The organism is Mucilaginibacter sp. P5_A4 (assembly GCF_056400605.1).
In genome coordinates this window covers 1-57671 of sequence record NZ_JBFUKX010000017.1, presented here as the reverse complement: position 1 = coordinate 57671, position 57671 = coordinate 1, and the positions used below count along the sequence as shown (strand labels likewise).

Genomic DNA, 57671 nt, shown 5'->3' with positions numbered 1-57671 from the left:
AGGTAAATACCCTCCAATGGCCAACGGTGCGAAAGATCTGAAGGCCGCCAATGCTGTAGCACCACCTGCTGTTCCAAATCAAAATCCTAAACTCCCCCCTCCGCCACCGCCCGCTCCGCCGGTTAGCATGCAGGCCGATACACCGATCCGCACAACAACCGATGCTTTTTACAAATATGTAGCTAAAACCGTACGATATCCGGCTGCTGAACACAATGAACATATAGGCGGACGAGTGATCATTAAATTTAATATTGTTGACGGTAAAATCACCGACCCTAAAGTTAGTAGAACGCTTACCCCGGCAATGGACGAAGAGGTTTTAAGATCTGTTAAAGCCTTTAATGGCTCACTTGATCTAAAGCCCGGTTATTATTCCATGCCACTCTCTTTTACTTTGATTGATAGCAAAGATAAACAGGTTGCTCACTTGCCAAAGGCAACAGCCGCTGATAATCAGACACCAAAAGTGGATGTTTATACTGTATCAAAGCCATCCATTCCTTTAAATGAAATTGCTGTGGTAGGTTATGTAAATGATTAATCATAACGGTATTTTTCAATAATAAACCTATAAACACAACCCGATGAACTGGCTGCATTATCTACTGGAGGCAAATATTTACCTGGCTGTATTTTACGCCTGCTATTGCCTGTTTTTAAATAAGGAAACCTATTATACACTCAACCGGGCCTACCTGTTGTTGAGTTGTATTGTATCTTTCATCCTACCTGTAATGCAGATAGGTGCTTTAAAATCAGTGGAAAAGGTGCCGGAAATTACCCTGGCAAGCCATACTGGCCCGGCCCACACTATGATGGCCGCCGGTTCACTGACTGTGCAGCCAAACACAGTTTATCACATCACCTGGGATAATGTATTATGGGGTGTTTACATCATCGGGATATCGGTATTGGCTTTGTTACTGGTTATTAAACTGTTTAAACTGGTAAACCTAACCACATCAGGTAAAAGGCTTATTGATAATAAGTACAAGCTGATAGATATTGAAGAAGCGGATACTGCCTTTTCATTTTTTAATTACCTTTTTATCGGCACAAAGATCAGCGGCAGCGATATTATTATACGGCACGAGCTGGTACATATCCGCCAAAAACACTCGTTTGATATTGTTTTTATCGAGGTTATTAAAATCATTAACTGGTTTAACCCCGTCATTTACCTGTTACAAATAAGCCTTAAAACCGTACACGAGTACATAGCCGACGAGCAAACTGCTGCTCATGAAACAGATGCGCTGGCCTACTCGTCGTTCCTGGTTAATAATGCCTACGGGCTTAACGGCCCTTCTGTTACACATTCATTTTTCAATGATAATTTATTAAAAAAGAGGATCATTATGTTAAACCAAAAACGTTCGGGCAATTTAGCAAGATTAAAGTACCTGGTGGCCGCGCCTATTTGTGCAGGGATGCTTTGTGCATCAACATTCGCTTTCAGTAAAAATTATGGATGGATAAAGATCCCGCTCGAAACTAAATCTGTATCAGTGGGCAAGGTTACAGCAGATCCTAAAAGAGCAATTAATGATTATTTAGATAAAAACCTTGGATATCCACAAAATGCATTGAGCAATAACATCCCCGGCAATGTTACCTGCTTAATTAATATAGATGACAGCCATCATATAAACGGTATTAACGTTACCGAAAGCACCAGCCCGGAATTTTACAAACAAGTATTTAATTGCTTAAATAATTGTAAAAAAATTATTCCTGTTAAAGCAGGTACCTACGCTGTGTATATTCAATTTGTTTTACAGGGGCCAAATACTTTTTACGCTGACGCTGGCAAACAAAAAGGCCAACCTTATCCTTGCGCCATAAACCTTGTGCAGCTTGGATATTCAAAAACACTTAAAGCTGGAAAACAAAACCTGGTATTATAACTATCTATTATCAAAAAACCAATGAACTGGCTACATTACCTCCTCGAAGCAAACGTCTACCTTGCGGTATTTTACGCCGGGTATTGCCTGTTTTTAAATAAGGAAACCTACTATACGCTTAACCGGGTTTACCTGTTGCTAAGCTGCGTTATGTCTTTTCTTTTACCGGTTATCCAGGTTGGCGCTTTAAAACCGGTTGAGCAATCTGCCGGATCAATTGAGATCATTAGTACTCAATCAATTGAAATACAGCCAACTGCAGATACGATAATATTTGATGATGTATTAATATACACTTACCTGCTGGGGGTTATTGTTTTGGCCGTAGCGCTGCTTATAAAACTATCCAGGCTTATAAAAATGATGGGCAAAAGTAAAACACTTGTCGACAATAAGTATAAACTGATAGGCATCGATGGCTCAAATACCGCTTTCTCATTTTTTAACTACCTGTTTATAGGTACAAAATTAAAAGGCAGCGATACCATTATAAGGCACGAACTGGTGCATATTAAACAAAAACACTCGGCCGATATCATTTTTATTGAGCTCATCAGGGTCATCAACTGGTTTAACCCCATCATTTACCTGTTGCAAATAAGCCTTAAAACCGTACACGAGTACATAGCCGATGAGCAAACCGCGTCCCTGGAAAGTGACGCCCTCACTTACTCTTCCTTCCTTGTTAACAATGCTTACGGCATTGCCGGCCCATCCATAACGCATTCATTTTTCAATTATAACCTGTTAAAAAAGAGGATCATTATGTTAAACCAAAAACGTTCGGGTAATTTAGCAAGGCTAAAATACCTGGTGGCCGTACCCATATGTGCGGGGATGCTTTGTGCATCAACATTGGCATTTAGTAAAAATTATGGTTGGGTAGATATTGCACCAAAACATACTGCATTGCCCGCAACCACTAAAACCACCCCAACAATTAAAAGCGCAAATACCGTGGCCGATACATTGGCCAGGAGCCGGGTTAAAACAAAAGCTACAACGGCAAAAGGGTACAATTACGAAGAAACAGGCTACCTCATCAACAACAAAGCCGATTTCAGGGTGATTATTACCGATAAAAACGGCGATCAAAAAGAGTATTACAAAAGCAAAGCAAAACCCGAAGAGCTGGCTATGCTGAAGGAAAAATATGGCTATTCGTTCCCTAAAATGCTGATATTTCCTAAAATGCCGCCGCCGCCGCCAATGCCTCCTGTTGCTAGGGCCGATACGAATAAAATGCCGCCACCACCACCTGCATCACCAAAATCCGGCGCCAAAAAACTTCACAGGCTGCCACCACCACCGGTTGGTTCAGTGGATATTAACAAAATGCCACCACCGCCACCAGTTCCACCGGTTGGTTCAGCGGACATAGACAAAATGCCACCGCCGCCACCAGTTCCACCAGTTGATTCAAAAGACCTTGCTGCAATGCCTGTGCCTGCACAACCGGTTTCGCTAAAAAGGTTAAATTTAAAAGTGGCGCCTGTAAAAACCGCCGACATTACTATTGATGCGCCTGCTGCTACTGCACAGCCAGCTTCAACAAAACAGGTTAAAAAGTTGAATTTAAAAGTGGCACCCGTAAAAGTGGCTAAGGTTATTTTTGACGAGCCTGCTCCTGCACAACCGGTTTCACCAAAACAACTTAAAAATTTAAAAGTGGCGCCTGTAAAAGTGGTTAAGATTATTTTTGACAAACCTAAAGCAAAGGAAACTCCTGCACCGGCTGTAGCCCCTACCGATGTAAAACCATAATATCCGGCAGTAAGTTTAATGGTAAATGCAGTACCTGCACAGCATTAAATACATTTTATGATAAAAGGCGCACCGCATAAAAAAACCTCAACCCAATGAGGCAAAATTGCTGAACGGACTAAAATCCGCTTCGGCATTTTTCTGTATAAATCTCACCCTCTTTTTAACCCTTTTTCATTCAATTATCCTTAGGATAATATTAAAAAAATAGTTAACTTGGTACAAACACAACAAACATACTGTTTGTTGAAAAATCAAATACTCAATTGATATGCGGACTTAATAATACCAATTGGGTGTCATTTAAATCAATTATCATGAAAAAGTTTGGAATCACTTTAGTCATTGTGGGTATTGCTCTTTTTATTGTCAGCAACTTCTTCTACAAAAAAACTGTTAATCTGGTAGATAGTTCTGGCAGCAGCACAATTGTAACCGGCCCTAAAGGCAGCTGGACATTTAAATTACCGGTTTTTGCCGGCGGAGCACTGTTTGTAATAGGATTGGTGTTTTACGCTGCATCGCGTACAAATAACCAAAGCCATGATCATCATGCCATATAACAGCTAAAAGTTATTCATTTACGTCAACAAATTTATTTCGCCTGGCACAACGTGTTACAAGGGAGAGGAGAAATAATGTCATAAACCCAAAATCAGCAAAATTATACCGCGGCCTTTACATATATCACCTGCTTGGTTTCAAAAAACTCTTCCCCGAAATAATCTTTAAGGTGGTATTGCTGCACTTTAAGTCCCGATTCCTTGATCTCCTGGTCAAGATCGCCCCCTTTTAGGTAAAGGATACCATTGGGCAGCTTGTTTTTGGATTGCTTATTGAACTTAGTGCGTACCCATGGATAAAAATCTTTCAACTGGGTTACCGCGCGCGATACCACAAAATCAAACTTTTCGTCAACCTGCTCGGCCCGGGCATGCGTTGCTTCTACATTGTTTAAGCCCAAAGCTTTGGCTACTTCCTGCACCACTTTTATCTTTTTACCAATAGAATCAACCAAATGAAACTGCGTTTTTGGAAACAATATAGCCAATGGGATACCCGGAAAACCGCCGCCGGTGCCTACATCAAGTACAGTTTCGCCCGGTAAAAAGGACATTATTTTGGCTATGCCAAGGGAGTGTAAAACATGGCGCTCATACAGCAAATCGATATCTTTACGTGATATTACATTGATTTGGCTGTTCCATAAATTATACAGTTGGGGCAGTTGCTCAACCTGTGCACGTTGCTGATCTGTAAGGCCTGGAAAATATTTAAAAACGATCTCAGATGTCATCCCTGTTAAAGCGGTTTATGATGTTGCCCAATAAATACCGGGCCCTAAACAATTGTGCCTTAACGGTACCTAACGGCAAATCAAGCTGTTGGGCAATCTCCTCGTAAGATAATTCGTCAAAGTAACGTAAAGTGATCAGGTTGCGGTAACGCGCCGGCAAGCTTTCTATGAGTAATTTCAGTTCCTGAGTTTGTTGTTTTTTGATAGATGTTTCTTCGGGATTAAGTACATCTGCCTTTATCTGCAGCGGCTTTTCATCACCATCCTCATCTGTCATCCCGTGGATAGATTGGGTATTAAGTTTTTTCTTGCGGATAAAATCGATACAATTGTTGGTAGCTACCCTAAACAGCCAGGTGCTAAACGCATAATCCGGCTGGTATTTCTCCAGTTTTTCAAATGCTTTGGCAAAGGTTTCAACGGTTAGGTCCATGGCGTCCTCTTTGTTATTCACCATTTTAAGCACCATAAAGTAAATCGAATCCTTGTAACGGTGCATCAAGTCAGCATACGCTTTCTGATCGCCGGTGCGCGCCCTCACCACCAGGTGAAAATCGTTTTTGGCGTTCTCGGTAAAGTTTGCGTTTATTTCCATTGGGTAGTTTTAAAAAAGGCGCCAACCAAGCCAAATATATTTAAATACATATAATATATTATGTCAAAAAACGGCAAATACCAAATAAGATCTTTACCATCAAGCTTTTTAAATACCTTACTGTATATTATCAACTGCACAACAAGCCTAAAAGCCAGCAAACCTAATGCCAATAAGGGCTCATAATTTAAAACCAGGCAGAGTATGAATAATATATAAAATAAAAAACCGCTTATGGCATCAAAGCTAAGCATTTGGCGGTGCTTATTTTTGTATAATTTACCTACACCTGCATGTCTTTTCTTTTGCCTGAACCATGATGATAAAGTTGTTTTTGCACTGGTATAAATAAAGGTTTCGGGATGAATTTCGATAATAGTATTATCTGCTGTGGCATGCTGATTTACAAACAGATCATCATCGCCGGATATTACGTGCATGTGCGATGCAAAGCCTTTAGCACTAAAAAACAACGTTTTTGTGTAAGCCAGGTTACGGCCAATACCCATATATGGATCACTGTTTAAAGCACTCGACAAATAGTTCATACCTGTTTTAATGGTCTCGAAACGGGTAAACCTGTTCAAAAAACTGCCGGCCTTATAATAAGGTGAATACCCCAAAATTATCTCGGCTTTGGTACTAAAATTAACAGCCATGCGGGCTATCCAGTTTGCTGATGCTGGTTTACAATCGGCATCGGTGAATAATAAATATTCGTTTTTTGATGCTTTTATGCCAAGTGTAAGTGCAAATTTTTTGCCTGTTTTAAACCGGTCATGCTCGGTTATAGTAACCACCTTAAGATGCGGATACCGCTGTTGCATATCTTCCAGTATTTCATCCGAAGTATCAAATGAGCAATCGTTTATCACCACCACTTCAAAATCAGGATAATTTTGCTCTAATATAAACGGAAGATTCTCCTGCAGGTTTTTAGCTTCGTTACGTGCGCTTATAATTACAGAAACAGGTATCAGCACCTGCGGTAACTCATCCATATGCTGGTAGCCGGCAAGGCGGCTATGGTTGCTTACCAGGTAGTACAGCTGAACAATAAAACAAAGCTGAAAAAGCAGAAAGAGTACGTCTTGTATATAAGTTTCCAATGAACAAAAATAATCAGGCAAAGTTGTTAAAATTACACGAATTTAAAGACCTTAATCGGGTTAAATTTAGGGCTTGTAGCCAATAGAACAACGGGTAGTTTTCCACACTTTTTATAGTAGAGGGAATTTGTGTGGATAAGTAGGCCCCCTGTCATCGGGCTTATATACCTCTTACTTTTGCCACGAGCGAGCTATTTTCACTGTGGGGCCGGATAACAAATAAACTTTTATATTTGACTATGCCAAACTATAACCCACCAGTTACCGGGAAATACATCGATCCTTTAGTCGACTTCGCCTTTAAAAAAATATTCGGCAGTGAACCTAATAAAGACTTGCTGACCGCTTTTTTAAATGAAGTATTCAGGGGGCGCAAGCATATTGTAGACTTAGTTTATAACAAAAACGAACACCCGGGCGATTTAAAAGACGAAGGCTCGGCCATATTCGACTTACTTTGCACGGGGGATAATGGCGAACGTTTTATAATTGAGGTACAACGGGCAAAACAAGGGTATTTTAAAGAAAGGGTTTTATTTTATACATCCCGCCTCATAAGCGATCAGGCGCCAAAAGGCAAACGGAGCGCCTGGGGCTACAACATTGCCGAAGTATATTTAATAGCCTTGCTGGAAGATTTTACGCTGGACGATAGCCCGGCAAACAGCTACCTGCATGATATTTGCCTGTGCAACAGGGATACCGGTGAAATTTTTTACGATAAACTGGGGTATACATACATAGAATTAGGTAAATTTGTAAAGGCGGATACCGATTTAGACACCGATTTGGATAGATGGCTTTATGTTTTAAAAAACATGAGCCGGATGGACAAAATTCCGGTTTATCTTCGGAAACCGATATTTGAGAAATTGTTCAGTATTGCAGAATATACAAACCTGACAAAGGAGGAAAAAACAATGTACGATAGCAGCTTAAAATACAAATGGGATAATAAAAATGTGGTTGATTATGCCCGGCAAGAAGGCATGGAAAAAGGTATGGAAAAAGGTAAGCGCGAAGAAGCGGCAGCCATTGCCCATGAAATGAAAAAGGACGGTCTGCCGCTTGCCCAAATCTCAAAATTTACTAAACTTTCTGTTGAAGAAATAGAAAAGCTGTAGTTGAACATCGGTCTCGCTTTTAAAATTATCAATAGGCGGGGCGTCTTGCTTTTGACTACATCACCGACAACCTGTAAAATCAAACTGGTCAATAATTCATTACATATATCTATTTTCCCCCTTAAGATTGTTCTCCAGACTTTCCTAAACAAAACTTCAGTGAAAAAAGCATTTTGTAATGCACTACTCCTGACATTTTTTGCCATTAACAGCTATGGACAAAGGTCAGAGATGATTCAGCAATTGAATAAAATTGACACCTATGTTGACAGTATCGATCATAACTTAGCTTCGTTAAAAACCATATGGTATGTAAACCGCGAAATGGAAGATGAAACATTTCGTTACAGGTTTATTTATAAGGATAAGGAGGATAAAACAGTGCAGATTGTTACCATGTTCAATGATAATATAAACATAAGTATCGATTATTTTCTGGATAAAAAGCTTCTGTTTACTAAGGGAATCAAACTTGCACGCGAACTTAGAAGTTACGAATATTTCAAAAAACCAAAAAGTATTTTAGCTAAATATCCCGATGCGGCTTCGGTGTTAAGCTGTACCTACTATAATAACAACAGCATAATTTACACCGACAGACTTACGGACGAACATATTAAAAAATTCATTATCGTCATCCCCCACCACAGATACGAGATAACAAAAGATTCGGTTAAATGCTATTATTTTTATAAACCCGACTGGAAATTGGTTTCATCAAAAGTCAGCAGCCCCGGCGATTGGTATCAACTGATAAATAGTTTTACCATTGATACATTTGATAAAATAGCTACCACCGAAGACCATGAGCAGACTGACGGACAAAACCAGATTACATTATGATAACCGATAAAAAACGACACGCTATGCGTAACGGTTATGATGAAGAGACCTACAAAGAATTAATTGTCAATTTTTTAAAGAAAATAGACAGTTACATATATAAATAAAGACCGCTTTTCTGCCTATGCATATACACTGTACCTCTTACTTAAAGCGACAGAATCATTGAGATTTCCGGGTAAACATATTAGCATAACCTTCTATTCCCTTAGTTACCATACTTATAAATAAATCTTTTTTAACTCCCTCTCCCTTGAGGAGGGCTGCGGTGAGGCTTTTTTTGTTAATTTTGCCCCTTCGAAATGAAATTTAAATTAACAGCACAAGACCCGCTTTCAAAAGCCCGCGCAGGTGAAATAACTACAGATCACGGCACCATACAAACCCCTATATTTATGCCTGTTGGTACAGCCGGCACAGTAAAAGCAGTGCACCAGCGTGAGCTTAAAACGGATATAGAAGCGCAAATTATTTTAGGAAACACCTATCATTTATACCTGCGACCAGGCCTAAACACGTTGGAAAGCGCCGGTGGCCTGCACAAATTTAACGGCTGGGACGGCCCCATTTTGACCGATAGCGGCGGTTACCAGGTATATTCACTTACCGAAGTGCGCAAGATCAAGGAAGAAGGCGTTACCTTCCGCTCGCATATTGATGGTTCAAAACACCTGTTTACGCCCGAAAATGTAATGGATATCCAGCGCATTATCGGGGCCGATATCATCATGGCTTTTGATGAATGCACCCCCTACCCGTGCGATTATAGCTACGCCCGAAGGTCAATAGATATGACCCATCGCTGGCTAAAACGCTGCTGCGACAGGTTCGACAATACCGAACCAAAATACGGTTACAGCCAAACACTTTTCCCTATTGTACAGGGCTCTGTTTATAAAGATCTGCGTATGAAATCGGCCGAAGTTATTGCTTCATTTGAGCGTGAGGGCAATGCCATAGGCGGGCTTTCGGTAGGCGAACCTGCCGAAGAAATGTACGCCATGACCGAAATTGTATGCAATATATTACCTGAGCAAAAACCCCGGTATTTAATGGGCGTAGGCACTCCTGTTAATATATTGGAAAATATAGCGTTAGGAATTGATATGTTTGATTGCGTTATGCCTACCCGCAATGCCCGTAACGGCATGCTATTTACCAAAAACGGTATCATCAATATCAAGAATGAGAAGTGGAAAAACGACTTTAGCGCCATTGAAGATGACAGCGATTTGTTTGCCGATAAGGAATACAGCAAGGCTTATTTGCGCCATCTGATCCACTCGGGCGAGATGCTTGGGGCGCAAATTGCCACCCTGCACAACCTGCATTTTTATCTTTGGCTGGTTAAGGAAGCCCGTAAAAAGATCATTGCCGGCGAGTTTTATGCATGGAAAAACATGATGGTGGGTCGTTTAGGCCAGCGATTATAATTACAGGATGATCAAATAATGCACCGTAAAAAGCGTTGCTTACATAATATAAACCATGGCTTTAAAAAACAATTAATCTGCCGATGAGGACTTTTATAAACCGRTACCTGATGGTTATCGACAGGTTTATCATCAAAAAATACCTGGGCACATTTGCGTTCACCATGGCCATTTTTGCGGTGATATCGGTTGTGTTTGATGTATCAGAAAAGCTGGATAATTTTACAAATAAACATGCAACACTTCATGATATCATATTCAGGTACTATGCCGGATTTGTTCCCTTTTACCTGAATTTACTTTCGCCGCTTATCAATTTCCTGGCGGTGATATTCTTTACGGCCAAAATGGCCAACCAAACAGAAATTGTACCTATTTTAAGTGGAAAAGCCAGCTTTAACCGCTTTTTACGACCCTATTTTATAGCTGCTTCCTTTATATTTATTGTATCGTTTTTTGCCAATGTGTACTTAATACCTTATACAAACCGCCTAAAAAACGACTTTGAAAATGCCAATGGCATAACAGATAACGACCCTACCAAAAGCCAGGTACATATGCAAATAGATAAACATACCTTTGTTTACCTGGCAAACTACGACCCCACTAACCATACAGGTTATACTTTTATCATGGAGAAATTTAATGGAGATACCCTGCGCGAGAAGCTCATAGCGCAACAGGTAACCTACGATTCTGTGAAAAAAATATGGTCGTTAAAGGATTATTCGGTAAAATATGTGAATGGGTTGAAGGAGCAATTTATTCATAATCCGGCCCAAAAAGATACCGTTTTAGACATGCACCCAACAGATTTTATTGTGTATGATAACGTGTATGCAGCCATGTCATTAAACGACCTGAACAAGAATATTGACAAGGAAAGACTGCGCCGGCCCGAGGTTTTAAATAACCTTTATTACGAAAAATTCCATCGTTTTGTGTACCCTTTATCGGCTTATGTTTTAACGGTATTGGGGGTAGCTTTGTCTTCACGTAAGGTGCGCGGTGGTGTTGGCTTGCCCTTGGGGATAGGGATTTTGCTTTGTTTTACCTACATAATTTTAGAGAAATTCTCTATCGTATTTTCTATAAAAGGCGGGGTGCCTCCCTTATTAACCGTTATGATTCCTAATACTGTATTTGGTATACTGGGTTATTATTTACTTTTAAAAGCCCCAAAATAGTGGATAAAAGTAAAACAAATGTGAATAAAAACCTGATTATACTCCATTTTACCGTATTTATTTGGGGATTTACAGGCATTTTAGGCCAATTAATCACCATTTCTGCGGTACAATTGGTGTGGTACAGGGTGTTAATAGCCTTTGTTTCGTTATTTCTGTACTTCAAATTCAGCAAAACCGACTTCAAAATTGAACGCAAAACCATGCTGAAAATGGTTTTAACTGGCGCCTTGGTAGGCGGTCACTGGATCCTTTTCTTTGCTTCTATCAAGCTTTCAACTGTTCCGGTAACGCTGGTTTGCCTATCCAGCATCACGTTATTTACGGCCATTTTTGAGCCGCTGATCAACAAAACGAAGATCTCAAAACTTCAAATTTTGGCAGGTTTATTAATCATCAGCGGTATAGTTTTAATTTTCAAATTCGAAACACAATACACTAAGGGTATCATAGCCGGCCTGGTAAGCGCCGTTTGCGCCAGTCTTTTTGCCATAATTAATTCACGTTTTGTAAAGAAAAGCGAAGCTCCCATCATTGCATTTTATGAACTAACCGGCGCTTTTTTCTGGATCTCGATATACCTTTTTGTCACCAATGGATATAATGAAAAAATGATACTAAAGCCAGCCGACATTGGCTACCTGGTACTGCTTGGCACCGTATGCACATCGCTTGCTTATGTTGCCGGGGTATCGGTAATGCGCGAGCTTTCTGCCTTTCGGGTGGCGCTTATCACCAACCTTGAGCCGGTGTACGGTATCATCATGGCGTTTATTTTCTTTGGCGATATGAACAAAATGTCTGCCGGTTTTTGGGTAGGATCCGTCCTCATCCTGTCTACAATCTTCCTGTACCCTGTAGCGCAGAAACAAATTTCGAGGCGCAGAAACCGGGCTTAGATTTCCTTTTTTTTCCAAACCTTCAACCAGGTGGTAATTTTTTTGCCCGCCTGGCGCTGCCGTCAGCTTTTCCTGTCTACTGAAATTAATCTCCTGTTTTGTAATATCCGCATCAAAATATTGGCTAAGTAGGGGATAAAACTACACCTCAAAACAGTTCTGTTTTAAGCCCTGTGAGCCACTATAATTTTCGGGCATGTTCTGATACGTTTAAATGCATCGGCGTTTAACAGCGCCAAAATCCGGTTTTTAGTTAGTGTACAAACTTCATTTTTTACAGCAATACTCAAAAATCACAACTTATGGCACAGGCAAGGTTTCAACTTGATAAATAAAATTTAAAAAATCATTTAATTAAAATTCATATACACATAATATTCTAATAGTTATGTACTTTATATCATGTGATAATTTAACAAAAGATATCTAACTGAAATTGCAAAAAACTAAAAAAATTAGCACAATTAAAAAACACACMTAAATAACCTACTTATAACACAATAAATGAGATACTTACGACATGTTATTTAAGCAAATAATACATTATTGATATCCGCACCAATTGCAATTACAAAGTGTACCGAACCAAAAAATGAGAGTTTAAATTAAATGCGGGCAGCTGCCCGGTTTGTATACAGCAAATAAAAATGAGGGGGGAAATTTTGATTCTCATCAAAGAAAAATCCGGCGGGTTTTTGAGTTTTAAAATTACCATGAGGAAAACATACAGCCGGGCTTATGGCGATTTGCTGAGAAAATTATTTTTAAGAAATGAAGACTAAAATCCAGCCGCTCCTCTTCAATTATTTTCGCGCACCAAAAACGAATCGGATTACATGAGCATAATTTCAAATGATTTTAACAAGAGGAAAAAAACCGGCACCGGATTAAATCCGAAGTTTAATATCCGGATTCCAAAATCAAAATAAATCCGGGTTCCAAAACCCGGATCCCGAAATCACTCAAAACCATTTTTAATAAACATTTAAAAACCGCATATTGTATTAACTGTTAAATCAAATCACCATGAGCATAAAAACCATCACCATAATCGTCATCACAATTTTGCTTACAACAGCGTTCGTCCAAAATACCGACGAGGTTACATTTGCATTTTTGTTCATGAATTTCAGAATCTCCAAACTAACCATCATGATCACGATGACAGTGATCGGATTTATTTTGGGCTTCCTGGTTGGCCGCCCCAAAAAGGCCAAGTATGATATCGGCGGCTATCATGACAACATCCACAACAAAGAAGACAACAATACACTAAGTGACGAAGACAGAGACTACATCAGCTAACACTATGGAAAACAAAATCGGATTTATCGGCCTTGGCAACATGGGTACCCAGATGGCCAAAAACCTCATCAGCGCAGGCTACCATTTACAGGTTTACAACCGCACCCTCTCAAAAGTCGACGAGCTTGGCACGGCCCACATCACCAAATGCCAAACCCCGGCTGATGCCGCTGCCGGCGTACCCATTGTGGTGAGCATGCTATCAGAAGATGAGGCCCTGCGAGAATCGGTTACAGGCGACGACGGAATTTTAAAAACGCTACAGCCAAATGCTGTGCACATATCCATGAGCACCATCTCGCCAGACACCGCAGAGCAACTGGCAAAGGCGCATAAAGAAAATGGCAGCTTTTACCTTGCCGCGCCGGTATTCGGCAGGCCAGAAGCGGCGGCGGCCAGGAAACTTTTTATCTGCGTATCCGGCGATCAGTTTTCAAAAGATGCAGCCAAACCGGTGCTTGATTGCCTGGGGCAGGGCATATTTGATTTTGGTGAAAATGTTGGCAGCGCCAACGTATTGAAAATAGCCGGCAACTTCATGATTATGGCTTCGATGGAAATGATGGCAGAGGCCTTTACACTTGCCGAAAAGAACGGACTTGACCGCGTGCAGGTAGCCAACTTTTTTGGATCTACATTGTTCAACGCCCCCGTTTACCAGAACTATGGGAGGCTCATTGCCAACAAGCAATATGAGCCGGTAGGCTTTAAGGCAAAATTAGGCTATAAGGACGCGCGCCTGGCATTTAAACTATCGCAGACAATCGAGACACCCATGCCGCTCGTAAACGCCGTACACAGCCGCTTATTAACCGCCATTGCAAAAGGCCTTGGCGACAGGGATTGGGTAGAAGGTTTCGGCAGAGGCGTGAGTGAGGACGCGGGTGTTTGATTTCGATTTCGGAATTGGGATTTTCGATTTCGGAATTTTTATTTTTTGATTTGATGAATTTGGGATTGATAAATCTTTCAATCTACAAATCAAAATAAATCCGAAATCAAACATCCCAAATCCCAATTACAAATAGAATACCTGGTTTGAGGATTCTAAATATTTAACATCCGGCATTTCACTGAATATCCCAAACACCGATGCTCCGCTCCCGCTCATGCTGGCGTAAATAGCGCCGGCCTGGTACAGGGCTGCTTTAACACCGCGGATCTCTGCGTGATTTTTGAAGATTGATATTTCGAAATCATTTTTGATATGCCTCTTCCATTCGGTTATCGGTTCGGTGATCAGCTCCAGTAAAGAGTCTTTTACCGGTGCTGGTTTTATCCCGCCGAAAGCTTCGGAAGTGGAGATATGAATATCGGGCATTACCAATACAATTTTGTAGGCCGACAGATCGAGTTTGACAGGCTCAAATTCATCTCCCTTTTCAAAAGCGTAAACAGGTTTGTTTTCGATGAAAAATGCACAGTCGGCGCCAAGGCGGCGGGCATAGCCGGTCATTTCATCAATGGACAGCCCAAGTTTAAACTCTTCGTTCATCAGCCTGATAAAAAATGCGGCATCGGCAGATCCGCCGCCCAGGCCAGCACCTATCGGAATATTTTTGTGCAGGTGGATATTTACCGGTGGCAGGTCAAAATCCTTTTTCAGCATGTGGTAGCCTTTAACACACAGATTATCCTCTACCCTGCCTGGTATGCCAAGGCCCGATGAAGTAAAGTTCAGCTTATCGCCCGCTACTACTTCCAGCGCATCTTTTAAGTTGATGGGATAAAAAATGGTTTCGAGATTATGATAACCATCAGGGCGACGTTCGGTAATATTGAGGCCAATGTTTATTTTTGCATTTGGAAAAAGGATCATAATAAAAAACTAACACTGCTTGTATTTTTACACATCTGTTAGGATACCAAAATTAGATTATTTTTCTTTGTTCCGAAATCGTTCATTGGTTCACTGGTTCATTGGTCTCTTCTTACCCTGATCAATCCAACTACTCACCCAATTAACCATTCACTTAATTAACCAACAAAATGAAACAGTATCTCGACCTGATGAAACATGTGATGGAAACCGGCGCGCAAAAGCACGACAGGACAGGAACCGGTACCGTAAGTGTGTTTGGCTACCAGATGCGTTTCGATCTGAAAGATGGTTTCCCGATGGTGACCACCAAAAAGCTGCACCTCAAATCAATCATCCATGAGCTGATATGGTTTTTGAGCGGCGATACCAACATCAGCTACCTCAAAGAAAATGGCGTACGCATCTGGGACGAATGGGCTGATGCCGAAGGCAATCTCGGTCCGGTTTACGGATACCAGTGGCGCAGCTGGCCAAAACCTGATGGCGGCCACATCGACCAGATAACCCAGGTGGTTAACCAGATTAAAAACAATCCCGACTCGCGCCGCATGATAGTATCTGCATGGAACGTTGCCGATGTAAACCAGATGGCCCTGCCGCCCTGCCATAGCTTGTTTCAGTTTTATGTGGAGCCTCCTAACCCGCTGAAGGGGGAACTGAAGGGCAAGTTGTCTTGCCAGTTATATCAGCGTAGTGCGGATATATTTTTGGGTGTGCCTTTCAACATTGCGTCGTACGCGCTGCTTACCATGATGATGGCGCAGGTATGCGACCTGGAATACGGCGACTTTATCCACACCTTTGGCGACGCCCACCTGTACAACAACCACATGGACCAGGCCAACCTGCAATTAAGCCGAGAGCCGAGGCCGCTGCCAACCATGAAGATTAACCCGGAGGTAAAAGACATCTTCGCCTTTAAGTTCGAAGATTTCACTTTGGAGAACTATGATCCATGGCCGCATATTAAAGCAGCTGTGTCGGTCTGAAGCAGAATTTTCCGAATTATCAAAATTTCACTAATCTTACAAAACAAACCACGCGTCATTGCGGGGCACGAAGCAATCCCCGATAAGCAGATCCGCTCTGTATCGTTAGGGATTGCTTCGTGCCTCGCAATGACGGTTTACGTGTAAAAATTCCGGTTCATACAATTTACAACAATGACAACATCAATCATCGTAGCCATCGCCAAAAACAACGCCATTGGTAAAGACAATAAATTACTCTGGTACCTGCCTAATGATTTAAAGCATTTTAAGGAGGTAACAACCGGCCATACAGTAATCATGGGGCGCAAAACCTTTGATTCGGTTGGTAAGCCCCTGCCAAAGCGCCGCAATATTGTGGTAACACGGCAGCCAATTACTATTGAGGGTTGCGAGGTGGTTGGCTCCATTGAAGCTGCTTTAGCGCTTTGTGCCGGTGAGGAAGAAGTATTCATGGTTGGCGGCGCCGAGATTTACAGGCAAGCTTTACATTTAACCAACCGCATCTACCTAACGCGGATTGACCAGGACTTTGATGGCGATACTTTTTTCCCCCAACTTGACCCAAAGGAGTGGGAGGAAAAAGAACGGGAAGATTTTGAACCGGATGAAAAAAATAAATACCACTATTCGTTTATTACGCTTGAGCGGAGCTAACATTTTTTGTCATCAATTTGTTTTAATTTAAAATTTTGTGCTTGCGAAATTTTATTAGATTTGCCGTCTTATTAAAAATAGCTTATAAACTAATTAATTACATATTACAAATTCGATGCAAGGTAAAGGGGTTATTAAATTTTTCGCCATTCTGCTGGCAGTTGTATGCTTATACCAGCTGTCATTTACATGGGTGGCCCAAAAAGTTGAGAGTGATGCCAAGGCATACGCAAAGGGAAGCACAGATAAAGAAAAGGCTTACCTGGACTCAATGTCTACACAACCGGTATATCCGTTATTTAAACACACTTATGCTTACGTAAAGCAAAGGGAACTTGCACTGGGTCTCGACCTTAAAGGTGGTATGAGCGTTACCATGCAAATTCAACTTGACGAGCTGGTAAAGAAAATCTCAAACAACAACCCGGATGTTGTATTCAACCAGGCTTTGGCAAATGCCGACAAATTGCAGGCTAATGCAAAAACCAGTCAAAAAGATTACATCGCGCTATTTGTAAGCGAGTATGAAAAGTTAAATCCAAACGGTAAGCTGGCTGCTATCTTTTCAACAAAAGACAACCAGGATCACTTAAAGTTCAACGCGTCAAACAGCGAAGTTGAATCTTATTTGAAAGATCTGGCCAATACCGCGGTAAAACAATCATTCACGGTGTTAAACACCCGTATCAACCAGTTTGGTGTAACCCAGCCTAACATCCAGCTACAGGCTGGCTCCAACCGTATCCTTATCGAGCTGCCTGGTGTTAAAGAACCAGATCGCGTTCGTAAGTTATTATCGGGAACGGCAAAGCTGGAGTTTTATCAAACTTTTGATAACACTGAAGCTTACCAGTACCTTGGCAGTATTGATAACCTGCTTGCTGCTAAAAACAAAACCGCAAAAACCGATACGTCAAAAGCTAAAGCAACAGCTGCAACTACTCCTGCTAAAACTGATACCACTGCCAAAGCAGGATCGTTATTAAGCAAGGTTCAAAAAAATGCGGAGAAAGATACTTCGGCTGCAGCCTTAAGCAGCAAATCGCAGCAGGCAGCATTACACCCATTGTTCGCGGTGCTTGAGCCAAACGTTGGTCGTGATCAAAGTGGTCAGCCACAATTAGGCCAGGGCCCGGTTGTTGGTTATGCGGCTTTAAAAGATACAGCTAAGGTTAATTCATACCTGCACAGCAATCTTGTAAAATCGGTTATACCGCGCAACATGAAATTCCTTTGGGATGTAAAACCTTTAAAGGATGCCAAAACTAAAGCATTTGCATTATACGCCATTAAATTAAGCGGCGCCGAAAACGGCCCGGTACTTTCCGGCGATGTAATTACCGATGCCCGTGCGGATGTAAATCAAAAAGGCAGCCCCGAGGTTGTGATGATCATGAACTCAGAGGGAGCTCAAAAATGGCGCACCGTTACTGCCGAGGCAGCCGCTGCAACCAATAAAAAAGCTATCGCTATTGTTCTTGATGATAACGTATACTCGGCTCCTAACGTCCAAAACGAAATTTCTGGTGGTGTATCTTCTATTGAAGGAAGCTTTACCCTGGAAGACACCAAAGATTTGGCCAACGTATTAAAAGCTGGTCGCTTACCTGCTCCGGCACACATCGTGGCTGAAGAAGTGGTAGGTCCCTCGCTGGGCCAGGATGCTATTAACGCCGGTGTATTATCAAGCGTTTTAGGTTTGGTGGTTGTATTGATATTCATGATCGCTTATTACAACCGTGCAGGTACTGTAGCGGTAGTTGCGGTAGTGATCAACATCTTCTTCCTGATGGGTGTATTAACCAGTTTAGGCGCGGTATTAACCGTACCTGGTATTGCGGGTATAGTATTAACACTGGGTATAGCGGTTGATGCCAACGTACTGATATATGAGCGTACACGTGAAGAGCTTGGCTTAGGCAAATCATTAAAGATAGCCGTGGCCGATGGTTTTAAACACGCTTTACCATCCATCCTGGATTCGCAGATCAGTACATTCCTTACCGGTTTAATCCTGTTCATCTTTGGTACGGGCCCTATACAAGGTTTCGCTACCGTGTTGATGATCGGTATCATAACTTCATTGTTCTGTTCATTATTGATCTCAAGGGTTATATTTGAGTGGATGCTTGGTAAAGGCTGGGATATTAAATTCAGCAACCCATGGAGTTCACACACCTTTAAAAATGCAAACTTCGCGTTTGTAAAAAACCGCTTTAAGTTTTATATCTTCTCTGGTACATTTATCACAGCGGGTATCATCTCTATTGTATTGCGTGGCTTTACTTACGGTGTTGATTTTGAAGGCGGACGTAACTACATTGTTAAATTCCCTAATAAAACGGTAAGTACCGGCGCCATCCACAACGCTATTGATCCTATTTTAGGTCGTGGTACCGAGGTTAAAACAATGGGAACCGAAAAGATCAGTATCACAACCAACTACCTGATCAAAGAAAATACGCCTGCGGCTGATGCTAAAGTAAGGAGTACCCTTGTTGAGGCTTTAGGTACCACGGCAGAAACCAAGATTGCCGATAGCGATATCCTTGGTGGATCAAAAGTAGATGCCACTATTGCCGATGAGTTAAAAACATCAGCAGTGTACACGGTATTGATCGCCATATTTGTCATCTCGGCATATATCCTTATCCGTTTCCGTAAATGGCAGTTTAGTTTGGGCGCGATGATTGCAACGGCGCACGATGCCTTGCTGGTATTATCGTTCTTCTCGTTGTTCAATGGCATATTACCATTCTCACTGGATATCGACCAGGCGTTCATCGCGGCTATCCTTACGGTAATTGGTTACTCTATTAACGATACCGTGGTAGTGTTTGACAGGATCCGTGAGTTCCTTGATCATCAATCAAAAGATGACAAGCCCGAAGATGTTATCAACCGCGCTATCAACAGTACATTAAGCCGTACCATAATCACTGCCTTAACTGTGATATTTGTATTGATCGTATTGTTCATATTTGGTGGCGATGTGATCAAAGGCTTCTCGTTCGCATTATTAATCGGTGTTATTTTCGGTACATATTCATCTATCTGCGTAGCAACACCTGTGATAGTTGACTTTGGAAAAAAAGACCTTAAATAAAATAATTTGAATTATTAAAAGGCTCCAAAGAACATTTGGGGCCTTTTTTGTTTTAAACAAGAGCCGCAACCACCTTCTCAAAAGCAGAGTACCTGATTGCCAATTGGGTACGTTTTAAAACAGGCGGATGGATGGGGTTGCAAATATTTTATAATGAGGTATAATTGCATTGTAAAATGAAATATAAAATACTGCCAAAAACTGTCATCGGCACAGGTATTGTACTATAATAAAAGGCAGAGGCGTATATTTGCGCCTGATAGGCAATTACTGCAGCTCAATACGCATCTCTGCATCATCATTAATAATCTGTATATGAACAAATCAGATAGCTCAAAATTCCCTTTAGTAGTTATAATTGGCGGCGGCTTCGGCGGCCTGCAGGTAGCTAAAAAGCTGGAAAATAAACCCGTTGACGTTTTAATGCTCGACAAGCATAATTACCACACCTTTCAGCCGCTGCTGTACCAGGTGGCTATGGGCAGTATCGAAGCCGAGTCGATAGCTTTTTCCTTGCGGAAGAACTTCGCAGGTCAAAAAAACTTTCGTTTCCGGATTGCCGAAGTGTTAAAAGTAAATCCCGAAAGCAATACTTTAGATACTACCATAGGCGAAATAGCCTATGATTACCTTGTGATAGCTACCGGATCAACTACCAACTTTTTCGGTAACAAAGAGATCGAGCATTTTTCCATGCCGATGAAATCCATCCCGGAAGCACTGAATCTGCGGTATTCTGTTTTGCAAAATATTGAAGAGGCCCTGCTAAAACCAAACAAGGAAGAGCGGGAGGCCCTGCTTACGTTTGTATTGGTGGGTGCCGGGCCAACGGGCGTTGAGCTTTCGGGCTCATTAGCCGAGCTGCGCAACCACATCCTGACCAAGGATTATCCCGAGCTTAAAAAGGAGGAAATGAAGGTGTACCTGGTAGATTTTTTGCCAAAGGTGCTGGGACCGTTTTCTGATCAGGCTTCAAAAGCGGCTAAACAATTCCTGGATAGTATGGGTGTTGAGGTACTGTTAGGTGTAAAGGTTGAAAGCTATGATGGCAATGAAATAAAATTTGAAGGCGGTAAAACCATCCGTACTAACAATGTTATCTGGAGCGCCGGTGTTATGGGCGTGGTACCCGAAGGTATAGATAAAGGAAATATTGAGCGTGGCAACAGGATAAGGGTTGATAGTATTTGCCGTGTTGTTGGCAGTACCAATATTTTCGCCATTGGCGATGTGGCCGCCATGATCACTGATGAAACACCTAAAGGCCACCCCGGCGTGGCACAGGTGGCTATTCAGATGGGTGTACATGTAGCAAAAAGTATAGTACAGCTTATCAATCATGAGCCAACGGCTCCTTTTAAATATTTTGATAAAGGCTCATTGGCAACCATAGGCCGTAACAAAGCCGTTGCCGATTTGGGCAGGATCAGGTTCCAGGGATTTTTCGCCTGGCTGGTGTGGATGTTTGTGCACCTGATATCGCTTTTGGGAGGGCGCAATAAAGTGATTGTGTTTATAAACTGGGTATTTAGCTATGTTAACTATAATGGCGGCACAAGGCTCATTATCCGTAAGTTTGAACGTGAAGGCCTCACCGATGAGCAGCATTTGCCGGAGACGGTGAATTAGTGAGTGGTGAGTAGTGAATGGGGAGTGGGGAGTGGGGAGTGGGAATTGTACCGGTTGTTAATTATTAATAAAAGTTTTAAGCTTGCATATAAATAACGGCATATAGCAACCAATTAAAATTAATCAACATTAACCACTCACTACTCACCACTCACTACTGACCAACAATGGACATCAAAATAACCGAATGCCCCCGCGATGCCATGCAGGGAATAGTGCATTTTATCCCCACTGATGTAAAAGCTACTTATATTAACCTGCTTTTACAGGTGGGGTTTGATACAATAGACTTTGGGAGTTTTGTATCGGCCAAAGCCATACCGCAGTTGCAGGATACCGCCGGGGTTTTAAGTAAACTGGATTTAAGCAATACCCGGTCAAAACTGCTTGCCATAGTTGCCAATTACCGCGGGGCTGAAGAAGCTGTAAAGCACCCCGAAATTACATATTTGGGCTATCCGTTTTCGATATCCGAAACTTTTCAGCTCCGTAATACCAACACCACCCTGCCACAGGCATTTGATAACGTGAAGCGCATGCAGGAACTGAGTATGGCCAATAATAAAAAACTGCTGGTTTACCTTTCCATGGGTTTTGGCAACCCTTACGGCGACGAGTGGAACACCGCCATTATTCATGAATGGACTGAAAAATTAGTGAGCGAAGGCATTCACAACATTGCTTTAGCCGATACCATTGGCATTGCTGATGCTGCACAGATCGGCAGTATTTACCCCGACCTCTGCACGATGTTTCCTCAAACGGAATTTGGCATCCACCTGCACAGCACTCCTGGTACCTGGCAACCCAAAGTAGCAGCGGCCTATCAAAGCGGGTGCAAACGTTTTGATACAGCACTAAAAGGCTACGGCGGCTGCCCAATGGCCACGGACGACCTTACAGGCAACATAGCCACAGAAAACCTTATTGATTACCTCAAATCCCAAAACGAGCTCCTGGGGCTTAATTTTGATAAATTACAGGAAGCGTTGGATTATTCGGGCAAAGTGTTTTTGTAGAAACATATCCACGCGTCATTGCGAGGCACGAAGCAATCCCCAACTTACAGAGTAGCTTTGCAAAATCACGGTCGAGTTTTAAATTTAAGAGGCTGTTTAATAAATAGATCGTCATTGCGAGTAACCACAAGGATAATCCTGGAAAAAACGGGGGATGACGTGCTGGCTTTAAGGGGCTCACAACAACCATGTCATTGCGAGCGCAGCGCGGCAATCGCGAACTGTGCAGGTCCGCTCTGTATAGCATGCGATTGCTTCGTGCCTCGCAATGACATAGATTATATTAAAAAATAGCGCTAAGAATCAGTGATTTATAAACACGTCATTATAAGGCACGAAGCAATGACGGTAGTTTGAGGCCCTAATCTTAACATTTGAAATCTGCATATCTGCACGCACCTACCGCACAACCGCTTTCTTTGTTTTTGAAACTTTAGCCTTAACCGATTTATCAAAATTTTCCATAACCAATACGGATGCGCCAATCAATTCGGCATCAAAACCAAGTTCGGATACCAGCAGCTCTGTACCAGCCGAAAGCCTCGGGATGCAATATTTATGAATAGCCTGTTGTATAGGCGCCATTAGTATTTTGGCAACCTTTGCGCCCCTGCCGCTCAATACAATGATGGCCGGGTTCATGATATGCACCAGGATGGCCAGGGCCTTCCCTATTTTATAACCCGCATCTGATAACAGCTCAATAGCAAACTGATCGCCGTTGTTGGCAGCTTCCAGCATGGCATCGCCCATAAGTTTAGAATGATCGTTACTATTGTATTTTAAACTGGTAATGCGGCCTTGTTTAATACCGGCAACAGCCTTTTGGGCCACCACCAGTAACGATGCTTCTGCCTCCAGGCAACCGCGTTTGCCACATTCGCAAAGTGATCCATCCTCAGATACCGGAATATGGCTCAACTCGCCTGCAAAACCATTATGCCCCCTAAACAGCTTCCCGTTCACAATCATTCCCAAACCTATTCCCCAACCCAGGTTAATAACCATTACCTCTTTTTGGGCTTTGGCAATACCAAACTTTTGTTCGGCAAGAGCTATCAAACTCGAGTCGTTATCAATATAAGTATCTATCCCGGTTTTGTCGGTAAAGTACTCGGTAAGGCTTTGTCCGCCGGCATCAAGATATGTATAATTTATACCCTCTGTAACGTTTACAAAGCCAGGCATTCCAATGCCTATCCCGGCAATTTTTTCCTTAGGGATACCGGTTTGTTTGATATAACCGTTGATTTCTTCGGTCAATTTACTTAACGCCTCATCATTATTCAGCAGCTTCAGCTCAAAAGTAAGCATATCGGCTACCGGGCTGTTGAGCAGATCAAAAAGCTGGATACGCGCGGTAAGCTGATCGAGCGCAATTGCCAGTATGTACATGGCATTGGCTTTTACCGAATACATCAGCGGCCTGCGGCCACCACTTGACGGGGCATAACCATCCTCAACCACGAAACCTTCGTGCATCAGTTCATTAATAGCTTTAGCTATCGACGGAATACTTTTATCAAATAACTCGCTCAATCCCGCACATGACATCGCTTTATTAAAATAAAGCTTCTTGATGATCATATTTTTTAGCTGACTGCCCCTCACACCTTTATTTTCGGGTTCCATTCAATAATTAATAGTAATGTTTTTAAAAGACTAAGCTTAAGTGTTTAAAGTTTATAAAATTATAAATAAAGTAACGATAGTGCAACTGTAAATATTACAGTTAGTAAAATTGATTAATTGACAAAAATAATCAAATGAAATAAAATGAGAGGATGTCAGGTAAATAATTTAAGGAGTGGCATTTACTGGAGACTGTATGAAGATAGAGCCATTGCAGATTAATACAAAAACAATAAGTATCGACAGCAGGGAAATCGCTTTAGTTATTAATTTCCCTTTGCATAAACATCCAACGCTTGCCTTCCAGGTCAGCGGCGCGGTGGCGAACACCGGGGTAACCTTCGATGTACTTTTTATGTTAGAGGCTCCTGTCTAAAAATAAAAAACTGGTCGTCATTGCGAGGAACGAAGCAATCCCGAACTATGCAGATCGGATTTGCAAAGCGACTCTGTAAGGCGGGGATTGCTTCGTACCTTGACGTGTGGATATGTGTTTCGTTAGAAGTCTAAAAACCTCTAATAAATCATTTTTAGACAGCCTCTTAGATCAGGTTTATTTTTCTTCATTTTCCTGGTTTTTTCTCAATTTTTCTTCATATTCCTGAGATTTTCCGGATTAAGAATCGCTTAAAATCAACGTTTTATCCTATGGGGCATTTTAAATAAACCATTATTGTAAAATAGCAATAGCGTTAGCCCGCTGCATTTTGGTATTAAAAATATCCATAATTTACGATGATCGCCGATTATTTAAAAAACGCAAATAACTGATAATCAAACCGAACAGTGTTCCACCCCTATTTTGACAAAAAACCTAAAATCCTGACTATCAGCACAAATAGCGTTCCACACCGTTCGGGGCGTACCAGGCGTTCCAATGGAACGCCGGATCAGATCAGGCTCAATAAAGCGCGAAGAGAATAAAGGTAAGCAGCTCTTCGCTTTTTGCATTCTCCTTACTCTACTTCAAACTCTTTCTTCAGCTTAATATCCTCCGATGAGCTGCCTATCATCACCATAAACTTACCGGGTTCAACGGTCCAGTTCATATCCTTGTCCAACAGCGCCAGGTCGTCTGGATGCAGGGTGAATTGTACCGTCTTTTTTTCGCCGGGTTTAAGGCTGATGCGTTCGAAACCACGCAGGTCGTATTCATAGGTAGTTACGCTGCTTACCTCGTCCTTCAGGTACAGTTGCACCACCTCATCACCCACCCGCGCACCCGTGTTGGTTACATCTACACTTACCTTTACATCACCCTGCGCGTTCTCTTTTTCGGGCGACACCACCAGGTTACTATATTCAAATTTGGTATAGCTTAAACCAAAACCATAAGGGTACAAAGCGCCGTTCACACTGGTTTTGCCCCAGCTGTTCTGGCCTTTCTGCCCGGCCTGCGAGTTGGGCTTAAACGGAAAGTTAAACTCAATTTGCCCGGTTGTTTTGGGAAAGGTAATAGGCAGTCTGCCGCCGGGATTATTATCGCCAAACAAGGTTTCGGCAATTACCTGCCCGCTTTGCACGCTTGGGAACCAGGCCTCCAGGATGGCAGGCACATATTTGTTTTCCCAGTTGATGGTAAGCGGCTGCCCGTTTATCATCACCATAACTACAGGTTTACCGGTAGCCTGCAAAGCCTGGATCAGCTTTAACTGGCGGCCAGGCAGGTTCAACCCCGTACGGGTAAGACTTTCGCCTACCCTATCCACATCCTCGCCCACAACGGCTATAACTACGTCGGATAACTTTGCCTGGGCCACGGCCGAATCAATACCAGCCTGTTCCAGCGCTGTAAGCGGGGTTTCGATGATCTCGCTTTCGGGCCAGGTAGCATCAATTATATCGCAGCCTTTGATGTAGTTTACCTTTGCTCCTGCACCAACATAGTTTTTAATGCCATCCAATACATTGGTCACCGGGTTATGCGAGGGACCGTACCTGCTGGTGGCATAATTGGTTTCGGCAGCCAGCGGACCGGTTACCAGTATGTTCTTAAGCCTGGTTTTATCCAGGGGTAATAAATCCCCTTCATTTTTTAACAACACCATAGACTCCCGGTTCATTTTAAGCGACATGGCCGCATCAGCTGCAGTATGAACAATCTTATCGGCAGCCTTAGTATCTTTCACATAAGGACTATCAAACAAACCCAGGCGGAATTTTACCCGCAACACGTCACCAACCCTGGAGTCGATGATTTTCATCGAGATCCTGTTTTCTTTAATCAGCTCACGAAGCGGCAAAATAAAGGTTTGGGGCATGGTGAAATTGGTGCGCACATTCAGACCGGCCTCAACCGCCTGTCTTACAGCTTCTTTATAATCGGCTGCAACATGGTGTTTGGAGTACAGGAATTCAACTGCCTCGCTATCGCTAACCACGTAGCCGTCAAAACCAAATTGCTGGCGCAGCAGTTGCGTTAAAAAGTAATAGCTGCCGGTTACGGGTACACCATCCCAATCATTATAGCTGCTCATAACGCCCATAGGGTGCGCCTCCTGGATTACCCGGCGAAAAGGGTACAAATATACCTGGTGCATTTCTCTCGGCGCCACATGCGGATCGGTACGGGCGCTGCCGTCGCGTCCGCCTTTGGGCACACTATACACCGCGAAGTGTTTCAGGGTTGAGGCAACCCCTTCTTCCTGGATCCCCAGAACCATTTGCTTGCCCAGTTCTGCAATATGGAAAGGGTCTTCGCCATAGCACTCCACCACACGGCCCCAGCGCTGGTCACGGGCGGGGTCGAGTATGGGGGTGTAAACATTGGTATAACCCAAAGCTTTAGCCTCGCGGCCTACTGTCTGCCCAGCCTGGCGCACCAGTTGCTTATCAAACGTACTGCCTATACTTATAGGTGCCGGTAATGGTGTTGCACGGTCGTGATTTAAGCCATGAATCCCCTCGTTGGTAAAATCAACCGGGATGCCCATACGGGTTTCTTCCACAAACCATTTCTGAATAGTATTGATAGCCGATGCATGTTTGCTGAAAGGAAATGAATATTGTGTCGGCGCAGCATCGGTATGCGAGGTAAGGTTATTCAATTCCTCATCGATGTTGGCAATACCATCCTTCCAGATCTCGTTTTTCCAGTTGGGTACAGGCATTTCGTCCTTCAAAACCCGTTTGTAGCCATACAGTGTGGCCATCTGGCAGGTTTTCTCCTCAACGTTCATCTGGCTGAGCAGATCGGCAACACGTTTATCAATAGGTTGGGATGGATCTTCGAACACATCCATTTTGCCATTTTTGTTAAAATCTATCCAGCCTTTATGGTAAATATTTTTTTGTTGTGCCGATGCCGGTAAAGCCAGCCCGGCTGCCAGTGCCGATACCATGCAAATGCGTGGCAGGTAATACTTTGTTCTCATGTAGATGAATTGCGGTTAGTATTTCAAATATAGGAGAATGGGTAATGCGTTGTATGCCTGACACAAAGCTGTTACAATGCCCCCCAGCCACCTAACGGGGCAGTTTGAAGTATAAATGCAATTTAAAAGCCTCCCTTTAGGGGGTCGGGGGACTCAGCGTCTTCTTAAAAAACCCAACGGCTAAAGTATCCACCTTTAAATGCACAGCATGCCTGTCCACAGATGCATCATCGGTAAAATAAATGGGCGCTTCTTTTTTAACCGGCTCAATAGCTTCTGATAGCATTACGTAATGGCCAACCTTACCAGGGTTAATATAATATTGAGATCCCTTGATGAGTTCATGGTAAAGCAACGCATTGGTTTTTACCGGGGCTATGCTATCACTTTGCGAACCCACAATATAAACCGGGCCGCCTATGTTTTTAACCTGCTGCTTAGCTGTAAAACCCGGACCCAAAGCCGGTGAAATGGAAAAGAAAGCCTTAATGCGTTTATCTTTGAGGGGTGGATAATGTTTAGCTCCGGCCAATAGGGCACTATCGTCCAGGTATTTTATAAGACCCGGGTATTCGGGAATCTCCATTTCTCTGCGACCTATGGTTTTATAATAGTTACGGAGTACTTCAAAATCAAATTCGCCACCTGCTAAAGCTATAACGGTATATCCTCCAAAGGAAAAACCTGCTGCTCCTATTCTTTGCGGATCTATCACCGATTTAAAATCATGTTCGTTCAACAGTGAGGTTAGTGCAAAGCTGATATCCTGGGGCCGCTCCCAGGGCTTTAAAAACTCCATGCGGATTTTATTATCAAAGGTATTGCCCCAATGGTCAACCGCAGCCACAATAAACCCGCTTTGAGCAAGTGCCGAAGCCAGCCACTCCAAAGTTAACCTGCCGCCGCCGGTACCATGGGATAGCATAATGATGGGCAGTTTACCTGCGGGTAATTTACCATCGCGTACGGTGGGCACGCGTAAAAACGGGAAAAAGACCTTGTCCTGCACCTTTAAGGTATCGATTGTTGGATACCAAACCTCGGTAACAACCGGCCGGTTGCGTTTTTCGTCCTTAAAATGAAAAGTGCGCTGCCCGATATTGGTTTGGGCAAAACTGATATAATTTGATAATAAGAGTATTAACGCGATTAGTAGTTGCCTGTACATAAGTTGTGTGGTTTAATGATAACAAAGCAAGCCATTAAGAAGCTCAAAAAGATTGACAAAAGTCAATAAATAAGTTTTTTTTATTTAACCTCGGTAAGCCAATCAAATGGCCCTCCCTTTAGCGGGCCGTGGGGCCTTTAACCGGCTCAAAGTTTCCTGCGATATTCCCAGGTAATCCGCAACAATTTTATTGGGCAAACGCCGGATGATGTCGGGCCGGGTATCCATCAATACCTGGTAACGGGTTTTTGAATCCATGGTGATAAGGCTTTCTATCCGCTGAATAGAGGCGATATAATCCTGCTCTAAACCAATGCGATACATGGTTTCCCAGCCGGGGATAGCATCCAGTAATCTTTGCCGGTCGTTAAAGCTTAACATCAATATTTCTGATACTTCCAGGCATTGAATGGCAGCTACAGACGGCTTACCGGTAATAAAGCTGGGGAAAGCAGTACCCCAATTATTTTCAAATATCAGGAAGCGTGTCGATTCGGAGCCATCGTCTCCTACCAGGAAAATCCGCAGGCATCCCTTTACCACAAAATAAATATGCTTAGCTACGCTGCCTTTTTGCACCAGGATCTCGTTCCGTTTGGCATTTTTTAGTCTAAAGCAACCATCAACCAGTGCCTCATGTTCTGGTGAGAGGCTGATCTTATCTGAAAGGTATTGTTTTAGCGCAGGGTGCATAATTAAACTTTAACAAGTAAATTATCTTAATCATTTACCGCAATATATAACAAAGACCTTATGTTTTAGTCTTTTATCCCTCATCCATTAATCCTTTTGGCCTTCATCTAATAGTCCTTCATCTATTTATCCTTCATCCATCAATCCTTTGTCCTTCATCTGGTAATCCTTCGTCCTTTATCTATTAGTCCTTTGTCCTTCATCCATTAGTCCTTCATCTATTATCATTTATTAAAAAATAATTTAAAATGTTTTCAATCCTCAATCGTCTCTATCTTTATTAAAGGAATAATAAATTGATAACAGCCGTAATGCCCGAAGACAAAAACAGTCAAATTATACATACAATAAAAGCGTATGGTAAAAGTCTGTTGAGTTTTATCCGTCGGAGGGTAAAAAATGATGCTGATGCCGAAGACATTCTGCAGGATGTATGGTACCAGTTCAGTTCGGTGATCAATTCTGAGCCTATTGAGCAAACAAGCGCCTGGTTGTACCGAGTGGCGCGAAATAAAATAACAGATAAGCATAAAAAGAAAACGGAAACCTTGCTTGATGATATGCTTGCAACTGGTGAAGACGAAGAGGAAACAGAAAACTTCAAAGCCATCCTGTTCGCCGAAACCAGCACCCCCGAAACTGAATACCTGCGCAGCCTGTTTTGGGAGGAACTTTTTTTAGCGCTGGATGAATTGCCCGACGAGCAGAAACAGGTTTTTATATGGCAGGAGCTTGACGACATCCCTTTTGAGGAAATAGCTAAACGTACAGGACAAAACATCAATACTTTAGTATCACGCAAGCGATACGCGGTGCTGCACCTGCGCAAAAGGCTTAAGCAGTTATACCTTGAAATTACAGAATATTAAAAAATTTAAAAAAATTAAAGATAATGAAAAGAACATTGTATAAATGGCGGTTCATATTTATACCCTTCGCGGTAGCCGCTTTCCTATCGCTCATCAGCTTTGTGGTGATGCAATTATGGAACAATTTATTACCGGGAATATTGCATGTAGGCGTTATTACCTTTTGGCAGGCCATGGGCATATTTATTTTATGCAAAATACTGTTTGGCTTTGGCAAAGGAGGTAAACCGGGATGGGGTGGCGGAGGCGGTAACCCATGGATGCGCAAACGTATGGAAGAGCGCTTTAAAAACATGAGCCCCGAAGAACAGGAAAGATTTAAAGCCAAAATGCGCGATCGTAATTGCGGCTGGGACAATCATGGGCATGGCCGGTTTGGCCGCCGCCAATGGGACGATTTTGCACCAGAGCAAGAGGAGAAGGAAAAACAGGATTAGTGAATTGTGAATTGTGAATGGTGAGTGGTGAGTAGTGAATAGTTTGTTGAGCTGAAACCACTCACCATTCTCCGCTCACTATTCACTACCTATTACTTGATATAAAAAACTACATACTATGGATGTGCTGGTATTTTCAACAAACGTTAAAGAAAAAAGGCAAGTGAGCAAGGTAACTACCCTGCTCACTCAAGTTCCTTCAATTGCCCAATGGAATTTCGACCTGGAAGATTGCGATAATATATTGCGGATAGAATCCAATGGGCTCTCTCCACGTTACATCGAATCGCTTTTGACCCGGGCTGGTATCCATTGCCAGGAACTGGAATATTAAATTTGTACTGACATGACCGCAGCTTTAGAACGCACATTAATCCGCTGGATGCTCATCATTTTAAGTGTTCCGGTACTTGGCTACATTTACGGGCCTAATGAAAACCGACTGTACACCACAGCTCCGGTTAAATGGATATTTTTACCGCTCATCGTGTTATCGGGCTTTTGGTTGTGGAAAGGCCATTGGTTTAAAAAGATACTAAAAGCCGAAAACATAAAGCGAAAAGCCGGGTAATGTTTTAATATCATTTTTTGATTGCCGGGCTGTTGATTTCGATCCAATAGCCGTCCGGGTCCTGAAAATACAGCTGTAGCACCCCATCTTTCCTCAACGTCGGCTCTTTGCTATCGCCATTCCAATTACTGTATGGGATGCTTAGCCTGTCTAATGTTTTAGCAAATTCTGTTACAGATCCTACAGAAAAACACAAATGTTCGGCTTTAATATGTACACCTGTGCAGTTGCCTTGTATGGCGTGTAGTTTTACATGGTTACCCAGGCTGTACCATTGATGTACAGTATCGGCAAATGGATTTGATACTTTTTGCAGGTGCATAACATCGGTGTAAAAAGCAGTGCTTTTTTTAAGGTTTTTTACACAAATAGCGATATGATCAACCACCGGGATAGTATCCGGGCCTGATTGGGCAAAACAGAAAACCGGTAAAGCAAAGGCAGCAAGCAATAATCCCAGTTTTTTAAGCTTACCGGTTTTATGGGTGTTCAAATTAATTAAAAGGCTCATTTTAAGTTTTTGGTTTAAAAACTTAAAGATATGTGTTTAGGTAACACTAAGGCAAATTACACAGAAATATTACTCAACAGGATATTTGTTGCTTCATATCAAAATCGGGAATAAAATTAACTGTATTATTCCTGTTCCAATCGTCAATATCAATTAAACCCGACCTGGTTTGGTAGTGGCCGTTATCATTTGGGCATTTAACCACATATAAACCATCTGCCGCCGGTTCAATAACCGGCCTGGCCCCACATATCTTGCAAAATTTACAGCAGATGGTTTTTGGTATGTTAACAAACGCCCTCATATACTATTGTTTACGGTTAACGTTGGCTTCTGGTTGCTTTTAATTTCAATTTTTAATATAAAAATGATCCTGGCATTTTATACACTGAGCAGCTCGACAGCCCTCTGCTTATCAGATAAGCCTGCCCGGTATCAATTTCTTTTATTTATATTTATCACCATGCAACCCGGTATTGAACAATTAAAAACTACCTATAAAAATTTATCCGATGATAAACTTGCCCGCCTGGCAGTTACGGAAGCGGCCAGTTTACGCCCCGAAGCTCTTGAAATATTAAAGGCTGAAATAAAAAGCCGCGGCTTGGGCGAGGACATCATCAGTGGTGTTAATGCGCAGTTAATAGAAACCGGAAGTTTAGAATTTGATAGCTACGTTTCACTTATCCGTAATCAGCCTTGCCCTATTTGTGCCGGTACCCATCAACCGTTAAATGCGGCAGTAATTGGTACAGTCAAAAGCTTTATCCTGTTAACACAGTACAAAAAGAAGCTAATAATAGCTTGCCCCACCTGTTTACAGCAAACAAATCAAAGTGGTACCTCAACCACTGCTTTGTTAGGATGGTGGGGATTGCCATGGGGCATTATCAGGTCAACACAGGCATTGATCAGTAATATGAAAACAGCCAAAAAGATCTGGTCTGATGAGCCAACCGATGCACTAATTACTTTTATAAAAACAAACATAGGCGTTATTGAAGGCTTACGTAAAAACAAGCAATCGTTACAGCTTATGTTAAATAGTGTAAATAAACAGTAGCACATTGCACTAAGCAAAACGCCTCCCGATTGAAACCGGGAGGCGTTTTGCTTTTATGGTGTATTAACAGGTAAAACCTAAATTTTGTGATAATGCTTAATCGTTCCAGAAGTGATTATAGGGCGATGATGATGCCAGTTTATTTTTCAGATCATCCTCTTTTTGCAAGCAATCGTTGGTGTAAATATCCTCATCGGCGTTTACTTTAATAATGCTGCCTGCTATACGTTCAACAATGGTTGATAGCGTGGTTACTTCGTTGTCTGGGATTTGAATTGTTAATATTGCCATAGGTATTGATGTTTAAAAATTGATAATCAAAAATATGTTTTTGTATTTAAAGCTTTGTTTGGTAAAAGTAAAAATTAATCATTTGATTAACTTTTTTCTCCGCGGTAATTTAAAATCATAAACGTTACAGAATTTTGTGTATTATTTATACCCGTTGGGTTTAACAAACTTTAACAAGAATTAAACCACAACCTTGCTCTTACTTCTTTTTTCTTGTGGGAAAACCGGACTAAAACTAATTTTTTTCCTCCAGTTACCTCATCATTTGTTAAATTGCTTACCTAACACTCGTATATCTATGCATGGCAGTGGTTTTATTAAAGTATTTGTAATTATATCGGCCATCAGTTTATTGTTTGACTGGTATGTTTTCGCGGGACTGAAAACCTTAAGCGCCAACTGGTCATCGCAAATCCGGCGTAATATTGTTTTATGGGGATACCTGCTAATTTCTGTGAGTGTAACTGCATTGCTGTTAATAGGCTTCAGCGCTTTTAGCACCGCAAGTGGCATGCGCCCTTTTCATGAATGGATATTGAGTTTATTCCTTACCTTTTTTGTAACCAAACTGGTTTTCATTTTAGTTTTGTTTTTGGGTGATACAGGCAGATTTTTTGTCGGTTTGTTTAACCTGGCAGGTGCCAAAGGTAAAGGATCGCCTTTTCCCGGCAGGCGTAAATTTATCAGTGAGATAGCCGTTCTGATGGCGGCAGTGCCATTTACTTCGTTTTTTTATGCTATGTTAAAAGGTAAATACGATTACAAGCTGCATCGCACTACACTATATTTTGAAGACCTGCCCGATGCTTTCGAGGGCTTTACTATTACCCAGCTATCAGATATCCACTCTGGCAGTTTTGACGATGCCGAGGCCATGCAAAAAGGGATCGATATGGTTAAAGCGCAAAAAAGCGACCTTTTTGTTTTTACCGGCGACCTGGTAAACAACGCAGCCACCGAAATAGAACCTTACATTGACAGGTTTGGCTCCATTAAAGCGCCTTACGGCCAGTTCTCCATATTGGGCAATCATGATTATGGCGATTACATTCAATGGAGCAGTGCGCAGGAAAAAGCCGCTAACCTTGATAAATTAAAGCAGCACCATAAAGCTTTAGACTATCGGCTATTGCTGGACGAAAATGTGACGATAGAAAAAGACGGCCATAAAATATCGCTTATTGGGGTCCAAAACTGGGGCCGTGGTTTTGCACAGGTAGGCGACCTTAATAAGGCCTTGCAAGGTGTACCAAAAGATGCCTTTAAAGTATTGTTATCTCACGATCCTACCCATTGGGAAGAACAAGTGCGTTACAATCCGGCAAATATTCATCTTACTTTATCGGGCCATACCCATGGTGCACAATTTGGTATCGAGATACCCGGTTTTAAATGGAGCCCGATTAAGTACAAATACCTTGACTGGGCTGGCCTTGCCAACGAGAAAAACCGGTACCTGTATGTTAACCGCGGTTTTGGCTTTCTGGCATTCTCGGGCAGGTTGGGCATCTGGCCCGAGGTTACTGTTATTGAGTTAAGGAAGAAGGTATAAATAAAAGGCAAATTTGTAAATCATTCTTTTAATTCTACCACAATAATCCCGTTGCCGTAAAGATCGTAACAATGAAAAAAGCTATACTCGCCGGTAAAAAAAGGCGCCTGTTTTATTGTAACATTGTTTTTAACTAACTTTTGGTATAAAGTATTCAACCCATTGGTATACATAACAAAAGTTGGCTCGCCGTTAGTTTGATTACCAACCCTATGATCAGGAACGGTAGTATCTGTTTTTAAAAACCAAATCCCTGTTGCTGATGCGTCATCAAAACCCACATGTAAAAAACGCTGGCCTTCGGCCGTAGTATAATCAACCAATACTTTACAATCAAAATTCAGCTGGTAAAATTTCAAGGCATCCTCATAATCGCTAACAAGTATAATGATTCGGCCAATATGGTTTTTTATTTGCATTTAGGTTTGGTTAGTATTCAAATATAGCAATGCTAATTTATGGCAAGGTTTTTATATCTATATCACTTAACTATAAATTTAATAACATTATGGCACGCAAAAACGTAAATAAGATAGGAAAACGTGAAACCGAAGTACAAACTGCGCATAATGCATGGGAAGTGATGAAACCCTTTGTGCGTTTCGGTTTAAAGGCAATGGGATTAATTGCAGTGGCATTGATTGCTGTTATCAGGAGCATCCCAAAGCCCGATGGCAGCAAACACCCCGAACATAAGGATAATAAGATAATAAAAGTCTGATCAGCGTATCTTAGTTATAATAATTTATCTCATATTTCATAGGGTAATATCTACCTTTTACCCCGTGTTTTAACGGGGTAAAATACGGTGTTTTCACGGATTGACAGCGCCGTATAAATTTCAGAAATTTATGCCATCAATCCCTGATATAAGTAAAACGATGCCCATACAAATAACTGGTGTTACCAAAACTGACGATGAGTATGAAAATCCTTACCTGTCTATCAACTCTTTAATGTGGGTTGATGACAACACCCAAAATCGGGGAATTACAACAAGAGACGTACTTTTTGATTGGATAAATGATAATGGAACGGCTTACATCCTTGATGATGAAGGCAATAAATTCAAGCTTATTGCCGCCACAACCAAAAGTGGTTTTAAATATGTAAGAACCGTTTTCGACGAAACAAAATCAGACAAACTGCTAAATCTTTTGGCATTAAAATAATTAGTAATAAGCCTAAATCTTCGTTTTTTATACCTAAACCTTATCTGCCTTACACCCGTCATATTTATGATGGGTGTTTTTTTATTTTTTTAATGGTAAACAGGAGTTAATTTATTTCATCATATCTTATTATTCTTGTGTCGCTTGCCTGACTCACTTCAAAATAAAACTTAATTATCTCCACCTTGTTCTACCAGGGGTATGGATCGTTTACAACAAAAACTCGAAAAAATTGGTCGCGACCCTAAGATCACGGCAAAGGCGGCCGGCTTGCGGTACGCATCTGATTCGTTGCCCGGCTATACCCGCAAAAAAGTGGGTAAAGGGTGGAATTTTTATGATGCAGATGGCAAACTGGTTAAGGATAATGAACTGTTAACCCGTTTTAATAAACTGGTGATCCCCCCTGCTTATACCAATGTGTGGATTTCGCCGTACGAAAACGGGCATCTGCAGTTTACGGGCACCGATGCTGCAGGGCGCAAACAATACCGCTACCATTCCGGTTGGACCCAGATTCGTAACCAAAGTAAATATCATCGCCTGCAAAACTTCGCGGCACACCTGCCTGCTATACGTGAACAGGTTGAAAAGGATCTGAGCCGACATAACCACGATCATAAAAAAGTGGTTGCCCTTGCTGTTCGGTTAATGGAATTGACCGGTATCCGTGTGGGTAATGAATCTTATAAGAAATTATATGGCTCGTTTGGTTTAACAACCTTGCAAAACAGGCATGTTAACATTAACGGCTCTAAAATAATGTTTGAGTTTAAAGGTAAAAAAGGCGTTTTTCATAAAATTGCCCTGCAAAGTAAAAAGCTGGCACGTTTAGTGAAACAATGCCGCGAGATACCGGGGAAAGAACTTTTTCAATATTACAATGAAGCCGGCGAACGCTGCAGCATAGGCTCGGGCGATATCAATAACTACCTGAAAGAAATTACCGGGGACGATTTTACGGCCAAGGATTTCCGGACATGGGCCGGCAGTGTGAGCGCTTTATATGCGTTTAAAGAAGCTGGCGAATTTGATAACGTAACCGAATGCCGCAAAAAAATAGTGAGCGTATTGGATGAGGTGGCTATAAACCTTGGTAATACCCGCACGGTTTGCAAAAAATACTATGTACACCCAACGGTAATAAAAAGCTACGAGGAAGGAACCATCTTTAAATATATCGGCCAGCTTGATGAGCGTGAAGATATAAAAACCGCCGAGCTTAACATAGCCGAAAAAGCGTTGCTTAAACTCCTTGAAACAGAAAAACTTGCTGTCGCAAGTTAGGTGGGTGGTTGATTAGGCTGATTAAGTTAAGGAGAGCAAACTTATTAACTACTAACCATTAACTGATCCTATTTAACTTTAATCTAACCCAATCAACCGTCCGTCTAAGCACTACTTTTTCTTTTTCAGGGTGATCATGATAACACCTTGCTTTGCTTTGTCGCCGTATTTTTTTATCGCGGCATCATTTTTTAAAACAAGCATCTTATCAATATCATCGGGATTAAGGTCTTTCATTCCTCTTGATGAAGCCTCCTTACCATCTATCAGGATCAGCGGGCTGGCTTTGGTACTATCGGCCGGTCGTCTTATGTAAATAACATCAGCGCCGCTCACTGTTGTCAGGGTATCACTAATACGTTTGCCATTTACTACAATTATTTGATGAGGCGGGGTGCTGCTCCAACTGGTAACGGTTGTTGCAGTAGAGGTACCAATGCCGGAGAGCTTTTTAGTAACAGTAATATTTTTAGCGCTGGTACCTGCAACTGCGATGCCGCCTTCAGGTCCATCATCATCATTCATAGTGGCGCTACCAGGGTTAGCAGTAACCCCCTTTATTTTGATGTTCGATTTAACTGTTTTGTTTCCGTAGCCGGTAACAACCACACCTGTAAGAGGTTTTGCTGAAACCGCACCAGGTGTATTGGTTGAAACATTATACTTATAAAAAATGGTTTTTGTTTTTCCGTTAGCGTCTTTTAAGGTATCGCCTGTAATTTTAACGTCGGAAACTATAACGTTTTCTTCTTTACCTTTTAAGTTCACATCAGAAAAGTTAGTAGCGGTAGCAACATCCATATCTGGATGCACCTTTAAATAACTATCCAGCTTTTCTTTTAATTTTAATCCTTCTGCTGAATTTTTGGTAGTTATAAATATAACCCCTACGTTATCTCCTATGTTTTCATTAACCAGTTGAGCTGCCCCTTTTGCCAAACCACCTTTAAACACATTGATACTTTCAATATCATTGGGGTTAACACTTTGCATATTACCTTTTTTACCATTGATGTAGTACACTACCGAATCGCTACCAGAAATACTAAATGTTATTCTTTTTTTAGTAGTATCAGATCCATCATGATCTGCAATTTCCTTCAAAATAGCATGCACTTTGGTATTTACGCGCTCAATGGCCTCCTTATTAACGCTGTTTACTTTAATTTTACCGGTAGCAACAAGCTGCGCTATTTTTTCTCTTATTGCTTTGCCTGCGGCCGAGTTCTTACGAGTACTGTACGCGATGATGTGTTTGTCATCCCCTGCGTTAAAATACTTTTTTGCGTCAGCAGCGGTAATGTAATCGATGCTTTCGGTGTCATCGCCAAAACCAAGTTTTTTTGACACTTCCGCACCATCAATATAAAACAATGCATCGCTATTGTTATTGTTAAGTTCATCCTTCACTACAGCTGCCGAAGTTTTATTTTCATCCTTACCCGGTAAAATTGATTTTATAGTCGCGGCCATCTTATTTATACCAACCGCATTACCAACGTTGTTTGAGAGTATCGTTATCGATTTAAACGCAGCGCTCTTTTTCACAAAATCGGCCTTTGAGATACTAAAAACCAACAACATAGCAATAACAGCAGGTACAAGGAAAGCATAACGGGTTAGGTTTATTTTTGAAGATCTTTTCGCGTTCATCATGATGATCCGTTTTTTTATGGTTGATAAGTTGAAATGATTAACTATACCAGGTTGTGTGTTACTAAAACTTACAGAAACCAGGCTGTACTGGTAAGTTTTACTATCGATACCTTTTTTTAGGATTTTTTGGTCGGTTATAAACTCAATATTCTCGCGGATAGCTTTTTTCATGAGCCAGATACCGGGGTTGAACCAGTAAAATATGCTGCTAAACTCGGCAAGCAAAATATCGGCCGTATGCCATTGGTTTACGTGCACCTGCTCGTGTAATAATATGGCTTTAAGGTCGGCAGGTTCATGGTTGGCAGGGTTTACAAAAATGCTTTGCCAAAACGAAAATGGCGCTACATCTGTATTCATTACCCTTACCCGGTGATTACCAATGGTTGCAGGTTGTGAGCTTTTATATAACCTGTATAAAGAAAACAGCTGTATCATTAACCGGATAGCAAGTAAACCCGCCCCTATCCAGAAGATCGCTTCTACATACAACCAATAGTTTGGTTTATCAACCTGTTTTACCAGGGCCTGCGCCGGGGCCTGCCAGTTAATTACTACCTGTTGTACCGGTTTGGCCAATCCTTCGTATCGCTTAACAAAATCGCTCAGGTTTATTTGGGGATAAATACTGGCAAACACAATGGCTGCAAGCAAATAAAAGCGGTTAAGGGTATAAAAGGTAAGATGCCTTAATACCAGGTAATAACCTGCGCAAAACAATAACAGTGCAACATTTACTTTAAGTAAAAAAACAAATAATGCTGGCATGGCTTTATGATTTATTGTTTTTCAATCAGTTTAATGATCTCCTGCAGATCGCTGGCGCTTAGTTTCTTTTCTTTGGCAAAAAAAGTAACCAGGTCTTTATAAGAGTTTTGAAAGTAATCACTCACAAAACCACTCATAAAACGCTTTTTGTACTCCTCTTCTTTAATAGCAGCACTGTAGCGCAGCGAGTTGCCCATTTTTTCGCTTTTTAAAAATCCTTTACGTTCCAGGTTTTTTATGGTTGATGCCAGTGTGGTATACGGCGGCTTAGGTTCGCCCATCTGGTCAAGAAAATCTTTTATAAAACCCGCGCCGCTTTGCCACACTGCCTGCATAGCTTCTTCTTCCTGTTTAGATAATTTTTCCATATCAATTACGATTATTTCGTAAATCTACGATTATTTCGTAATTAACAAATTTATTTAACAATTTTTAACAAGGCAAGCTTCACCCTACCCTCTCCAAAGGAGAAGGTTCCAATGACAGCAAATAAAAAGCCTTGAGGTGTTTTTAATAACGCAAGGCTTATATGCAAATAAAAAGTTTTCTCCTCTGAAGAGGAGTTAGATGAGGCCGGGGCTCTTAATCTATTTTAATCCCCTTATAATACTCCGCAGCCTTATAATCCTTGCGAAGCGGGAAACCCTCCCAGTCATCGGGCAACAGGATGCGGCGTAAATCGGGGTGATTGGTAAAGAAGATGCCTAACAGGTCGTAAGCTTCCCGTTCATGCCAGTCGGCAGTACGATAAACGCTGGTTATGCTTTTAAATTCGGGCAGCTGATCACTTTCGCGGTCATGTGATTTGCTTACTTTAAGTGTAAGCTGTGTTTTGTACGGAATGGAAGTTAAGTGATAAACCACTCCATAACGGTTAGTTTCATCATTATAATGCACCCCGCTAATGCTGGATAGGAAATCAAAATAGGTTTTAGGATTGTTCCTCAATTCAAGACATACCCCGTCAATATCATCAGGATTAATGAGCAAAGCGGGTTGCAGCCCACCCGTTTCTTCACCTGTAATTACAGCCTCACCAAACTTTTGGGTAAGTAATAATTTGATATCGTTAAACATCATGGAGCTAAACGTACTTTTTTCCAGGTTTTTTTATCAGTTCTTTTATAAAGAATACGGTCATGCAGTCTGCTTTCACGGCCTTGCCAAAACTCCACCATCTGCGGCTTTAAAATATATCCGCCCCAATATGACGGTTTTGGAACGTCCTTACCTTCGTACTCGGTTTCCAGCTGGTTCATTTTTTCCTCCAGCACATTACGGTCATCAATCTCCTGGCTTTGTGGCGACACCAAAGCACCAAGTTGACTACCCTTAGGGCGCGAATGGAAATATCTTTCTGACTCTTCTTTGCTTAATTTTTCAATAGTACCTTCAATGCGCACCTGGCGTTCCAGTTCGCCCCAGAAGAAAGTTATTGCCCCTTGCGGATTTTTGGTTATCTCTTTACCTTTACGACTCAAGTAATTAGTATAAAATACAAAGCCTGCATGGTTAAAACCCTTTAACAAAAGTACCCGTGCCGATGGCTTTCCTGTTGTAGTAGCCGTTGCCAGTATCATTGTATTAGGTTCGGGCAATTTTGCGGTTAAGGCTTCGTTAAACCATTGTTCAAATTGGTTTATCGGGTCGGCCTTGGTGTTGTTTTCTAATAAAGTAGCGGCAGAATAATCCTGCCTTAAATTTTGTAGTTCCTGCTGATCCATTTATGCAAACTTACAAATTAATTAATCCGTATACATTGAATAGAATTCATTTTCATAAATGAACATATTTTTACTAAGCTTGTTGTATTATTATAAATTATAAACCTTTATGCTAAGTCTTATTTCGGCTGCCGCGGGGCGTTTACTTATTTCGGAACCATTTATGATGGATCCGAATTTTAAACGATCCGTTATTATACTCACAGAATTCTCTCCCGATGGCGCCATGGGTTTTATTTTAAACCACCAGGGCGAATATATGCTTGGCGATGTACTGCCAGATGTTTCCTACTCCGAGATGCCGGTTTATGAAGGTGGACCTGTGGCTAAAAACACGCTGCATTTTATCCACTGTGTTCCCGAAAAAATTGAAGGCGGTATAGAGATAGCTCCCGGTTTATTTTGGGGTGGCGATTTTGATATGGTAAAAAAACTGGCAGGCAATTATCAGCTTAGCGAAACCGAGATCAAATTTTTTGCAGGTTACTCGGGCTGGACGGCCCTTCAGCTTGAAGAAGAGATCACTGCCAACAGTTGGATAGTATCTGATAAGTTTAAATCAGAAACCCTTTTCGGCACCGACGAGCAAAATCTGTGGAAAGATGTAGTGATAAGTTTGGGTAATCGTTACGCCCATATTGCTAACTTCCCCGAAAACCCGGCGCTCAATTAAGTTAGTAGTTTGCTATTCTATTGATCACCTATTTTGGCGCGACCTGAATTCACCAGATTTGAGGATTACCATAATTTTTGGCACCCTCATCCTCAATGAATAGCAAACTGCTAATTCACTATTCCATTTCTTTGGCAGATTCTTCTACTTTTTTCTTCAGGTCTTCTTTAAAATCTATAAGATTTTTAACCAGGTATTCATCGGCAGTTGATAATATCTGTGCAGCCAGTATACCAGCGTTTTTAGCAGCGTTTAGGGCAACCGTAGCTACCGGAATACCATTAGGCATTTGCAGGATAGACAGGATAGAATCCCAGCCATCGATAGAGTTACTTGATTTTACCGGTACACCAATAACGGGTAAATGGGTTAATGAGGCCACCATTCCTGGTAAATGCGCGGCACCGCCCGCACCGGCAATAATTACCTTTATACCGCGGTCTGCAGCGGCACGGGCATAGCTAAACATCCTGTCGGGTGTGCGGTGAGCAGATACCACGGTGATTTCAAAATCAACACCTAATTCTTTTAATACATTGGCCGCATCCTGCATAATATGCAGATCTGACTTACTGCCCATGATAATGGCTACTTTTGGTTGACTCATGTTGTTATAATTCTACTTAATATTATATGTCCGTCGTTTCGAGGTACGAAGCAATCTCTAAACTATACAGGGGAGCTATGCTTTTCCACACAAACTTCGTGAGGTTTCCCGGGCTGATAGTACGACCTAACTTATTACTTTCAGCGTCTTCTGCACAAACCTTGCCTTTTCTACGGCCTTTTCTCTATCTACATCCACAATGGTAACATGTCCCATCTTCCTAAAGGGTTTGGTAAGCGCTTTGCCGTAAAGATGAACGTACACGCCTGGTACCTTTAATACTTTCTCTATCCCCTGATATATTGCAGGCCCTTCGTAGCCGGCTTCGCCTAAAACATTCACCATAATGGCGTTGTTGAGGCAGGCAGTATCGCCTAATGGCTGGTTAAATATCGCCCTTAAATGTTGTTCAAATTGAGATACCACATTACCCTCAATAGTCTGGTGACCACTATTATGCGGACGAGGCGCCAGTTCGTTCACCAATATTTTGCCATGCTTATCTAAAAACATTTCTACCGCCAGTAAACCAACAATTTTCAGGCTTTCGGCTATCTTTTTGGCTATCTGCTCGGCCTGCTGATGTATTTCGAATGGCAGGGTTGATGGCGATATCAAAAATTCAACCAGGTTGGCTTCGGGATTAAACTCCATCTCTACCAATGGGAAAGTGCTTACCTCTCCGTTTTCGTTACGGGCTACTATAACACCTATTTCCTTTTCAAAATCAATCCATTTTTCAATCAGGCTGGGCTCTTTAAAGGCTTTATCAAGATAAGTGGCATTAAGCACTTTGTAAACACCTTTACCATCATAACCATCCCTGCGTAGTTTCTGTATATAAGGGAACGGAATATAGCTTTGCTGCAATTGCTGTGGCGATGATATGATCTGGAAATCGGCAGTTGGAATATCGTTCTCTTTAAAAAACTGCTTTTGCAAACCCTTATCCTGTATCAGCCTGATAATGCGCGACTGGGGGTAAACCAGCACGCCCTCCTTTTCTAACTGTTCAAGCGCGTCAACATTCACTTTCTCAATCTCGATGGTCAGCAGATCGACGGTTTTACCAAAATTGTAAACGGTTTCATAATCACCCAACGAGCCAACGGTAAACTCGTCGCAGAGTTTACGGCATGGAGCCTCACGATCGGGGTCCAGTATTTTAACCGTAACATTATAATTTATAGCCTGTTGTATCAGCATGCGCCCCAACTGGCCGCCGCCTAAGATACCCAATTTCAGATCTCCGTAAAATGCTTTCATTTGATGTTGCAAGTTTACCTCAAATCTTTCAAAAAAGCCATAAACTGCTTAAACATCTATACCTGTGCCTGCTTTTTTACGGTTAAATAATAAAATACAGAATGAACTATTAAAAAAATGCATCCTGTAAGCAGGTAAATAATTTTGTACTGCGGAGGAAGGCCCATTGTAAATATAGTTACGATAAAAGCTATCGAACCGCCAAAATACAAAGGCAACCTTACAGGCAGATTGCGCCAATAAACTGGGTTAACCAGGAACAATGATGGCAACGACATAACGAATACAATAATATTCAGCAAAACTATCCCCTCAAAAATCTTTGGCAATGCATTGGCATAGTCTGCTCCTTTTTGATCTATGGCGTAGTAAATGCTGTTAACCGCTATGGATAAGATGACAGAGAATATAAACGTTTTAAAAAGCTGTTTGGCGCGTACTTTCATGGTTGATAGATAATGGAAAAAACACTTCTTGTTAATGCCTGTTATTATTTATGCAAATAAATGAATCAACCGGCATAAAGCTTTAATATGAATGTCACAAATTGCCGGAAAAAGTATAGCAGGCCTTAAAAGGGCTGCATTTGCGCCGTTGTTAGCATAATATATACTTCTATGAAAACCAAAATAGCAGTTGCAAATGGCGATGGGATAGGCCCCGAAATAATGCAGGCCGTACTTCGCGTTTTTGAGGCAAACAATGTGCCGCTCGCGTATGAATTTGTAGAAATGGGTAAGTCTTATTTCGATGCAGGCTACTCTACCGGGATGACACCAGAAGCTAAAGAAACCATTGAAACCCTGGGTTTATTATTTAAAGGCCCTATGGAAACCCCGAAAGGAAAAGGCGTAAAGAGCATAAATGTAACCGCCCGCAAAGTATGGAACACCTACGCCAACCAGCGCGATTTCCGCAGCCTAAACGGTGTTGATACCGTTTTCTCAAAAGCAGGCATCCCAATCAATTTAACCATTATCCGCGAAAATATAGAAGACACTTATGGAGGGATTGAGCACTTGCTTACCTATGATGTTGCTGTTGGTCGCCGTATTATTACCCGCCCGGGATCTGAGCAGGTTATTCGCTATGCATTTGAAATGGCCCGTCGCAAAGGACTTAAAAAATTAGCCTGCGGTCACAAAGCCAATATCATGAAACTTACCGACGGGTTGTTTTTAGAAGTTTTTCAGCAGGTTGCCAAAGAATACCCCGACATTGAGGCATCAGACATTATTGTGGACGACCTGTGCATGAAACTGGTAACCCGCCCGCAAACTTTTGAGGCTATCGTACTAACCAACCTCCAGGGCGACATCGTATCCGATTTGTGTGCCGGTTTAATTGGTGGTTTGGGTTTTGCACCATCAGCAAATATTGGCGATAACATATCAATTTTTGAGGCAGTACATGGTACCGCGCCAGATATTGCAGGGAAAGGCATAGCCAACCCTACCGCTTTACTTTTATCAGGTATTTCGATGCTGCGCTTCCTGGGGTTCTCCAAAAATGCTGCCGATATCGAAAACGCATTATTATATACTTTAGAGCAGGGCGTACATACCGGCGACTTTGGCGACAAAGCTACCCCTGCATCAAATACCAATAGCTTTACCGATGCCATTATTGCCAATTTAGGTAAAGTACCCGCAAATGGCGGCGTGTTTTCAAATCCTGATTTTGAAATAAAGGCCGACCACGTACAACCTTTAAAAAACAAGCTAACTGTTACCCGTAATATCAAAGAAGAAATGGTTGGTGTCGACATTTTCGTTGAATCTAAAGTTCAGCCTGCCGCACTTGCCGAAATAGCAAAAACTGTACTTACCGATAACTTCGACCTGGTGATGATCTCAAACCGTGGCACCCAGGTTTGGCCAATCGGGTCTATCTACACCGAACTGGTAAACGAGTATCGTGTACGCTTTGAAAAGAAGGCCGACCGTAATATCACTCAAAAAGAACTCCTGCACATCGCGGCAGATTTTTCTGAAAAAGTAAAAGTTTGTTCTGTTGAGTTCCTGATGAAATTCGACGGCAAAATTGGCTACACCCTGGCACAGGGGCAATAAAAAAGACACGAATTTAACAGACACTAATTTCACGAATTGGAAGACAATTTACACGAATTTACCCCAACACGTCAGTATAAATTCTTGTAAATTACTGTTCGTATAATCGTAGCAATGCATATTCGTGTAATTCGATAACATTAGTGTAATTGATGTCCTTTTATTCGTGTAATTCGATACAATTCGTGAAATTAGTGTCTACTGATAAAACATTTTTCGTAATTATTAGTTATAACATATACATTACACAACTAATTAATAATTTAAACGAAATATTATCGAAAAAACTGCTACTCATTACATTTTATTATGAACTAAATCAAAAGAAAGATGAACATGAAAAAGTCAGTTTTAATTGCCGTAGCCTCATTAGCTATTGGGTTTTTATCTAACAATGCAATTGCACAAACACAACAACAGGACACTACTAAAGCAGCAACCCCTGCAACCACTTCCGCTGCACCTTCTGCAGCCACAAGCGACGTAGTTGGCGTATTGAGTAGTAGTACAGATTTTGCTCCGCTGGCTTTAGCTGTAAAAACAGCCGACCTGGAACCTACTTTAAAAGGCCCCGGTCCGTTTACTGTATTTGCGCCCAATGACGTGGCTTTTAGCAAAGTTCCTAAACCAACCATGGATGACCTGACTAAGGACCATGCAAAACTGGCTAAAGTTTTAAAATATCACGTGGTAGCAGGTGAATATACCAAGGCTGATATTATTAAGGCACTAAGCGCCGGCAAGGGAAAAACCACAATGAAGACCGTAGATGGCGAAACACTTACCCTATCCGTGAATGATAAAAGCAATTTACAGATAGCGGATGCCAAAGGAAATGTGGCGCTGGTAATTTCGTTTGATACCATGGCATCAAACGGCGTTATACATGGATTAAACGGTGTATTAATGCCGCAATAAAGATAATTAGTCCAAATTTTAAATCCGAAGAGCCCGACAGTAAAACGCCGGGCTCTTTTTTATTCGGCGGTAATGGTTTGCCACGTAATACGGTTTATTTTGTAAACAAGCTGGCCTCCTATAGTTTCAGTATAGCTAAAATGATGCCTTTCCAGCAGTTGAACAGATCGTACATTTGCAGGAGAAGGCCATGCTGTTATAGTATCCAGTTCCATTTTGTTGAACCCATAAGCTAAAACGCTGTTAATAGCTTCCTTCATGAGACCCTTACCTTGTTCTGATGGCAATAATTCATAACCTATTTCGGCGCTTACAGCTTCATAATTAAGGTTCCAGTAACAAATTGCTCCTATAAGTTTACCTGTACTTTTAAGTTCAACACCCCAATAAACACCTTGCTTATCGGCCATATCCTTCCTCCGCGCTTCAATAAACTGCGTTATCGCTTCAGGGGTTTGCACGGAACTGCGGCCAATATAGCGGTTTACCTCATCGTTGCTGCGGATGGCTAACAATTGTTCTGCATCTGCATATTTCAGTGCTCTTAACAGTAAACGCTCAGTATCCAATTCCGGAAATTGTACCGAAGGGAACTTAACAGGCATACTTACCAGGTGAAAGTTTTAGAGGCCCAATATTTTTTATCTGCAATAAGGGCTATTGGCAGGCCTATGCAAACTATCATGATAATTATCCCGGTTATGGCAACCTGAACCCCGATGGGCTGAAAACCGATCTTACTTGCCGGCACAACAGCCAGGTTCATTACCAGCCATGCGATAACACCGTAACACACAGCAATTAAATATTTATTACCCAAACGCTTATCAAAAGCCGGATAAAGCAGGTAGAAGGCGATAGTAAACAAAAAAGCAATAAGGTAATGGAATACAATACCTGCCACTACCATTTCGATACCGCCATTAAATGCCGCTTTACCAAATACCGCGCTTGCAATAAACTTAAAAATAATATCAGCGTTAATACTGCCGCTTGTAATATAGTTCCAGATGATGGCGGCTATACCATCAAGCGTACCGGTTAAAAACCCGAGCCATAAAATAGTAAGTATGGCATTTTGCTTTAGTATGATGTTTTTTGCAGCCATGACAGTAAGATTTAATACTATAAAGTTATGCTTTTTATAAAAAGCACTCTGCATTGATGCAGTTTATTTTTTGCAATTAAATAAAATATCAAAACTGATTCCCGGCGTTTCGTCAATAACTGGAATGCGCTGTGATATTACGAACAACTTTTAAAAGAAATAGTAAAAGAGCGTAATGTGATGCAATCCCGATCTTATTTCAAATACTCATCCAGGTAATAAAATACCTTATTCCTGATATCTTCCGCATCAAACATTACGCCGTAATGTGGGGCATTGGGCACGATGATCAACTCATTTTTTACGCCGGCAAGTTTCAGGTGTAAGCTAAGTGATATGGATTGCTGAGGATCTACGGATTCATCCTTTTCACCCTGTATTATCAGGAATGGCGGATCATTTTTATCTGCATAAGTAACGGGGCTGGCTGTTTTGGCCAGGTCGGGCCGGTCAAACACCCTGGCGCCCAACAATAAAGTTAACGGGCTTTTAGGATCTGGTGATTGGTTGCCCCTGATGGATAAAAAATCAGATGGTCCATAAAAATCAAGCACAAGCTTAATTTTAAAACTGGTCTTTTTTTCTGCCGGATAAAACCCTGCTACATTATTGTTATTAGATAAGCCCATTAACGACGCCAGGTGTCCGCCCGCCGAGAAGCCTATGAGCGCGAATTTATTGCGGTCGAGTTTATATTTTGATGYGTTTTGATATAAAAACTCCACCGCCTGGTTACAATCCTGTATTTGTGCCGGGAAAGGGGCAGTTGTGCTGTGCCGGTAATCTATAGATGCAACCGCGTATCCTTTGTCTATAAAACCTTTTAGAGTTTGAGTCATATAACCCATATCTGCATATTTATCATTCATCATCCACGCGCCGCCATGAATCCAAATCACTACCGGGTAGCTGCTCTTAACAACCGGTGGCAGGTAAATATCCAGCAGGTGTTTTTTAAGGGTATCATTGGCGTAAGGTACATTACTAATGAATGTTGTGCCTTTGGGAAAAATATCCTGCTTAGGATTGGTTTGGGCGGTAGTATAGTTGCTGATGCATATCAACGCAATAAAAAGTTTGAAAATATTTTTCATAATTAGTTGGTTTGCTTAAAGGTAGAGGATAATTTGTAGAAAAACAGCATAATTTGAAGGGCTGCTAATTAATATTTTGCATGCTGCCTTTTGAGATATATTGGAGATAAAAACATTAATGATCCATAACCAAATCTGGCTTAGGCAATGTTGTCAACAATGGGGAAATCGGAGCGGTTGTTATTCTTTATAACCCTACTGAAAAATACAGCACCCAACCAATAAACAACAACTGTAAAGGAATCCGAAACCATAAATAAGCCGTCCCGCTGCCATCATATGTCGCCTTTTCAAAGTTGATATGTTTTATAGCAGCATTGATGTTGGCAGGCAGCATGAGGACAAACATAACGAGGAGTAAAATACCAGCAACATGCCTGCTTGCATTAAATAATAGGGCAATACCAAGAGCTGGCTCTAAAATACCGGTAAAATAAACCAGGAACCTTTTAAAGGGAACAAAAACCGGCATCATCATTACCATACCATCCGTATACATAAAATGCCCCAGAGACGAAAAGCATAGCATCAACATCATGGCCAGGTTACCGCTAAAGATGACATTCCAGTCGCCGACAAAAAAATGAGAAATAATAACGGATACGATAAAAGTTGAAAGAAGGACGATAAGTACTTTCATACGTGAATTTTCTTTACGCCTTTATCAAATGCTCACCCTCAATCTTTTTCTGCAGTTCTAATATAGCCCCTATTAAAGCCTCGGGACGTGGCGGGCAGCCTTGCACATACACATCAACAGGGATCACTCTGTCAACCCCCTTTACCACATGATAACCATACTGCCAGTATGGGCCGCCGCAGTTGGAGCATGACCCCATCGAGATAACGTATTTGGGTTCGGGCATTTGCTCGTACAGGCGTTTAATGCGTTCGGCCATTTTAAAGGTAACTGTACCGGCTATGATGATCACATCGGCCTGGCGGGCTGATGGGCGCGGGAAAACGCCGAAACGGTCAAGGTCATAAGTAGAAGCCATAGAGCCCATCATTTCAATGGCGCAGCAGGCTATTCCAAAGCTCAATGGCCACAAGGACGATAAACGCGCCCAGTTAAGTAAGTCGTTCATTTTGGTGATCACTACACCACCATCTTCGCTGGTTATATCGCTACTCATTTGCAGGCTTTTTAAAGGTGGGTTTAAACATAGGTTTCCTTGGCGGCGGTAATTCCGTCGGCGTTTCGGCAGCAGCTGTTTCGGCAACCGGCTCATTACCCATGCTAAAGGCTTTTACGGTGAATTTACTTTGCTCCAGGTTCAGTTTTTCATAAAACGACGCAGGAATATTCACATCGGTGGTTGGCACCATAGGTTTGGCTTTTATCCATTCCAGGTCGCCCTTTACCCAGGCGTAAACTAAGCCTAATATCAGGATACCTAAAAAAATAAACATTTCGGCTAAAGAAAACCATCCCCAACGGGCATCCTTCGCTATCAGTTCATGATTACCAAATACGGTAGCCCAGGGAAAAACAAATACCATTTCTACATCAAACAATAAAAATATCAGCGCTATTACATAAAAACGCGAATTAAAGGGTAGCCAGGCATTTCCGGTAGGCTCTTCGCCACATTCATAGGAAGTTAGCTTCTCGTAGTTGGGGTTATCGGGGGCCAATAACCTGTTAAAAAAAAATATCACGCACACCATAATTATTCCGGTGATAAGAAAGATGAGTATCTTTCCAAATTCTGATATTTGCGAAACCTCGGTCATGACTACAAATTTAACAAAACAAACAGATTTTGATGCAATAATAATTGGCGGCGGAGCGTGCGGACTCATGTGCGCTGTACAAGCCGGCTTTTTAGGCAAGCGTACACTCGTCCTTGAAAAGAATGACCGTGTGGGCGCCAAGATCCTTATCAGCGGCGGTGGCAGGTGCAATTATACCAACCTGTACGCAACCCATCAGCAGTTTATCTCGCAAAATCAACACTTCTGTAAATCAGCCTTTTCGCAATGGACGGTGGATGATACCATCAGCTTTTTTGAAACTTACGGCATCGAAGGCAAAGAAAAAACGCTGGGCCAGCTATTCCCGGTGAGTGACAATGCTAAAGATGTGGTACAGATTTTTACCAGCCTTTGTGCCGACCTTAGCCAGGAAATATGGTGCAATGCCGACGTAAAAATAATTGAAAAAACTAACGATGGTTTTACCGTTCGTGCAGAAATTAATGGCCGGCAGGAGTATATAAGCGCGCCAAATGTTGTAATTGCAGCCGGAGGTTTACCCATTCCCAAAATGGGTGCTACCGATTTTGGGTTACGCACCGCCCGTCAGTTCGATTTAAAAATTGAAGATACCGCTCCTGCACTTGTACCGCTAACCATTACGGGTAAAGACCAGCCATGGTATGAGCAATTATCGGGCAACAGTATTTTTTGCCGGGTTTGGAACGACAGGATCAGCTTTGAAGAAAACATCCTGTTTACGCATTGGGGCTTAAGCGGTCCCGCCATCCTGCAGATTTCCTCGTACTGGAAACCAGGAGAGTATATTTATATCGATCTACTCCCCAATCAAAACATTGCCGACCTGATTCAGCAGGAAAAGGAAACAAACGGTAAAAAAATGCTGCTGGCCTACCTTGCCGGCTTATACACCCGCAAATTTGCCGAAGCATTAAGCGATAAGCTACCCGTAGAAAAGAACCTGGCATCCCTCACCAAAACCGAAATTGAAGATATCGGCATATTGATCCATGAATTTAAAGTAAAACCTGCCGGCGATAAAGGTTACGATAAAGCCGAGGTAATGCGCGGAGGTGTATCAACCAATGAGCTATCATCTAAAACACTGGAGGCTAAAAAAGTTCCCGGCCTGTTTTTTGGCGGCGAATGTGTAGATGTTACAGGATGGCTGGGCGGCTACAATTTTCAATGGGCCTGGGCAAGCGGGTTTGTTATAGCGCAAAATCTTTGATCAGAATTTTCAGAAATTAAGAGTAAGGAGAATATTACCCCTATCGTGAATGAGGGGAAGAAAACATTACCTTTCCACAATTTCATAATTTCTGTACTCCCCTATCCGCCAGCCGGTTAATTGTTCTATTTTTTGAAGCAGCTTGCGGCGAAAGGTCATCGCTTTGCGCAGTTGTTTAGTACTAAAATCAATGTTCCAATTGGTGGCAGTAATTCGTTTTTGAATAGGAGCCGGGTGCGTACCGGTAAAACGGATAAGCTTATCGGCATTGCTATAATCAAACTCATAAGTTTCGGGCAGGTTTTGCTCCATCCAGGCATCATCATGGTAAAACTTATTGAAGTTACGGATCTTGTTGTTGAGGCCATGGGGTGGCTTAGCCCAACCATAATGATAAATGTAGGCATCAATCAACTTTACTTTTATCTTGCGGTCATCAAGGCGAAAGCCCTGTGCATCACGGTAGGCTTTGATGCCTTTGATGTTTTTGAGCAACCGGATCTCGCGGCGATACCAGCGTCTCGAATCGCCGTAGTAATCATAGGAGCCATAAAAATGCAGGTATTTAAATAACAAGCCTTCAATATTGGGTTTGGTTAGTGCATCTTCCATCTCCCTTTTAATAAGAGGGTGATATTTTTCGTGTACTGCCTCATCACCCTGGATATAAAAAGCCCAGTCGCTATCCGGCGAAATTGCTGCAAATGCTTTATCCGTTTCCACCGCAAAAACACGTCCGCCATCTTTTAATGAATCATCCCAAACAGTATCAATGATCTTGATTTTAGGTGAGCCGATAGCCTCAATTAATTCGCGGGTACCATCATCAGAGTTGCCGGCTGCTACTATAAACTCATCGCAAAGGGGTAAAATAGAATTAATAGCTTCAACAATGGGGTAGTCGTTTTTAACCGCGTTTCTTATAAATGTAAATCCGGATACTTTCATTAGGGCAAAGGTATTTAAAAGTTTTTGTCGCGAATTGGCCCGATAAATAAAAAAAAAGTTGATTTTTGATATTCAATCCCGGGATTGAATAATAAATTAAACGGAAGGCAACATTGGTGATCACTAATCCAAAATACGAGGAAGCTCTACTTAATTACAACAAAAAAATTGCCGATGCCAGTGTCGAGGATATGGTGCTTAATATGGGCCCGCAACATCCATCCACCCACGGCGTTTTACGTTTGGAACTGATCACTGACGGCGAAATTGTAAAAGAAGTTATCCCTCACATAGGTTACCTGCACCGCTGTTTTGAAAAACATGCCGAATCATTAACCTACCAGCAAACCATTCCTTTTACCGACAGGCTTGATTACCTGGCATCTATGAACAATAGCCATGCTTTTGTAATGGGCGTTGAGCGCATGATGGGCATTGATAAAGATATCCCTAAACGTATTGAGTATATCCGTGTGCTGGTTTGCGAGCTTAACCGCATTGCATCGCACCTGATAGCCATTGGCACCTATGGCATTGATATTGGCGCCTTCACGCCTTTTTTATGGTGCTTTAGAGATCGCGAACATATTATGGGCATGCTGGAGTGGGCATCCGGCTCACGTATGCTGTACAATTACATCTGGGTTGGCGGCTTGTTTTACGATTTGCCGGTTGGCTTTGAAGAACGCTGCCGCGATTTTGTAGAGTACTTTAAACCCAAAATGGTTGAGCTTAACCAGCTGCTTACCGATAATCAGGTATTTATATCCCGCACGGCCAATGTAGGTGTGCTGCCACTTGATGTAGCTATCAACTATGGTTGCTCGGGCCCAATGCTGCGTGCTTCGGGATTGAAATGGGATTTACGCCGGATTGACAACTATTCGGCCTACCCCGAACTTGATTTCGAAATCCCTATAGGTACAGGCCTCATGGGCACCGTTGGCGATTGCTGGGATCGTTATAAAATAAGGGTTGATGAAATAGAACAATCCCTGAGGATAGTGGAACAATGCCTCGACCGCCTGCAGAACGAATTGAAGCGCACGCCGGATTTTGATCCGCGGGCCAAAATGCCGCGCAAAACCATACCCAAAGCACAGGACTATTATGTACGCTGCGAAGGCGCCAAAGGCGAGCTTGGTTTTTATTTTATGACCGATGGCAAATCCGAGATCCCCGTACGTGTAAAGGCCCGCGGCCCAAGCTTTAATAATCTTTCTGTACTGCCCGAAATTTCGAAGGGCGTGCTGATAGCCGATTTGATTGCCATTGTAGGCTCGATAGATTTTGTTTTGGGAGAAGTGGACAGGTAATTTTTCAATAAAAAAACCGATAATATCCGTATACCGTTGATTTACCTTTGGTTAACCTTTCTGCTACCTTTGCTACACTTTTCGTAACCCGTACGGATACTTTTCTGATGCCTTTCAAATACCGTAAAATTGATATCAAATCAATACAAAGATCTAAAAATCAGATAATTAAATAGATAAAACAATTGTTTTTTTTATTCTCCGGACTTTTCAGGGTTGCTAACAATCCCGTTTTTCAAAAAACTATACAATATATGAAATTAATCGACCAATACCAAAAACCTGCAATGGAATTCAGGGAATTTGTTTAAAAAAGGAGGCGCTTACGGAGCCAAAAAATAAGACACAGATAGTCCAAACAAAAAAAGAGACACCTTTCAGTATCTCCTTTCAATTATTAATTTTTATTGGAATTGGGCGTATTAATAAGCTTTAACCATGAACACATAGTTTTTTAGCTTTTTGAGTTGTTGTGGGCGGGTTAAACCAGCCAGGGTATTTTTTGTACTTATGTTCAAATCCTTGCTCAACGAGTCGGGTGGTATATTTTGTATCGCTTTTAACAAATAGGCCGATTTTTTTGCAAAACCCGCACCAGCCATATCCGGCTGCCTGCCACTTATTATACCTATTACGTTCCCTCTGTTATCCAATAAAGGACCACCGCTGTTACCCGGGTTAACAGGGATAGAAACCTGGTATTCGGTTGTATCACCAGAATGACCATTCCTTGCCGTTAATGAACCTGGCCCAAAATTTTCTTCGCCGCTTGGATATCCGAATGTATAAACCTCTTCCCCAAGATCACTTAATGTTTTTTTGAAGTTGTAAGGCACATTGCCAAGATCTTTAAACGCAGGATCGTTTATCTGCAATATCGCTATATCATATTTAGGCTCGGTATAAATAACCTTAGCACGAAACGACTCTCCGGCTGCATCCTGCACGTATACAGAATCAGCATCTCTTATGATATGATAGTCTGTTGCTATATAACCATTTGAAGATAAAGCAAAGCCAGTACCTCTAAAATTTCCCGGATTAACAAGTTTCTTCGACTTATCGTTTATGCCTTGCTTAGCTAAATTATCGGTCGTTTTGGCCAATTTATCTGTTTTATTGTTAAGCTGATCAACTTTTTGACTTAACAATTCTACGTCATTTGAATTACGGTTATTCAATTTACCGGTAAAAAACAATGTACTTAAAATAGCGAAAATAGCGATGGAAGCAGCCACCGATATTTTTGAATGGTGATGCCTCCACATATTCACTATCCAGTTAGGCTTAATTAAAAGCTCTTCCTTCAGGGCATGTACATCAATCTCGCCGTGAATAGCATCCAAACGTTTCTCCAATTCAATGCGTTCGCCGTATTGCTTAATTAAGCCTACAAATAGCTTATGCTCAATTACCTTGCTATCAACATTGGCGTCTTTTTTTCGCAGCGTCTCAAATTCGGCGCACTCGGCAGCGGTCATATCGCCATTAAGGTACCGTTCAATTAATTCCAGAATAAGGTTCTCGCTCATCTCTTTTCTCTCCTTTACTTCTGCTGAAAAAATAACTTTTTCAGCCTTTGCAGGCATTTATACTTTTGCGTTTTGGCATTATCGGCATTGGTGTATCCAAAACGTTCGCAGATCTCCTGCATCGATCTGTTATGTATATAAAAATCTTCCATAATGGTTTTACAGGGTTCGCCTAATAACTGGAGCGCTGCATCCATTTTATTAAACTGCATGTCCCGGTCATTATGTTTTTCAACCTCATCATCAACAGGCAGATATTCCTCAAAATCCCTGATGTCTCCCCCGTACCTGTTCATCTGGCTCAGCCTTTTAAGCCAAAGCCTGCGGCAAACCGAATAAATATATGTTTTAAGCTTACTGCTTAATTCAAACTCGCCCGATTTTACCTTATTATAAAGAACAATGATTGCTTCCTGGTAAACATCCTTGGCATCATCCTCATTCCCGTTGTTGTTGATAATTAACTGTAATATCATCGGGAAATAGGTGGTATACAACCTTTTTAATACTATTTCCGAATTGTTAAGTATCCCGAGAACTATTTCGCTATCTGTTGGCGCCGAAGCTTTTAAGTCTTTATTCACTCTTAATACTGTTTATACGAAATTGTAACCCAATACAATTAAAAAAAATAATTGCATTCAATAAAATTACAAAACCTGGTGAAATACGCTGCGGTCTTTAAAACTACGTTTTAAAACATCAAACCGGTTTTAATACGGTAAACGCAGCAAGGTAACCCCTATTATTTTTTAATAACCGACGGCAAATCTGCAACAAAAAAAACGCCGGGCAAAACATTCTGTAAAGGCTAAAAACACTACAAAATCTATGGAATTTATTTTTTATCAAATTTCATGGGTTACCTTTTTAAATATATGGTATTAACAACGAAAACGATCAAAAAATATTAACATTTTAAAACTCACGAAAATGAAAAATTTATTAAAAACAGGTTTTGTTGCTTTAGTTATTGCTGTTTCTTTCTCAGCTTGTGGTGGTACTGCTAAAACTGAAGGTGGTGATTCAACTAAAATTGATTCAGCTAAAGTTGATTCAGCTAAAGCAGATTCAGCTACTAAAGTTGATTCAACTGCTAAATCTGGTGCTGCTGCTGTTGATTCAGTAAAGAAAGACACTACAAAAAAATAATTGCTGATAAAGCATATTAAAAAGGGCATATAGTTGCCAACTATGCTCCCTTTTTATCGATTTTTTAGTTTTTTTACAATAAAAAAAGGTAATCTGTAATTTTATTTTAAAATTATGGGTTACCTTTTTTTGTTTGCGGTATTAACATGAAAACTATTAAATCACTTATTAAAAAATTAAACATGAAAAATTCATTCAAATTAGGCTTAGTTGCCTTAGCTATCGCTACTTCATTTGCAGCTTGTAAAGGTTCTGGTTCTTCATCTGCTGCAGATTCAGCTAAAGCAGATTCAGCTAAAATGGACTCAGCTAAAATGGATACTGCTGCTAAAATGGATACTACTAAAGCTGACACAGCTAAAACTGACACAGCTAAAAAAATGTAATCTTACTTTTATTAAAGTAAAAAAACGCTCCCGATTTTCGGAAGCGTTTTTTTTGTGAGCTGATATTAGTAGCAAACAGTTAGATTTTTAATTTGGTTTACTACAAATATTTAGCAATAAGCTTGATTATTTATCGCCAAATAAAAGAACCTGGCGACAAGGTCGATCCTATTATATTCAATGAACATTATCA

General features: G+C 41.5%; 61 protein-coding genes (1 of these 61 running past the window's edge). 33 read left to right on the top strand and 28 right to left on the bottom strand.

Annotated features, from left to right (window positions below; all coding sequences use genetic code 11):
• The 4 genes from AC1DQW_RS12625 to AC1DQW_RS12610 form a co-directional block, all read left to right on the top strand.
• Positions 1-544: the 3' end of a M56 family metallopeptidase gene (locus tag AC1DQW_RS12625; protein ID WP_477454406.1), read on the top strand. It extends 1517 nt beyond the left edge of the window; the window shows 544 of its 2061 coding nt (coding positions 1518-2061); its start codon lies beyond the left edge, outside the window; the stop codon is at positions 542-544.
• A 43-nt stretch (positions 545-587) separates the two neighbouring features.
• On the top strand, positions 588-1910 hold the full coding sequence (locus AC1DQW_RS12620; protein ID WP_477454405.1) for a M56 family metallopeptidase: 1323 nt from the start codon (positions 588-590) through the stop codon (positions 1908-1910).
• A gap of 21 nt (positions 1911-1931) precedes the next feature.
• Positions 1932-3674, top strand: coding sequence for a M56 family metallopeptidase (locus tag AC1DQW_RS12615; RefSeq protein WP_477454404.1), 1743 nt, complete (start codon positions 1932-1934; stop codon positions 3672-3674).
• A gap of 317 nt (positions 3675-3991) precedes the next feature.
• Positions 3992-4237: a hypothetical protein gene (locus AC1DQW_RS12610; RefSeq protein WP_477406241.1), complete on the top strand. Its 246-nt coding sequence runs from the start codon at positions 3992-3994 to the stop codon at positions 4235-4237.
• 101 nt (positions 4238-4338) lie between these two features.
• Here AC1DQW_RS12610 and rsmG read toward each other — a convergent pair whose 3' ends face one another.
• Genes rsmG through AC1DQW_RS12595 form a run of 3 tightly spaced genes read right to left on the bottom strand, consistent with a single transcriptional unit; the run spans position 4339 to position 6675 of the window.
• Complete coding sequence (gene rsmG, locus AC1DQW_RS12605; RefSeq protein WP_477454403.1) at positions 4339-4971, bottom strand: 16S rRNA (guanine(527)-N(7))-methyltransferase RsmG; 633 nt, start codon at positions 4969-4971, stop codon at positions 4339-4341.
• Positions 4961-5566: an RNA polymerase sigma factor gene (locus AC1DQW_RS12600; protein WP_477406245.1), complete on the bottom strand. Its 606-nt coding sequence runs from the start codon at positions 5564-5566 to the stop codon at positions 4961-4963. Before AC1DQW_RS12600 ends, rsmG begins: the two co-directional genes overlap by 11 nt.
• On the bottom strand, positions 5557-6675 hold the full coding sequence (locus tag AC1DQW_RS12595; protein WP_477454402.1) for a glycosyltransferase: 1119 nt from the start codon (positions 6673-6675) through the stop codon (positions 5557-5559). Before AC1DQW_RS12595 ends, AC1DQW_RS12600 begins: the two co-directional genes overlap by 10 nt.
• A gap of 239 nt (positions 6676-6914) precedes the next feature.
• On the opposite strand from AC1DQW_RS12595, the gene AC1DQW_RS12590 reads away from it, so the two are divergent.
• The 7 genes from AC1DQW_RS12590 to AC1DQW_RS12560 all read left to right on the top strand — a co-directional run bounded on the left by AC1DQW_RS12590 (position 6915) and on the right by AC1DQW_RS12560 (position 14358).
• Positions 6915-7799: an Rpn family recombination-promoting nuclease/putative transposase gene (locus tag AC1DQW_RS12590; protein ID WP_477454401.1), complete on the top strand. Its 885-nt coding sequence runs from the start codon at positions 6915-6917 to the stop codon at positions 7797-7799.
• A gap of 159 nt (positions 7800-7958) precedes the next feature.
• On the top strand, positions 7959-8642 hold the full coding sequence (locus AC1DQW_RS12585; RefSeq protein ID WP_477454400.1) for a hypothetical protein: 684 nt from the start codon (positions 7959-7961) through the stop codon (positions 8640-8642).
• A gap of 302 nt (positions 8643-8944) precedes the next feature.
• Positions 8945-10075 (top strand): tRNA guanosine(34) transglycosylase Tgt, encoded by a 1131-nt coding sequence (gene tgt / locus AC1DQW_RS12580; protein ID WP_477406249.1) that lies wholly within the window; start codon positions 8945-8947, stop codon positions 10073-10075.
• Positions 10076-10158: 83 nt separating this feature from the next.
• The gene (locus AC1DQW_RS12575) at positions 10159-11262 is read left to right on the top strand and encodes an LptF/LptG family permease (protein ID WP_477454399.1); all 1104 of its coding nucleotides are present in this window, start codon (positions 10159-10161) and stop codon (positions 11260-11262) included.
• Positions 11262-12161, top strand: coding sequence for a DMT family transporter (locus tag AC1DQW_RS12570; RefSeq protein WP_477454398.1), 900 nt, complete (start codon positions 11262-11264; stop codon positions 12159-12161). Before AC1DQW_RS12575 ends, AC1DQW_RS12570 begins: the two co-directional genes overlap by 1 nt.
• Before the next feature lie 1026 nt (positions 12162-13187).
• Positions 13188-13466: a LapA family protein gene (locus AC1DQW_RS12565; RefSeq protein WP_477415128.1), complete on the top strand. Its 279-nt coding sequence runs from the start codon at positions 13188-13190 to the stop codon at positions 13464-13466.
• Between the two features lie 4 nt (positions 13467-13470).
• A complete protein-coding gene (locus tag AC1DQW_RS12560) occupies positions 13471-14358 on the top strand; it encodes an NAD(P)-dependent oxidoreductase (RefSeq protein WP_477454397.1) in 888 nt (295 codons plus the stop codon).
• Between the two features lie 126 nt (positions 14359-14484).
• Here the strand turns inward: AC1DQW_RS12560 and ispE are convergent, their stop codons facing one another.
• Entirely contained in the window at positions 14485-15285 is an 801-nt protein-coding gene (gene ispE, locus AC1DQW_RS12555; protein WP_477454396.1) for a 4-(cytidine 5'-diphospho)-2-C-methyl-D-erythritol kinase, read from the bottom strand.
• 170 nt (positions 15286-15455) lie between these two features.
• Between ispE and AC1DQW_RS12550 the strand changes: the two genes are divergently transcribed.
• From AC1DQW_RS12550 to AC1DQW_RS12530, 5 genes are all read left to right on the top strand, one after another.
• Positions 15456-16277, top strand: coding sequence for a thymidylate synthase (locus AC1DQW_RS12550; RefSeq protein WP_477454395.1), 822 nt, complete (start codon positions 15456-15458; stop codon positions 16275-16277).
• A 174-nt stretch (positions 16278-16451) separates the two neighbouring features.
• Entirely contained in the window at positions 16452-16934 is a 483-nt protein-coding gene (locus AC1DQW_RS12545) for a dihydrofolate reductase (RefSeq protein WP_477454394.1), read from the top strand.
• A gap of 115 nt (positions 16935-17049) precedes the next feature.
• Positions 17050-20040 carry a protein translocase subunit SecDF gene (gene secDF, locus AC1DQW_RS12540; RefSeq protein WP_477454393.1) on the top strand — a complete coding sequence of 997 codons (2991 nt, stop codon included), beginning with the start codon at positions 17050-17052 and terminating at the stop codon, positions 20038-20040.
• Between the two features lie 315 nt (positions 20041-20355).
• Entirely contained in the window at positions 20356-21669 is a 1314-nt protein-coding gene (locus AC1DQW_RS12535) for an NAD(P)/FAD-dependent oxidoreductase (RefSeq protein ID WP_477454392.1), read from the top strand.
• A 167-nt stretch (positions 21670-21836) separates the two neighbouring features.
• Positions 21837-22688, top strand: coding sequence for a hydroxymethylglutaryl-CoA lyase (locus tag AC1DQW_RS12530; RefSeq protein ID WP_477454391.1), 852 nt, complete (start codon positions 21837-21839; stop codon positions 22686-22688).
• A gap of 399 nt (positions 22689-23087) precedes the next feature.
• Here AC1DQW_RS12530 and AC1DQW_RS12525 read toward each other — a convergent pair whose 3' ends face one another.
• A complete protein-coding gene (locus tag AC1DQW_RS12525) occupies positions 23088-24320 on the bottom strand; it encodes an ROK family protein (RefSeq protein WP_477454390.1) in 1233 nt (410 codons plus the stop codon).
• 196 nt (positions 24321-24516) lie between these two features.
• Here AC1DQW_RS12525 and AC1DQW_RS12520 point away from each other — a divergent pair, with 196 nt between their 5' ends.
• Positions 24517-24696, top strand: a complete 180-nt coding sequence (locus tag AC1DQW_RS12520; RefSeq protein ID WP_477454389.1) for a hypothetical protein — start codon at positions 24517-24519, stop codon at positions 24694-24696.
• A gap of 580 nt (positions 24697-25276) precedes the next feature.
• On the opposite strand, the gene AC1DQW_RS12515 is transcribed toward AC1DQW_RS12520, so the two are convergent.
• The 3 genes from AC1DQW_RS12515 to AC1DQW_RS12505 form a co-directional block, all read right to left on the bottom strand.
• Positions 25277-27694 carry a glycoside hydrolase family 3 N-terminal domain-containing protein gene (locus tag AC1DQW_RS12515; RefSeq protein ID WP_477454388.1) on the bottom strand — a complete coding sequence of 806 codons (2418 nt, stop codon included), beginning with the start codon at positions 27692-27694 and terminating at the stop codon, positions 25277-25279.
• 136 nt (positions 27695-27830) lie between these two features.
• The gene (locus tag AC1DQW_RS12510) at positions 27831-28862 is read right to left on the bottom strand and encodes an alpha/beta hydrolase family protein (RefSeq protein ID WP_477454387.1); all 1032 of its coding nucleotides are present in this window, start codon (positions 28860-28862) and stop codon (positions 27831-27833) included.
• A gap of 102 nt (positions 28863-28964) precedes the next feature.
• Complete coding sequence (locus AC1DQW_RS12505; RefSeq protein ID WP_477454386.1) at positions 28965-29555, bottom strand: Crp/Fnr family transcriptional regulator; 591 nt, start codon at positions 29553-29555, stop codon at positions 28965-28967.
• 296 nt (positions 29556-29851) lie between these two features.
• On the opposite strand from AC1DQW_RS12505, the gene AC1DQW_RS12500 reads away from it, so the two are divergent.
• The 4 genes from AC1DQW_RS12500 to AC1DQW_RS12485 all read left to right on the top strand — a co-directional run bounded on the left by AC1DQW_RS12500 (position 29852) and on the right by AC1DQW_RS12485 (position 31432).
• Complete coding sequence (locus AC1DQW_RS12500; RefSeq protein ID WP_477454385.1) at positions 29852-30424, top strand: RNA polymerase sigma factor; 573 nt, start codon at positions 29852-29854, stop codon at positions 30422-30424.
• 23 nt (positions 30425-30447) lie between these two features.
• Positions 30448-30861: a hypothetical protein gene (locus tag AC1DQW_RS12495; protein ID WP_477454384.1), complete on the top strand. Its 414-nt coding sequence runs from the start codon at positions 30448-30450 to the stop codon at positions 30859-30861.
• A gap of 118 nt (positions 30862-30979) precedes the next feature.
• The gene (locus AC1DQW_RS12490; protein ID WP_477415162.1) at positions 30980-31195 is read left to right on the top strand and encodes a hypothetical protein; all 216 of its coding nucleotides are present in this window, start codon (positions 30980-30982) and stop codon (positions 31193-31195) included.
• A 12-nt stretch (positions 31196-31207) separates the two neighbouring features.
• Positions 31208-31432, top strand: a complete 225-nt coding sequence (locus AC1DQW_RS12485; protein ID WP_477415163.1) for a hypothetical protein — start codon at positions 31208-31210, stop codon at positions 31430-31432.
• A gap of 10 nt (positions 31433-31442) precedes the next feature.
• On the opposite strand, the gene AC1DQW_RS12480 is transcribed toward AC1DQW_RS12485, so the two are convergent.
• The gene (locus AC1DQW_RS12480) at positions 31443-31943 is read right to left on the bottom strand and encodes a VOC family protein (protein ID WP_477454383.1); all 501 of its coding nucleotides are present in this window, start codon (positions 31941-31943) and stop codon (positions 31443-31445) included.
• Positions 31944-32016: 73 nt separating this feature from the next.
• Entirely contained in the window at positions 32017-32247 is a 231-nt protein-coding gene (locus AC1DQW_RS12475) for a hypothetical protein (protein WP_477454382.1), read from the bottom strand.
• A gap of 159 nt (positions 32248-32406) precedes the next feature.
• Between AC1DQW_RS12475 and AC1DQW_RS12470 the strand changes: the two genes are divergently transcribed.
• Entirely contained in the window at positions 32407-33006 is a 600-nt protein-coding gene (locus AC1DQW_RS12470) for a hypothetical protein (protein ID WP_477454381.1), read from the top strand.
• Positions 33007-33102: 96 nt separating this feature from the next.
• On the opposite strand, the gene AC1DQW_RS12465 is transcribed toward AC1DQW_RS12470, so the two are convergent.
• Positions 33103-33297: a hypothetical protein gene (locus AC1DQW_RS12465; RefSeq protein ID WP_477415171.1), complete on the bottom strand. Its 195-nt coding sequence runs from the start codon at positions 33295-33297 to the stop codon at positions 33103-33105.
• Positions 33298-33595: 298 nt separating this feature from the next.
• On the opposite strand from AC1DQW_RS12465, the gene AC1DQW_RS12460 reads away from it, so the two are divergent.
• Positions 33596-34849, top strand: a complete 1254-nt coding sequence (locus AC1DQW_RS12460) for a metallophosphoesterase (RefSeq protein ID WP_477454380.1) — start codon at positions 33596-33598, stop codon at positions 34847-34849.
• A gap of 20 nt (positions 34850-34869) precedes the next feature.
• On the opposite strand, the gene AC1DQW_RS12455 is transcribed toward AC1DQW_RS12460, so the two are convergent.
• Positions 34870-35268, bottom strand: coding sequence for a VOC family protein (locus AC1DQW_RS12455; RefSeq protein ID WP_477454379.1), 399 nt, complete (start codon positions 35266-35268; stop codon positions 34870-34872).
• Positions 35269-35357: 89 nt separating this feature from the next.
• Between AC1DQW_RS12455 and AC1DQW_RS12450 the strand changes: the two genes are divergently transcribed.
• The 3 genes from AC1DQW_RS12450 to AC1DQW_RS12440 all read left to right on the top strand — a co-directional run bounded on the left by AC1DQW_RS12450 (position 35358) and on the right by AC1DQW_RS12440 (position 37308).
• A complete protein-coding gene (locus tag AC1DQW_RS12450) occupies positions 35358-35570 on the top strand; it encodes a hypothetical protein (protein WP_477454378.1) in 213 nt (70 codons plus the stop codon).
• Between the two features lie 160 nt (positions 35571-35730).
• Positions 35731-36021: a DUF3892 domain-containing protein gene (locus AC1DQW_RS12445; protein ID WP_477454377.1), complete on the top strand. Its 291-nt coding sequence runs from the start codon at positions 35731-35733 to the stop codon at positions 36019-36021.
• A 201-nt stretch (positions 36022-36222) separates the two neighbouring features.
• On the top strand, positions 36223-37308 hold the full coding sequence (locus tag AC1DQW_RS12440; RefSeq protein WP_477454376.1) for a DNA topoisomerase IB: 1086 nt from the start codon (positions 36223-36225) through the stop codon (positions 37306-37308).
• 111 nt (positions 37309-37419) lie between these two features.
• On the opposite strand, the gene AC1DQW_RS12435 is transcribed toward AC1DQW_RS12440, so the two are convergent.
• From AC1DQW_RS12435 to pdxH, 4 genes are all read right to left on the bottom strand, one after another.
• On the bottom strand, positions 37420-39732 hold the full coding sequence (locus tag AC1DQW_RS12435; protein WP_477454375.1) for a M56 family metallopeptidase: 2313 nt from the start codon (positions 39730-39732) through the stop codon (positions 37420-37422).
• 11 nt (positions 39733-39743) lie between these two features.
• Positions 39744-40100, bottom strand: coding sequence for a BlaI/MecI/CopY family transcriptional regulator (locus AC1DQW_RS12430; RefSeq protein ID WP_477454374.1), 357 nt, complete (start codon positions 40098-40100; stop codon positions 39744-39746).
• A 214-nt stretch (positions 40101-40314) separates the two neighbouring features.
• A complete protein-coding gene (locus AC1DQW_RS12425) occupies positions 40315-40812 on the bottom strand; it encodes an NADH-quinone oxidoreductase subunit C (protein WP_477454373.1) in 498 nt (165 codons plus the stop codon).
• Positions 40809-41456 (bottom strand): pyridoxamine 5'-phosphate oxidase, encoded by a 648-nt coding sequence (pdxH, locus tag AC1DQW_RS12420; protein WP_477454372.1) that lies wholly within the window; start codon positions 41454-41456, stop codon positions 40809-40811. The genes AC1DQW_RS12425 and pdxH overlap by 4 nt, the downstream gene beginning before the upstream one ends.
• A gap of 109 nt (positions 41457-41565) precedes the next feature.
• Between pdxH and AC1DQW_RS12415 the strand changes: the two genes are divergently transcribed.
• Positions 41566-42129 (top strand): YqgE/AlgH family protein, encoded by a 564-nt coding sequence (locus tag AC1DQW_RS12415; RefSeq protein ID WP_477403609.1) that lies wholly within the window; start codon positions 41566-41568, stop codon positions 42127-42129.
• Positions 42130-42247: 118 nt separating this feature from the next.
• Here the strand turns inward: AC1DQW_RS12415 and purE are convergent, their stop codons facing one another.
• From purE to AC1DQW_RS12400, 3 genes are all read right to left on the bottom strand, one after another.
• Complete coding sequence (gene purE, locus AC1DQW_RS12410; RefSeq protein WP_477454371.1) at positions 42248-42736, bottom strand: 5-(carboxyamino)imidazole ribonucleotide mutase; 489 nt, start codon at positions 42734-42736, stop codon at positions 42248-42250.
• A gap of 126 nt (positions 42737-42862) precedes the next feature.
• A complete protein-coding gene (locus AC1DQW_RS12405; protein ID WP_477454370.1) occupies positions 42863-44002 on the bottom strand; it encodes a 5-(carboxyamino)imidazole ribonucleotide synthase in 1140 nt (379 codons plus the stop codon).
• 56 nt (positions 44003-44058) lie between these two features.
• A complete protein-coding gene (locus AC1DQW_RS12400) occupies positions 44059-44448 on the bottom strand; it encodes a hypothetical protein (protein WP_477454369.1) in 390 nt (129 codons plus the stop codon).
• A 171-nt stretch (positions 44449-44619) separates the two neighbouring features.
• On the opposite strand from AC1DQW_RS12400, the gene AC1DQW_RS12395 reads away from it, so the two are divergent.
• Together AC1DQW_RS12395 and AC1DQW_RS12390 are read left to right on the top strand one after the other, a co-directional pair.
• The gene (locus AC1DQW_RS12395; protein WP_477454368.1) at positions 44620-46074 is read left to right on the top strand and encodes an NADP-dependent isocitrate dehydrogenase; all 1455 of its coding nucleotides are present in this window, start codon (positions 44620-44622) and stop codon (positions 46072-46074) included.
• Positions 46075-46410: 336 nt separating this feature from the next.
• Positions 46411-46992 carry a fasciclin domain-containing protein gene (locus AC1DQW_RS12390; RefSeq protein ID WP_477454367.1) on the top strand — a complete coding sequence of 194 codons (582 nt, stop codon included), beginning with the start codon at positions 46411-46413 and terminating at the stop codon, positions 46990-46992.
• A 59-nt stretch (positions 46993-47051) separates the two neighbouring features.
• On the opposite strand, the gene AC1DQW_RS12385 is transcribed toward AC1DQW_RS12390, so the two are convergent.
• The 6 genes from AC1DQW_RS12385 to AC1DQW_RS12360 all read right to left on the bottom strand — a co-directional run bounded on the left by AC1DQW_RS12385 (position 47052) and on the right by AC1DQW_RS12360 (position 50931).
• Positions 47052-47597 (bottom strand): GNAT family N-acetyltransferase, encoded by a 546-nt coding sequence (locus AC1DQW_RS12385; RefSeq protein WP_477454366.1) that lies wholly within the window; start codon positions 47595-47597, stop codon positions 47052-47054.
• Between the two features lie 2 nt (positions 47598-47599).
• Complete coding sequence (locus AC1DQW_RS12380; protein ID WP_477454365.1) at positions 47600-48100, bottom strand: hypothetical protein; 501 nt, start codon at positions 48098-48100, stop codon at positions 47600-47602.
• A 194-nt stretch (positions 48101-48294) separates the two neighbouring features.
• On the bottom strand, positions 48295-49194 hold the full coding sequence (locus AC1DQW_RS12375; RefSeq protein WP_477454364.1) for an alpha/beta hydrolase fold domain-containing protein: 900 nt from the start codon (positions 49192-49194) through the stop codon (positions 48295-48297).
• A gap of 187 nt (positions 49195-49381) precedes the next feature.
• Complete coding sequence (locus AC1DQW_RS12370) at positions 49382-49834, bottom strand: DoxX family protein (protein WP_477454363.1); 453 nt, start codon at positions 49832-49834, stop codon at positions 49382-49384.
• Between the two features lie 13 nt (positions 49835-49847).
• On the bottom strand, positions 49848-50330 hold the full coding sequence (locus AC1DQW_RS12365; protein ID WP_477454362.1) for an NADH-quinone oxidoreductase subunit B: 483 nt from the start codon (positions 50328-50330) through the stop codon (positions 49848-49850).
• Positions 50323-50931: an NADH-quinone oxidoreductase subunit A gene (locus tag AC1DQW_RS12360; protein ID WP_477454361.1), complete on the bottom strand. Its 609-nt coding sequence runs from the start codon at positions 50929-50931 to the stop codon at positions 50323-50325. Before AC1DQW_RS12360 ends, AC1DQW_RS12365 begins: the two co-directional genes overlap by 8 nt.
• Here AC1DQW_RS12360 and AC1DQW_RS12355 point away from each other — a divergent pair.
• A complete protein-coding gene (locus AC1DQW_RS12355) occupies positions 50930-52144 on the top strand; it encodes a BaiN/RdsA family NAD(P)/FAD-dependent oxidoreductase (RefSeq protein WP_477454360.1) in 1215 nt (404 codons plus the stop codon). The genes AC1DQW_RS12360 and AC1DQW_RS12355 overlap by 2 nt on opposite strands.
• A 66-nt stretch (positions 52145-52210) precedes the next feature.
• On the opposite strand, the gene AC1DQW_RS12350 is transcribed toward AC1DQW_RS12355, so the two are convergent.
• Positions 52211-53092 carry a glycosyltransferase family protein gene (locus tag AC1DQW_RS12350; RefSeq protein ID WP_477454359.1) on the bottom strand — a complete coding sequence of 294 codons (882 nt, stop codon included), beginning with the start codon at positions 53090-53092 and terminating at the stop codon, positions 52211-52213.
• 119 nt (positions 53093-53211) lie between these two features.
• On the opposite strand from AC1DQW_RS12350, the gene AC1DQW_RS12345 reads away from it, so the two are divergent.
• The gene (locus AC1DQW_RS12345; RefSeq protein WP_477454445.1) at positions 53212-54408 is read left to right on the top strand and encodes an NADH-quinone oxidoreductase subunit D; all 1197 of its coding nucleotides are present in this window, start codon (positions 53212-53214) and stop codon (positions 54406-54408) included.
• Between the two features lie 422 nt (positions 54409-54830).
• Here the strand turns inward: AC1DQW_RS12345 and AC1DQW_RS12340 are convergent, their stop codons facing one another.
• Positions 54831-55940 (bottom strand): S1C family serine protease, encoded by a 1110-nt coding sequence (locus AC1DQW_RS12340; RefSeq protein ID WP_477454358.1) that lies wholly within the window; start codon positions 55938-55940, stop codon positions 54831-54833.
• Positions 55941-55954: 14 nt separating this feature from the next.
• Complete coding sequence (locus AC1DQW_RS12335; RefSeq protein WP_477454357.1) at positions 55955-56524, bottom strand: RNA polymerase sigma factor; 570 nt, start codon at positions 56522-56524, stop codon at positions 55955-55957.
• 349 nt (positions 56525-56873) lie between these two features.
• On the opposite strand from AC1DQW_RS12335, the gene AC1DQW_RS12330 reads away from it, so the two are divergent.
• Both AC1DQW_RS12330 and AC1DQW_RS12325 read left to right on the top strand, forming a co-directional pair.
• Positions 56874-57092, top strand: a complete 219-nt coding sequence (locus tag AC1DQW_RS12330) for a hypothetical protein (RefSeq protein ID WP_477454356.1) — start codon at positions 56874-56876, stop codon at positions 57090-57092.
• A 146-nt stretch (positions 57093-57238) separates the two neighbouring features.
• A complete protein-coding gene (locus tag AC1DQW_RS12325) occupies positions 57239-57478 on the top strand; it encodes a hypothetical protein (protein WP_477415222.1) in 240 nt (79 codons plus the stop codon).
• Positions 57479-57671 lie beyond the last annotated feature (193 nt).

Coding starts and splice junctions, on each gene's coding strand:
- AC1DQW_RS12480 (WP_477454383.1), bottom strand. CDS start 31,943: ATGAGCCTTTTAATTAATTTGAACACCCATAAAACCGGTAAGCTTAAA.
- AC1DQW_RS12440 (WP_477454376.1), top strand. CDS start 36,223: ATGGATCGTTTACAACAAAAACTCGAAAAAATTGGTCGCGACCCTAAG.
- AC1DQW_RS12450 (WP_477454378.1), top strand. CDS start 35,358: ATGGCACGCAAAAACGTAAATAAGATAGGAAAACGTGAAACCGAAGTA.
- AC1DQW_RS12560 (WP_477454397.1), top strand. CDS start 13,471: ATGGAAAACAAAATCGGATTTATCGGCCTTGGCAACATGGGTACCCAG.
- AC1DQW_RS12615 (WP_477454404.1), top strand. CDS start 1,932: ATGAACTGGCTACATTACCTCCTCGAAGCAAACGTCTACCTTGCGGTA.
- AC1DQW_RS12430 (WP_477454374.1), bottom strand. CDS start 40,100: ATGGAAAAATTATCTAAACAGGAAGAAGAAGCTATGCAGGCAGTGTGG.
- AC1DQW_RS12600 (WP_477406245.1), bottom strand. CDS start 5,566: ATGGAAATAAACGCAAACTTTACCGAGAACGCCAAAAACGATTTTCAC.
- ispE (WP_477454396.1), bottom strand. CDS start 15,285: ATGATCCTTTTTCCAAATGCAAAAATAAACATTGGCCTCAATATTACC.
- AC1DQW_RS12470 (WP_477454381.1), top strand. CDS start 32,407: ATGCAACCCGGTATTGAACAATTAAAAACTACCTATAAAAATTTATCC.
- AC1DQW_RS12545 (WP_477454394.1), top strand. CDS start 16,452: ATGACAACATCAATCATCGTAGCCATCGCCAAAAACAACGCCATTGGT.
- AC1DQW_RS12370 (WP_477454363.1), bottom strand. CDS start 49,834: ATGAAAGTACTTATCGTCCTTCTTTCAACTTTTATCGTATCCGTTATT.
- AC1DQW_RS12405 (WP_477454370.1), bottom strand. CDS start 44,002: ATGAAAGCATTTTACGGAGATCTGAAATTGGGTATCTTAGGCGGCGGC.
- AC1DQW_RS12360 (WP_477454361.1), bottom strand. CDS start 50,931: ATGACCGAGGTTTCGCAAATATCAGAATTTGGAAAGATACTCATCTTT.
- AC1DQW_RS12415 (WP_477403609.1), top strand. CDS start 41,566: ATGCTAAGTCTTATTTCGGCTGCCGCGGGGCGTTTACTTATTTCGGAA.
- AC1DQW_RS12435 (WP_477454375.1), bottom strand. CDS start 39,732: ATGCCAGCATTATTTGTTTTTTTACTTAAAGTAAATGTTGCACTGTTA.
- AC1DQW_RS12505 (WP_477454386.1), bottom strand. CDS start 29,555: ATGCACCCTGCGCTAAAACAATACCTTTCAGATAAGATCAGCCTCTCA.
- AC1DQW_RS12620 (WP_477454405.1), top strand. CDS start 588: ATGAACTGGCTGCATTATCTACTGGAGGCAAATATTTACCTGGCTGTA.
- AC1DQW_RS12385 (WP_477454366.1), bottom strand. CDS start 47,597: ATGCCTGTTAAGTTCCCTTCGGTACAATTTCCGGAATTGGATACTGAG.
- AC1DQW_RS12590 (WP_477454401.1), top strand. CDS start 6,915: ATGCCAAACTATAACCCACCAGTTACCGGGAAATACATCGATCCTTTA.
- secDF (WP_477454393.1), top strand. CDS start 17,050: ATGCAAGGTAAAGGGGTTATTAAATTTTTCGCCATTCTGCTGGCAGTT.
- AC1DQW_RS12355 (WP_477454360.1), top strand. CDS start 50,930: ATGACTACAAATTTAACAAAACAAACAGATTTTGATGCAATAATAATT.
- AC1DQW_RS12565 (WP_477415128.1), top strand. CDS start 13,188: ATGAGCATAAAAACCATCACCATAATCGTCATCACAATTTTGCTTACA.
- AC1DQW_RS12515 (WP_477454388.1), bottom strand. CDS start 27,694: ATGAGAACAAAGTATTACCTGCCACGCATTTGCATGGTATCGGCACTG.
- AC1DQW_RS12380 (WP_477454365.1), bottom strand. CDS start 48,100: ATGGCTGCAAAAAACATCATACTAAAGCAAAATGCCATACTTACTATT.
- AC1DQW_RS12530 (WP_477454391.1), top strand. CDS start 21,837: ATGGACATCAAAATAACCGAATGCCCCCGCGATGCCATGCAGGGAATA.
- purE (WP_477454371.1), bottom strand. CDS start 42,736: ATGAGTCAACCAAAAGTAGCCATTATCATGGGCAGTAAGTCAGATCTG.
- AC1DQW_RS12325 (WP_477415222.1), top strand. CDS start 57,239: ATGAAAACTATTAAATCACTTATTAAAAAATTAAACATGAAAAATTCA.
- AC1DQW_RS12475 (WP_477454382.1), bottom strand. CDS start 32,247: ATGAGGGCGTTTGTTAACATACCAAAAACCATCTGCTGTAAATTTTGC.
- AC1DQW_RS12395 (WP_477454368.1), top strand. CDS start 44,620: ATGAAAACCAAAATAGCAGTTGCAAATGGCGATGGGATAGGCCCCGAA.
- AC1DQW_RS12520 (WP_477454389.1), top strand. CDS start 24,517: ATGAAGATAGAGCCATTGCAGATTAATACAAAAACAATAAGTATCGAC.
- AC1DQW_RS12550 (WP_477454395.1), top strand. CDS start 15,456: ATGAAACAGTATCTCGACCTGATGAAACATGTGATGGAAACCGGCGCG.
- AC1DQW_RS12455 (WP_477454379.1), bottom strand. CDS start 35,268: ATGCAAATAAAAAACCATATTGGCCGAATCATTATACTTGTTAGCGAT.
- AC1DQW_RS12400 (WP_477454369.1), bottom strand. CDS start 44,448: ATGAAAGTACGCGCCAAACAGCTTTTTAAAACGTTTATATTCTCTGTC.
- AC1DQW_RS12390 (WP_477454367.1), top strand. CDS start 46,411: ATGAAAAAGTCAGTTTTAATTGCCGTAGCCTCATTAGCTATTGGGTTT.
- AC1DQW_RS12340 (WP_477454358.1), bottom strand. CDS start 55,940: ATGAGCGAGAACCTTATTCTGGAATTAATTGAACGGTACCTTAATGGC.
- AC1DQW_RS12610 (WP_477406241.1), top strand. CDS start 3,992: ATGAAAAAGTTTGGAATCACTTTAGTCATTGTGGGTATTGCTCTTTTT.
- AC1DQW_RS12460 (WP_477454380.1), top strand. CDS start 33,596: ATGCATGGCAGTGGTTTTATTAAAGTATTTGTAATTATATCGGCCATC.
- AC1DQW_RS12535 (WP_477454392.1), top strand. CDS start 20,356: ATGAACAAATCAGATAGCTCAAAATTCCCTTTAGTAGTTATAATTGGC.
- AC1DQW_RS12350 (WP_477454359.1), bottom strand. CDS start 53,092: ATGAAAGTATCCGGATTTACATTTATAAGAAACGCGGTTAAAAACGAC.
- AC1DQW_RS12465 (WP_477415171.1), bottom strand. CDS start 33,297: ATGGCAATATTAACAATTCAAATCCCAGACAACGAAGTAACCACGCTA.
- AC1DQW_RS12495 (WP_477454384.1), top strand. CDS start 30,448: ATGAAAAGAACATTGTATAAATGGCGGTTCATATTTATACCCTTCGCG.
- AC1DQW_RS12510 (WP_477454387.1), bottom strand. CDS start 28,862: ATGTACAGGCAACTACTAATCGCGTTAATACTCTTATTATCAAATTAT.
- tgt (WP_477406249.1), top strand. CDS start 8,945: ATGAAATTTAAATTAACAGCACAAGACCCGCTTTCAAAAGCCCGCGCA.
- AC1DQW_RS12525 (WP_477454390.1), bottom strand. CDS start 24,320: ATGGAACCCGAAAATAAAGGTGTGAGGGGCAGTCAGCTAAAAAATATG.
- AC1DQW_RS12490 (WP_477415162.1), top strand. CDS start 30,980: ATGGATGTGCTGGTATTTTCAACAAACGTTAAAGAAAAAAGGCAAGTG.
- rsmG (WP_477454403.1), bottom strand. CDS start 4,971: ATGACATCTGAGATCGTTTTTAAATATTTTCCAGGCCTTACAGATCAG.
- AC1DQW_RS12365 (WP_477454362.1), bottom strand. CDS start 50,330: ATGAGTAGCGATATAACCAGCGAAGATGGTGGTGTAGTGATCACCAAA.
- AC1DQW_RS12425 (WP_477454373.1), bottom strand. CDS start 40,812: ATGATGTTTAACGATATCAAATTATTACTTACCCAAAAGTTTGGTGAG.
- pdxH (WP_477454372.1), bottom strand. CDS start 41,456: ATGGATCAGCAGGAACTACAAAATTTAAGGCAGGATTATTCTGCCGCT.
- AC1DQW_RS12485 (WP_477415163.1), top strand. CDS start 31,208: ATGACCGCAGCTTTAGAACGCACATTAATCCGCTGGATGCTCATCATT.
- AC1DQW_RS12330 (WP_477454356.1), top strand. CDS start 56,874: ATGAAAAATTTATTAAAAACAGGTTTTGTTGCTTTAGTTATTGCTGTT.
- AC1DQW_RS12445 (WP_477454377.1), top strand. CDS start 35,731: ATGCCCATACAAATAACTGGTGTTACCAAAACTGACGATGAGTATGAA.